This is a genomic window from Flavobacterium sp. JAS (genome assembly GCF_020991455.1).
Classification (GTDB): domain Bacteria; phylum Bacteroidota; class Bacteroidia; order Flavobacteriales; family Flavobacteriaceae; genus Flavobacterium.
In genome coordinates, this window is the sequence record NZ_JAJMOX010000009.1 from 230,216 (window position 1) to 287,886 (window position 57,671).

Below are 57,671 nucleotides of genomic sequence, written 5' to 3' on the forward strand. Positions count from 1 at the left end.
TAAAAGGTTCTACTTTTGTCACAATTGGGCTGTTGTAAACTTTTGCTTTGTTCAATTCGGCAATGATACTTTCTGCAGCCTTTTTTTGTTCTTCATTTTTATAAAAAATCACGGAACGATATTGCGTTCCAACATCTGCGCCTTGTCTGTTTAAAGTTGTTGGATCATGAACGGTAAAGAAAACCTGAAAGATTTCATTAATATCGGTTACGTTTTTATCATATGTAATTTGAACTACTTCGGCATGACCGGTTGTTCCAGTGCAAACTTCCTCATAAGATGGGTTGGCAACTTTTCCTCCTGAAAATCCCGAAACAACAGATTTTACTCCGTCTAGATTTTCATAAACAGCTTCTACACACCAGTAACATCCTCCGCCAAGGGTAATAGTTTCGAGGTTTGAAGCTTTTTTATTTTGCGCAAATCCATTTAAGGATAAAGCAAAAAGGCAAATTAAAATTGTATTTTTCATTTCTTTGTTATTTGTTGTCAGGAATAAAATCAAGTGCAATCGAATTCATGCAATAGCGTTTTCCGGTTGGTGGAGGTCCGTCATCAAATAAATGTCCTAGATGCCCGCCGCAACGACCGCAAAGGGCTTCGATTCTTTCCATTCCAAGAGAGTTATCATTTTTGTAAACCACGCTGGTTTTATTGTCTTGTTCAAAAAAACTAGGCCATCCGCAGCTACTTGCGAATTTAGCGCCGGATCTAAAAAGTTTATTTCCGCAGGAAGCGCAGTAATATGTTCCTTTTTCATCAGACTTCCAGTATTTTCCGGTAAAAGGTCTTTCGGTATCAGCTTCGCGCATTACGGCATAAACATCATCAGGAAGCACTTTTTTCCATTCGGCGTTACTCACATTTAGTTTTGTTGTGTCTGTATTGGAGTAATAAGGATTTCCGGGTTTAGAGATTTTGTTTTCCATGGCCACTGTTTTTGTGTTTTGTTTTTTTGCGCTTTGTCCACATGCTTGTAGAATGAAGAGCGGAATTAAAAAGCAAAGGCTGAGTATTTGAGTTTTTGTTTTCATTGTTTTTGTGTGCTTTAATTCTGTATTTCAAAGATACAACGAGATTTTACCTTGAAATGTCGGGTACTTTACAATTCAGATTTATTTAAGTATGTTTTAACTTTTTGTATTTACGAAAAATAGATGGATATAGTTTTTATACCTTATTTTTAAAGGTTTTTATGAATAATGTTGGTTGTAAACATTTGTAAATCAGTTTTGTATAAAATGCAATGCTCGTTAAACTTTTCACAATCTTTTCTAAGATTTTCAAGCCATTTCTTTTTTCGTATTTTTGTTTGTACAAAACGCCCTAATGATAGAAGAAAACGTAATATTAGTTAATCAAAATGATGAGCAAATTGGCTTAATGCCAAAATTAGAAGCACACGAAAAAGCACTTTTACATCGCGCTTTTTCAGTTTTTATCCTAAATAGTAAAAACGAGATTATGCTACAGCAGCGTGCCCATCAAAAATACCACTCACCTTTACTCTGGACAAATACTTGCTGCAGTCATCAGCGTGAAGGAGAAACAAATATTGAAGCAGGAAGTCGACGATTGTTTGAAGAAATGGGGTTTAAAACCGAATTGAAAGAACTCTTTCATTTTATCTATAAAGCTCCTTTTGATAATGGTCTTACAGAACATGAACTGGATCATGTTATGATTGGATATTATAATGATAATCCAAACATAAATTTTGATGAAGTTGAAGCCTGGAAATGGATGAAGATTGAAGACGTAAAAAATGATATTGAAAAGCAACCCGAAATTTATACCGTTTGGTTCAAAATAATTTTTGATGAATTTTATCATTATTTAGAAGACCATAAAATATAAAACCATACTAACCGAAAAACCAAAATGAGAGTAACCATATCAAGAAAAGCACATTTTAATGCTGCACATCGATTGCACAGGAAAGATTGGACATTTGAGAAAAACGATGCTGTTTTTGGAAAATGTAATAATCCTAATTTTCATGGTCATAATTATGGTTTAACAGTAAGTGTTACAGGAAAAATTGACCCGGAAACTGGTTTTGTTTTAGATGTGAAAGTATTGGCGGATATTATACGCGAAGAAGTAGAAATACCGTTTGATCACAAAAATCTGAATCTGGATGTACCGGAATTTCAAGATTTAAATCCAACTGCCGAAAATATTGTGGTTGTGATATGGAATAAAATTAGAAAAAAAATTCAGCCGGATTTTGATTTAGAAATCGTTTTGACTGAAACGGACCGCAATTTTGTAACTTATAAAGGAGAATAATAAATGTCATTAAAAATAGGAGATATAGTTCCGAATTTTACTGCAAAAGATAGTCATGGAGAAGTTTTTGAAAGCCAAAGTGTTTTGGGCCGAAAGCCACTCGTGATTTATTTTTATCCAAAAGACAATACGCCCGGTTGTACTACCGAAGCTTGTAGTTTTAGGGATCAATACGAAGATTTTAAAGACTTAGGCGCTGAGGTTATTGGTATAAGTAGTGATAGTATTAAATCACATCAAAAATTTGCCAAGAAACATCAATTGCCTTTTATATTGTTATCTGATCAGGATAAAAGAATCCGACACCTTTTTGGGGTTCGTGATACTTTGTTTGGTCTTGTACCAGGAAGAGTAACGTATGTTATTGATCGAAATGGCGTTGTTATTTTGATTTTTGACAGCATGAATGCTGCAAAACACATTCCGAAAGCACTTGAAACTATTAAAGAATTAGTATTATAAAACTAAAAAATAGTATTATATCAGTGTTAAATTAATAAAGATATTAGCCCAAAAAATATATTCATGAAGTCAAAATTATATCCCTTGCAATTTGAACCCATTTTGAAAGAAAGAATTTGGGGAGGAGAAAAACTAAAAACAGTTCTTAATAAACCAATTGTATCTAAAATTACAGGTGAAAGTTGGGAATTATCTACTGTCGAAGGCGATGTAAGTACGATTGCAAATGGAGTTTTGAAAGGAAAATCATTGATGGAACTTATCGACGAAACGCCAAATGAAATTCTGGGAACAGAAGTTTACAAACGTTTTGGAAAACAGTTTCCACTACTTTTTAAATATTTGGATGCTCGTGAAGACCTTTCGATACAAGTGCATCCAAATGATAAATTGGCAAAAGAACGTCATAACTCTTTTGGTAAAACCGAAATGTGGTACGTGTTGCAAGCCGATACTGATGCCCGAATTATTGTTGGTTTTAAAGAAGATTCCAGTAAAGAAGAATATTTAGAGCATTTGCACAATAATACACTAGTTTCTGTTTTAGATGATGTGAAAGCAAAGGTTGGTGATGTTTTCTTTTTAGAAACCGGAACTGTTCATGCTATTGGTGCCGGACTTGTAGTTGCCGAAATTCAGCAAACTTCTGATATTACCTATCGTTTGTATGATTTTGATCGTGTAGACGCACAAGGAAATAAAAGAGAACTTCATGTAGATTTAGCACTCGATGCTATAAACTATAATAAGGTAGACACTCAAAAGAAATATGAGACTAAAGACAATACTTCGAATGCAGTAGTTGATTGTCCTTATTTTACCACCAATTTTATTCCGTTAAAAGATAAAATAAACGTTACTAAATCCGGAGCAACTTTTACAGTATATATGTGTATTGAAGGAAGTTTTGAAATTGAGTATGACGGTTTTAAACAAGTTTATAAAAAAGGAGATACTGTTCTGGTTCCTGCTGAGATAAATGCATTTATTTTAGATGGAAATGCTTCAATTTTAGAAATTTACATTTCATAGGGCTAAATATAAAGATTATATGTACTTTTGCAGACGCAAATTAAAATAAAAATAAAAATGGCAAACGTTAAAAATTTAAAGAAAGACATCAACTTCGTATTAGGAGATATTATTGAGGCAATTTACTTATTTGAAATGTCTACAACAGGAAATCCAACTCCGGAAACGAATGCTTTGATCGATCAGGCTATTGCTGCATTTGATACTTTGATCACAAAAGTGAATGCTAAGAACGTTGAAAACAAAAAAGCACACTTCAAACAAATCAATGTTGAATTGGAAGAAACTGCTAATCAATTGATTGCTAAAATCAACGAATTGTAAGCAAAAAAAAGTATAAAAAAGTGCAAATTTATTTTGGTAAAACGAAAAACCGCTTTATATTTGCACCCGTAATGAGTCGCCAGCGTAGCTCAGTTGGCTAGAGCAGCTGATTTGTAATCAGCAGGTCGTGGGTTCGAGTCCCTCCGCCGGCTCAACAAAACCATCACTTATAGTGGTGGTTTTTTATTAAAATAAGCAGTAAATTTATTTTGGAAATTACAAAAATCCATTTTATATTTGCACCCGTAATGAGTCGCCAGCGTAGCTCAGTTGGCTAGAGCAGCTGATTTGTAATCAGCAGGTCGTGGGTTCGAGTCCCTCCGCCGGCTCAACGTAAAACCATCACTTTTTAGTGATGGTTTTTTTTTGGTTTATACTTAATAAATTCCAATTTTTTAAATTCTTAATTCCAATCTTAGTGCTTCTTTTTAGTGCTTGGAATTTGTTCGCTAATTATCGCGATTGAAATTTGGAAAAATGTAACAATAATTTTCTTATGTTTGTTGCTTAACCAGAAAACATATTACACATGGAAGAAGCATCAGTTTTTGAAAATTTTGAGTTGCAACTCGATCAATCTGCAAAAGATTTTTTAAAGGAAATCGCAAAATGGGCTTATTTTTTATCTATTTTAGGATTTGTAGCTATCGGTTTAATGATTGTGTTTGCATTCTTTGCGGGTACTGTTTTTACATCAATGGGTAATTCAGTGCCAGCAATGGGATCTTCTTTTGGGGCCATAATGGGATTTTTTTACTTTTTTATTGCAGCGCTTTATTTCTTCCCGGTTTATTATTTAAATAAATTTGCAACAAATGCTAAAAAAGCTTTTAGGGATAATGATTCTGAAGCGTTATCTGCTTCATTTGGTTATTTGAAATCACACTATAAATTTATTGGTATTATGACACTTTCAATTTTGGTATTGTATGGTCTTATTTTTGCTTTTGGCATTTTTGGAGCGTTGTTAGGAAGATAATATGGAGTGAATTTTCAGCAATGTAAAAGAAAAATACTGAATTCAATTCAATAAACTGATTCAATATTCTTTTTATTGATTTAAGTTTGGATCTTTTTAGATAATAAAGAAACCGTCAAATTGTTAAACTTGTGGCGGTTTTTTATTTGAGTAAGGGATATTAAAAAAAGATAATAATTATAATATTTTGACCTTTTGTTATCTTCCAAATTTTTGATGTGCAGCCGTAAACTGTCCACATGACATAGCGGCCAAGATTGAGATTTCACCAGCTAAGCAAACATTAATAGCAATTTCGGCAAGTTTAGTACTTTTGCCAGGGCCGTAACAATCAATCATTTGTAAGCATTCTTTTTGTGTTGGAAAAGAAGTTCCGCCGCCAACAGTACCTACAATTATATTGGGCATCGTAATGGAGCAATATAAATCGCCGTTTTCATCGATTTCCATTCTTGTTAGGGCAGTAGAAGCTTCTCCTGTGCAGGCTACATCCTGTCCGCAAGCCATGAATAACGCTGCAAGTGCATTAGCGGGGTGCATACCTGTACCGTTACTACCACATTTTATGGCACCCGAAGTGGAAATTTTCCATTGTTGCTGTAAGAGTTCAGGTGTTGTTTTTAGTACAGATTCAATAGCGGTTCTTTTTAGTGTAATTTCAGAAGTTATTTTCTTTCCGCGTACTCTTGTGGCTAATGATGTAGCTTTTTTATCTCCGGATGTATTGCCTTCGATAGTCCAGAAAACAGGTTTAATCGGGCAGTTTTCAAGGATATATTTACAGATTCTGTCTGTACATATTGTAACCATGTTTTGACCTGCTGCATCTCCGGAGGTATATTCGAATCGTAATATTAAAATATTGCCTTCTATATTTATTCCTACGTCATTTAGGATGGCATAATTACTGGATTCTCGTGTTAGTGCGCTGAATGTTTCTTTATTGTCTAATACCCATGTTACGAATTTTCCCAGATCAATTAAATTTTTAAATTTAAAAGTAGGTGTTCTTTGTACGCCTTCTTGTAATGTAATTGTGGTAATTGCGCCAGATTCTCTACATGCTTTTGCACCTCTGTTGTAGGACGCCAGTAGTGTTCCTTCGGTGGTTGCAAGTGGTACATAAAAACCTCCTTGTGCGTGAGTGCCATTAATTACTATTGGACCAATAATTCCTGTTGGAACTTGCGTCATGCCAATGTAATTTTCAATATTCCCTTTTAAACTTTCGTTGTCGTTGAATACTTTTTCTCCGGATAAGTAGTCAAGGTTTGAATTTGATTGTTTTCGAATAAAATCTAAACGCAATTTTTGACCGTTCAAAGAGTAGGGGTCAAGTTTAGGGATTGCTTCTAATTCTGGGCTAAGTTTTGAATTATAAGATTCAAGTTTTTCAATAACTGATGAATTAATAAAATCAAACTTTGCACGGCTAATGATACTAGGTGGATTTTTCATAATTTTTAGTTTTTAATTATAAAGCTAAGTTATTGTAAATCAGTAGCAATTGCATGAAATTTCCGAAATAATTTTTCATAATTATCTAATTGTCAGATATTTAAGAAATAAAAAAATATGCTAAAAAAAAGAGCAAAAAAAAATCCTGTTTTAGTAAAAAAACAGGATTAACGGTATTGTATATAAAAGCAGGTCGCTTGCTATTTTATCGCAGCTTCAAAAAATTATTTTTGTTCTTTTTTTATTTCAGCAATATATTTGGTTAGCTTTTTTCCATAAAGTGATTGAGCTACTTTTGGAGTCATTGATTTTTGAATGGTGTCAAGGAATTTGATATTGATATCATAAATCTCTGCCAGGGCAATATAAGGTGCTATTTCGTGATCTTTGTTGTTAATCGCAAAGTTTGTAGCATATAGATATTTTCTTCTGATGTTTGATGATTGTTTTGCATCAATACTATCAACTGCTTTTTGGTCTTTCCTTTTCAAGGCTTTAAATCTTGGTTCAACCAAAGAAAGGTTCTCATCAATAAAACGAGAATTTATTTTTTGATATTGCTCGTACAATTCCTGATTTTTAGATCCGGTGATTTTTGCACTATAAATAAAATTATCAAGATTGGTATCGATGTTGATATTTCCCGGTTCTGCAAAAAATAAAATGTTATTGTCTAATGAATTGGTTACTCCACGATCTAGAAATAAATATAACATCTCAGGAGATTCTAATTTGATATCGCTTTCAAATGTAGAGTTTCCGTCGATTTTAATACTGTCAATTGCAACAAGCGAAGTGTCAACAATTTTTTGAATATATAAAGTTCCGTTTTTTAATCCTTTTATATTTCCGGTAATATGTAAGTTGTCAGTAGTTGATTCTTTTTTGCTACAAGATGCTAATACTGCGAGAGTAACAAAGGCAATAATTGATTTTTTCATTGGTTTTTTAGATTTTGCTGCAAAATAAAGAAAATAGTTTGAATGTATAGAAGTAGTTGTTAAATTTTGCGAAAAAATAAATCCCAATCTATTTCTAAATTGGGATTCTTATTGTTTATAGCAGAAAATTCTGTTAAAGTCCTAAATTAAATACAGTCCCGTTTTCGTGAGTGTAAGTATATTTGTTGTCGCAATCATTGTTTCCAAAATCAATTACTCCATTTAAGGCGCCTCCCTGAACTTTTAGTTTCCCTTTAGAAACAAAAGTGCAAGAATATTTTTTTACCAATGTTTCCAGAACTGTTAAGGTTAAAGTTCCTCCTTTTTCAGAAGTTACTGTGTGACTTCCGTCGATCATTTCATATACATTATCATCTAATAAAAAGGGAGTGTCAACACCTGCAGTTTGTTTTACAGTATGTATTCCTGAATTTGTGAATACTTTTCCAAGTAAATCAGTTAATTTTCCATTGGTTACTTTTCTGGTCCATTGTGGTACAGTTGCAACTGTTGTAGTGTTGGTGTATTCAATAGTTCCTTCTAGTTTTAATCCATTAATAGAATAATCAATTCTTTCAATTGTCATTTTGCTTCCGGTTGTGATTACCGGGCCAGAAAGTGTAATTTTTAATTTTCCTTTTCTTGTAAGTTGGTTAGTTGTGCAACCTGTCGTTCCAAAATCTACAGTAAATACCTTAGGGTAAGTATCTGTATTTGGCGATACTGTAATAACAGCACAAGTTCCAGCTGATGGAGTCTCGGTAGTTTTTGCTGTTGAACCAGTTGGGGTTGTTACAAGTAATCCTGTATTAACGTCCATTTCGTTTGCGGCGTCAATTGCAACAGATGCTCCTACTGCGGTTACATCAGTTTGTTCTACAACACTGTCGTTGTTAGAACATGAAACATAAGTTAGTGCTGTTGTGCAAACAGTCAGAAATAAAAACATTGTTTTTTTCATAGTAGTATTTGTTTAAGTTAGATAAAAGGCATTCAAATGTAGCAAAAAAAATGAATTGCAATAAAAAAATCCTATAAGCTAGACTTGTAGGATTTTACAAACGTATTTTTATTGAAAGATATTTTTGTGAGGTGACCTGTTTCTTTAAACAGACTTGTAATATTGGCTTTTGGCTCTTCTGATTTCTTTATATTTCTCCCAGTCAAATTTATTTAAAAACTCTGAAGCTTTTTGGGCACCGCGAATAAAGAGATCAATTTTTGCATCATCAGTAAGATTGAAGTTTAGCCAGTTGTGACTTCCTGTATCAATATATCCAATCAGATTTTTAAAATCGGGATTCTTTCTCAAAAATTCTGAGTCATAACCGTATCTCGCTGTGTCAAACATGGAACTTACGACATTGGTTATTTTTTCATTTTTATTGATTTCGTTTTTATCATATCCCAGTTTAATACCGAAAGTAGGAGAGGCGGGAACGGTTAGGTTTTCGTGAAAAATATCAATTGGAAAATTCGAAATTATGCCTCCATCCATAAACATAACTTCTGAAGGGACTGAGGTTCGTAGTCCTGTGGCATCATTCCATTTTTTCCAGGCATCTACGCCTCCGGGAATATTTTTAATTTTAAAAGGGGTAAAGAAAAGAGGTATTGACATAGAAGCCCGAACAAAATCAGCCGGATTCTGGACATCGGGATTTGAATAAAATAAGTCAATCATTTTCGGGAAAACAATTTTACTTTCGGTTGTGATATCTGCCGCTATTATTGCCATTTCGCTCCAGTGGTCAGGTCTGTTGTATATTTCTTTATCTCCTTGTTTTACTTTGTTTATTCGGAATAATTGATTTTGATCTGAAACACCTTTTGATCTTAATGCTTTAAGGTCAGAATAATTTTTTATTCCTTTTTGCGAAAGAAGATTCGATATCCAATGGTGGAAGTTTTTACCGGGATTTAATCCAAGATCGTCTTTAAAATTATCAATAACCTGAGTTCCTTTTATGATTAATTTAAAATTGCTGGAATCACTTAGTAAGGCATCAATAAATTCGCGGGCATCATGATCGCCATCAACAAAATCGTATAAGTTTTTATTGCAAAGACAATCTAATATCCATTCTGATTTTTCAATGTCAATTGCACCAGCCGCCGCCATTAGCATCGTATTAATGCTTCCGGCTGAGGTTCCAGCCAGGCTCAAAAAACGAATCTTCATTTGTTCCAGAACATAGACATATCCAACTAAGGCAATCCCTAATACACCGCCGCCTTCTTGCACTAAATCAACATATTGGCAATTGTTAGCGTCTACAATATCTGAGAATTTTTTGTCTCCAATTGATTCTTGTAAATCTCGTAGAATAGTTAGTACTTCTCCATTTTCAGTGAATTTTCTTTTATCCATGATTTCTAGAATTAAATATTGATAATCAGTTAATTGTGTTTTAAGGGGATTAAAATTATAGAAATTACTCTTGTCAAAAAAGGGGCTAATTCCCCATTTTTACAGCTATACATTTGAACTAAATAGCTTAGATTAAGCATAAAAAAACCTGCAAGTATAACTTGCAGGTTTTTAGGAATAGATTTTATAAAAATCTTATTTAATCATTTCAAAACTTCTTTTTACAAAAGCAGTCAAAGCTTCACCTTTTAATAGGTTTTGCGATAATTTAGCCAAGTCTAAAGCTTGTTTTACTAAATGCTCCTGATGCGTTTTGTCTTCAGTATTCAAAATACTTGTAGCCAAATCAGAATTAGTATTTACTACCAAGTTGTACATTTCAGGCATATTTCCCATTCCGAACATTCCGCCACCGCCAGACTGACTCATTTCTTTCATTCTACGCATAAATTCTGGTTGCGTAATAATGAATGGAGCAACTTGACTATCCATAGCTTCTAGTTGTACAGAATATGCTTTTGGAATATAAGCTTCTAATGAAGTTTTAAGTGTTTCTTTTTCTTCATCAGATAATTTAGAAATCGTGTTTTCTTCTTTTTTGATCAAGTTATCAATATGATCAGAATCCACACGAACAAAAGTTACATCTTTATTATCGCCTTCAATTTTTTGAATTAAGTGCGAGATAATTGGAGAATCTAAAAGCAATACTTCGTATCCTTTCTCTTTTACAGTTTCAATATAAGAGTGCTGAGCATCTTTGTTTCCTGCATAAAGAACAACCAATTTCCCGTCTTTATCCGTTTGATTTTCTTTTAAATTCTCTTTTAATTCTTCAAGAGTAAAATACTTATCGTCAACCGTTGGATACAATACAAACGCACCTGCTTTTTCGTAGAATTTATCTTCAGAAAGCATTCCGTATTCTAAAACGATTTTAATATCGTTCCATTTTGCCTCAAAATCAGCACGGTTTTCGTTGAATAAAGCTTTTAGTTTATCCGCTACTTTACGAGTGATGTAGTTAGAAATTTTCTTAACAGCACCATCAGCCTGTAAACCAGAACGAGAAACATTCAAAGGAATATCCGGAGAATCAATAACTCCTTTTAACATCGTCAAAAATTCAGGTACAATTCCTTCTACGTTATCTGTAACGTAAACCTGGTTTTGGTACAATTGAATTTTATCTTTTTGAATTTGCATGTCTGAACCTAACTTAGGGAAATACAAAATTCCAGTTAAGTTAAACGGGTAATCCACATTTAAATGAATGTTGAATAACGGATCTTCAAATTGCATTGGATACAATTCTCTGTAGAAGTTTTTATAATCTTCCTCAGATAATTCAGTTGGTTGTTTCGTCCAGGCTGGATTTGGATTGTTGATGATGTTGTCAACTTCAACAGTTTCGTTGATGTAATCTTCAGGAGCATCTTCCGGTTTTGGAAGTGTTTCTGTTCTTGTTCCAAATTTAATTGCAATAGGCATAAACTTGTTATACTTATTCAATAATCCGCTGATTTTAGAATCTTCTAAAAATTCTAGAGAATCCTCAGCGATGTGCAAGATGATTTCTGTACCACGTGAAGTTTTGTCAGCCGGCTCTAAAGTAAATTCAGGGCTTCCATCGCAAGTCCAATGTGCAGCTGGTTCATCTTTGTATGATTTTGTAATGATTTCTACTTTCTCTGCAACCATAAATGCAGAATAGAAACCAAGACCAAAATGACCAATAATTCCAGAATCTTTAGCAGAATCTTTGTATTTGTCAAGGAATTCTTCGGCTCCTGAAAAAGCTACCTGATTGATGTATTTTTCAACTTCATCAGCCGTCATACCTAAACCTTGGTCAATGATGTGGATTTTTTTCCCTTCCCTATCAACTTTGATTTCAATTACCGGATTTCCGTATTCTACTTTAGCTTCGCCAATACTAATTAGGTGTTTTAATTTTAAAGTAGCGTCTGTTCCGTTCGAAACCAGCTCACGTAAAAAGATTTCGTGATCGCTGTACAAGAACTTTTTGATTAAGGGAAAGATGTTTTCTACCGAAACATTAATTTTACCTGTTGTCATATTTATTTTAATTTTTGAGTTTAATGTGATGATTCTCATTTCTTCAAATAGAATACCAATTGTTTTTTGGGTGACAAAATGGCGTAAGTGTTAATTTTGAAAGAAAATAATTAGATTTTGGAACCCAAGATATTCCGATGAATTGTATCTTTGTGATATAATCATTGTTAAACGTGTCAGTATTAACTTAAAAAAAATGTACAAAATGAAGAAAGTTATTTTCATTTGCATGATCGCCACGATGTTTTTCGCGTGTAAATCAGCTTCGTCTACAACAGCTTCAACTGAAGCACCTACGCTATCGACTAAACTTGACAGACCTTCTCAAGTAGCACTTAAAGGAAATTGGGTGTTAACCAATGTTTCTTATCCTGGTTCAGAGTATATTAAAGTAACTTCATTTGATCTTGCAGATTCTAAATGTTTTATTGGAAGTACATGGAACTTTATTTCAAATAATAATAAAGGAACTATGGCTCTAAATGCACCAAGCTGTACGGCTTTTACTTCTCCAATCGTTTGGAGTATCAACAGCCAGGGACTTTTTGTACTTAAAATTGTAGATCCGGGATTAAAATCAAAAAATGTTAAATCAGGATATTTGCTTAAAGTGGCCGGATTAACTGATAATTCGTTCCAGTTAATTGATAACATTAATGTTGGTGGACAAGTTAAGGATGTAACTTACCAATTTCAAAGAGCTAATTAATATAAAAAAATAAAAATATGAGAAAGATAACCGTTTTAAGCCTGAGTAGTTTATTTGTATTAGTAAGTCTTTTTACAAGTTGTGATTCAGTAAAAAATGCAAATAACACGCAAAAAGGTGCTGGAATTGGAGTAGTTGCCGGTGGAATTATTGGTGGTATTTTAGGAAATAATTTAGGTCACGGAGGTAACGCTGCTTTGGGGGCTGCAATTGGAGCTGCCGTAGGTGGTGGAACAGGAGCGCTTATTGGAAACAAAATGGATAAGCAAGCTCGTGAAATTGATCAGGCTTTACCAGGTGCTGATGTTGAAAGAGTAGGAGAAGGAATTCACTTAACTTTGAACGAAAACTCTGTTCGTTTTGATACTAACAAATCAACTTTGACTACACAGGCAAAAGCTAACTTAGACAAATTGATTCCTGTATTTACAGAGTATGGAGATACAGATATTCAAATTTTTGGTTATACTGATAATACAGGAAAACCAGAATATAACTTAACACTTTCTGGACAAAGAGCTGCATCTGTACAAGCTTATTTAGTTTCAAAAGGATTAAAATCAAGCCGTTTCAAAACTTCTGGTTTAGGAATCGCTGATCCAATTGCAACAAATGATACTCCGGAAGGAAGATCACAAAACCGTCGTGTAGAGTTTTCAATTACTGCAAATGACAAAATGGTAAATGATGCTAAAGCACAAGCTGGAAAATAATTTCAGATAAATAAAATATAAAAAAAGCTGTTTCTTAGTTGAAGCAGCTTTTTTTTGACTTTAAAAACCTATGTTTTTATGAGCGACTTTTCATAAAATGCATATAGTTGATTACCATTATCGATGACATTATCTAAATTATTGTCTTTTAAAAATTGCTCAACTTCAGTTGTATCTTTTTGATTTCCTTTAATAGATAGGTATTTCAAAAACCAATATTGATAGTCATTTAGTTGGTCCACTTTTTCTAATCTTATTTCTGAAATTTTCTTGTCTAATTTTTTAAAATCAAAAAGATAAGCTAATTCATAGAGTGTCAGAAGTTCTAATTTTTGCTTTTTTTGAAGGTAGTTTTCTTCATTTTTTTTCAACTCTTCTTTAGCATCTCCCAAATAATCAGAACCAACTCTTATTATTTTTCCTTTGATGTTTTTATCAACTATTAAAGAGTAGTTGTAATATTTTTGAACAATTCGTATTGCTGTATTGTATTTTTTGTTTTCGTAAAAACCAATTAATTCAGTTGACAAATATTCAGTTGACAGACTAAACGGGGCTAATTCATTTTTTAATTTGGAAGGATTTTGATAACCGAAAAAACGATGTACAACTTTGCCGTTGCCGTCAATTATAACCATGTCCGGAATTGCTCTAATTTGGTATTTGATTGCTATGTCTCTATTCAGATCAATATCTATTTTTAGTTTAATGTAGTTTTGTAATACATTTTCAACCTGAACATCATTCCATGACTGTAATTCCATTTCTTTACAGGGACCGCACCATTTTGCCGTAAAATCAATAATTATTAATTTGTTTGTAGTTAATGCCATCTTTTGAGCTTCTTCAAATGAGGTATACCATGTCGAGGCATGAATCATTTGAGAAATAAATACAAATGCAATAATTAGATAATTTTTCATGTTATATACTTTAGAAAAATGGATTACGAGTTGAAAATAATATTAAATGTATTTTCTTACAATATTACTGATTTTAGTAATCAGTTAATAATTTAATTTTAAATAATAATCTGATTTTATTTTTTTGACTTTAGAAATTAAACATTGTAAATTTGTGCTTTCAAATACAACCCATGCTCGACATTCAAAATATTTCTTTTTCGTATACCGAAAACCCTGTTATAAAAAACGTTTCTTTTACTATAAATAAAGGCGATAACATTGCCATTATAGGCGAAAGTGGCTGCGGAAAAAGTACACTTCTTAAATTAATGTACGGCTTATATGATTTAGATGAAGGCAAGATTTTTTATAATGAAAAGGCTATTCTAGGTCCAAAATATAATTTAATTCCCGGAATGCCTTATATGAAATATTTGGCTCAGGATTTTGATTTGTCTCCTTTTGAAACTGTTGCCGAAAATGTTGGGAAGTTTCTTTCGAATGGTTTTGCAAACATGAAAAAACTTCGTGTTCAGGAATTATTAGAAATGGTAGAAATGGAATCATTCTCTAATGTAAAAGCAAAGTTTTTAAGTGGAGGACAACAGCAAAGAGTAGCCTTGGTAAGAGTTTTGGCATTAGAACCGGAAGTGATTTTACTCGACGAACCTTTTAGTCAAATTGATGCTTTTAGAAAAAATGCTTTACGCCGAAATTTATTTCGATATTTAAAACAAAAAGGGATCACCTGCATCATCGCAACACACGATAGCACAGATGCTTTGTCATTTGCAGATGAAGCGATTGTAATGCGAAACGGAGAAATTATCGTTAAGGATAATCCAACAAAAATTTACGAAGATCCGGAAACTAAATATGTAGCGTCACTTTTTGGAGAAGTAAATGAAATTGCAACACATTTGCTAGTTCCTTATGAAGATCAAATGCATAAAACTTTGGTGTATCCACATCAGTTTAAAATGGTTACAGACTCTAGTTTGCCAGTAAAAATCAGAAGAACCTATTTTAGAGGAAATCATTTTTTAATTGAAACCGTTTATAAAAGACAACTCGTGTTTTTTGAAAGTGAAATCGATTTGCCTCTTGAGCAGGAAATTTTCTTAGGATTGAATTATCTGTAAATTAGACAATGTGTCAATTAGATAATTAGATAATTCTTTTTTAATGCTCTAAAACAACAAACCCGATAGTCTTTAAACTATCGGGTTTGTTGTATAAATATTCTCTTGTAAATTAGTTTTTTAAATACTTTTCTAGAAACTGATCTTGTTCCCAAAGTAAATGTAGAATGTTTTCTTTGGCCACATAGCTATGTGATTCTTTAGGTAAAATTACCATTCTTGCCGGAGCTCCTAGACCTTTTAGAGCTTGAAAATAACGCTCAGTCTGCAAAGTAAAGGTTCCTGGATTATTATCAGCTTCCCCATGAACTAATAAAATTGGAGTTTTCATTTTGTCCGCATTCATAAAAGGAGACATTGCATTGTAAACCTCCGGAACTTCCCAGTAATTACGTTGCTCACTCTGAAAACCAAACGGAGTCAGAGTTCTGTTGTAAGCACCACTTCTTGCAATTCCACACGCAAATAAATTAGAATGCGTTAATAAATTAGCCGTCATAAAAGCTCCATAAGAGTGTCCGCCAATTGCTACCTTTTTGCGATTAATATAACCTAAAGCATCAACGGCATCAATTGCAGCTTGGGCATTGTCTACTAATTGCGACATAAAATTATCGTTTGGTTCTGTAGTACCTTCTCCAATAATAGGGAAAGCGGCGTCATCAAGAACCACATATCCTTTAGTTACCCAATAGACAAAAGATCCATAATAAGGAAAAGTAAATTCATTTGAGTTTTGAGTCGATTGACCCGCACTGTTTCTGTCTTTATATTCAGCAGGATAAGCCCAGATTAATAAAGGCAATTTCTCTTTTTTTGCTTTATCATAACCAGCGGGAAGATATAAAGTTCCCGAAAGTTCCAATCCGTCCTTACGTTTGTATTTGATCACTTCTTTGCTAACATCTTTGATACTTTCAAACGGATTTTTGAAGGCAGTAATTGGTGTTACACTGTTTTGTTTTTTAATATTTCTGAAATAATAATTTGGATATTCACTCTTAGATTGAATTCTAACTAAAACTTTACCAGATTTAAAATCTTCAATTTCCAATAAATCTTCTTTTTTATCTTTAAACGAAGAGGTATAAATACGTTTTGATTGTAATGTTTTTAAATTGAATTCATCTATAAAAGGGAACTGCCCGTTTTTAGTATATCCTTCACCAATTCGGTAAGTATTGTCTTTTTCGATAGCGAGAACATACTTGTTGTATGCATTTTTTCTGGTTTCGAAAATTCCAGGATCTGAGTAAACATCTTGTTGATTTCTATCCGTAATTACTTTTGCCTGCTGACTTGGATTTGAAGGATTAATCAAATAGGTTTTGGTATTACGAGTGTCGTACCACTCATCAGTTACAAAGGCAATATTATCATTTCCCCAAACGATCTCAGAGTAACGCTGAGGTGTTTTTACCATTGAAGTTGCATCAGCTGTAAAAGGCGCGTCCCAAAGAAAAACTTCATCTCTAAAATCAACTTTGTTAGCCGGATCTCCTTCGTCAAGCGCTGTAACATAAGATAAGGTTGCTGGCTTGTCATCTCTCCAGGTCATTTCTCTTTTTCCTTTTCGAACCGCCATAAAACCTTTTGGTATAATTTCGTTTAACGGAACTTCATTAACCGTTTTAATTTCTTTTCCTCTGGCATCATAAACAATTGTTCTAAATGGGAATCTGTCTAATGGAACCACATAAGAAAATGGTTTCTGAATTGTAGTTAACATAATATAATTGCCGTCTGGCGAAATTCTTTCTCCAGCAAACATGGCAGCTTCTTTAAATAAAACGGCATTTCCGTTAATGTTTACTTTGTATAATTCAGATGTAATGATGTTTTCGAAATTAGCCTCATCATTTTTGTTTTTCAACATATCAGGATAGGTTCTGTTTTGAGATTTTTCTCCCGAAGTGTTTGAAATAATTGGTCCGGTTGGTAAATCTTTTTTAGAATCTAAAAGAGGTTTTCTATCCTTTGGAAGCATTTTTACCAAAATAGTTTCATTGTCTAAAAACCAGGTGAATGGATTCCCTAAGTTTGCATTTACAGTAGCTTCTGTTAGTTTTGTGGCTTGTGCCGATGCAACATCCAGAACCCAAAGTTCTACACCAGAAGTTGTAGTATGCGAAAACAAGATTTTCTTGTCATTTGGAGACCAAAGAATATTGCTTATTTTAGGATTATTTGGCAAACCGGTAACTTGTATTTCGTCTTTGTCACTTACCTTTCTTAATTTAAGATTGATGATATAAGTAACGGTACTCGAAATGTTCGTAACAGGATTGATTCTTAAACCTCCCAAACGAAGTTCCTCCTGATTTAAGTCTTCTAATGTTTTGTAGGTACTTCTGTATAACAAGAGCATATTTTCTTTTTTAGTATCCATTGATACTGTCGGAGCCCTTTGATAATCGGCCAAATCCAGAATAGATTTAGATGGTTTTTGGTAGGTTAAGTTTTCTTGGGCAAAAGCAAAGAAACCAATATTTAAAAATAAGAATAATGTAACCTTTAATTTCATAATTTGAATTTTAGGGGTTTGGAAAAGTGGTATTCATAAATGTTTGTCTAAGGTAGTTTACTCTTGTTACATTATTATATGTTATTTTTCATACTTTTCATTGTTTTGGGGCAAAAACTGGTTTTTTAGAATAGAACTTACTTTAATAAGATGTATAATTAAATTATATTAAATTGCTAATTACGAAAAAAAGAGTAATTTGTACCCTTATGTTTTAAACAATACTTAAATTTGTAATCCAAATTTTTAACAAATAATAAAAGAATATGTATCATTCAAAAATAGCGGGCTTAGGATATTATGTTCCTTCAAATGTTGTGACCAACGATGATTTGTCTAAGATTATTGATACCAATGACGAGTGGATTCAGGAGCGAACTGGAATTCAAGAGCGCAGACATATCATTCGTGGAGAAGATACCACGACAACAATGGGAGTAAAAGCAGCTAAAATTGCTATAGAACGTTCTGGCGTTGCCAAAGAAGATATTGATTTTGTAGTTTTTGCTACATTAAGTCCTGATTACTATTTTCCAGGACCTGGAGTTTTAGTGCAACGTGATTTAGGATTAAGAACTGTAGGAGCATTAGATGTTAGAAATCAATGTTCTGGTTTTGTTTATGCTATTTCTGTTGCAGATCAATATATCAAAACCGGAATGTATAAAAACATTTTGGTAATTGGTTCAGAAGTGCATTCAACAGGATTAGACATGACAACTCGCGGACGTGGAGTTTCGGTAATTTTTGGAGATGGAGCAGGAGCGGCAGTTTTAAGCCGTGAAGAAGATTTGACAAAAGGAATTTTATCTACGCATTTGCATTCAGAAGGACAACATGCAGAGGAATTAGCTTTGCAGGCGCCTGGAATGGGAGCACGTTGGGTAACGGATATTTTAGCAGATAATGATCCGAACGACGAAAGTTATTATCCTTATATGAACGGACAATTTGTATTTAAAAACGCAGTAGTTCGTTTTGCTGAGGTAATTAATGAAGGTTTAGAAGCAAACGGTTTACAAGTTTCAGATATTGATATGTTGATTCCGCATCAGGCAAATTTGAGAATCTCGCAATTCATTCAGAACAAATTCAAATTGAGAGACGACCAGGTTCATAACAATATTCAGAAATACGGAAATACAACCGCAGCATCTATTCCAATTGCTTTAACAGAAGCTTGGGAACAAGGAAAAATCAAATCAGGAGATACAGTTGTTCTGGCTGCTTTTGGTAGTGGTTTCACTTGGGCAAGTGCAATTATCAAATGGTAATTTAATTTGATCTTACATTATATTTAGAACCTGCTCTGTTTTGGAGCGGGTTTTTTTATATCCAATTGGCAAGCCTTCGACTTCGCTCAGGATGACACTTAGGGTAATTAGAAAAAACTTGGACCTTGTTGAGGTTGAGGGTTCAAATTTAATTAATATTTTTGTTCTGAAATACTATTGTTAGTGCGGTTGCTTCGTTCCTCGCAATGACAAATAATTTTATTAAAATGAAAAAAAATCAACTAGAAATAGCGTGTTTTAATTACGAATCAGCTATAATTGCTCAGGAAAATGGTGCTGATCGAATAGAACTTTGTGAGAATATAAAGCTCGGTGGAACAACTCCTAATTATATTCTAGCGCTAAAAGTAAGAGAGAATGTATCGATAAAAATGCATGTGATCATAAGACCTCGCGGCGGAGATTTTGTTTATACAGATGAAGAGTTTATAGAAATGAAACAAGACATTAAACAATTTAAGAAATTAGGTGTTGATGGTTTTGTTTTCGGAATCTTAAAACCAGATGGAAGCGTTAATAAAAAGCGAAACAAAGAATTAGTCAATTTAGCAAGTCCGCTTTCGTGTACATTTCATCGTGCTTTTGATGTGGTGAAAGATGCTAAGGAATCTCTCAAAGATGTAATTGAATGTGGTTTTAATACCATTTTAACTTCGGGACAAGAGATAAATGTTGAAGAAGGAATTTTTGCTTTAGAGAAGATTCAAAAATGGTCAAAAGATAAAATCGAAATTATGCCCGGCGGAGGTCTAAGATCTTCTAATATTAAATTATTACAAGATAAATTAGAACCTACTTTTTATCATTCATCGGCCATTACAGATAATACAGAAACAGCAAATCCTGAAGAGGTAAAAGAATTAAAGAATTTTTTATAAAAGCATAAAATAAGAAAAGCCTGGAGTTGGCATACTCCAGGCTTTTCTTTTCTACAAGAACTATTAAAATCTACTAATAAAAGAGGGATTAAAACATTCCACCACCACCTTTATTAGTGTTATCTTCTCTTTGTTTACGTTGCAGGTTTTTGATTTTTGCACCTCCAAAGTTGTATGTTAATCCTAAATAAACGGTTTGACTCTCCCAATTAAATTGTCCAACTTGTGGATAAGGATACATAGTATCAAACGCATATTTCATTGTATTGAATACATCATTAAAACGTACACTAATGTTCATCTTGTTGTCTAATAATGTATAACGTGAACCTATGTCCATTTTGTACATTTCATGACTATTATTTTGAAGACCATCAACTCCACCTCTGTAAAATCCGAATAATAAAAAGCTTAAACGTTTGTTTGCTTTAAAGTTTGAATTCATACGTCCGTTAAATGCTGCAACAGTAACCTTTCTTTCAAGCGGATTACTTGTGTCTGTTGCCGCATCATATAAAAACACAACTCCTTGCTGATTGATGCTTGAAAAATCGATAGATGGAGAAATATCCCACCACTTTGTAATTTTGTAATTAAAAGAAGCTTCAAACCCGTAAGCCGTATTATGATCATAGTTAGTAAAAGTCATAATTTGTTTGTTGCTATTAGGTTCTGTAACATCAGGATATAAAATTCTACTGATTTGGTCATTGATGCTTCTCACGAAAACACCAGCAGTAAAACTTCCTTTTTCTAAAGTTTTAGTATAATTTAATTCCACAGAGTTTGTAAACTGAGGTCTTAATTCAGGATTTCCTAATGAAGTTACTAACGGTGTAGAAAACTCACGAATAGGTTTTGTTTGTTCTAAACTCGGACGGTCAACGCGACGGCTGTAGCTTAATTGAAAAGTGTTTTTCTCATTAAGGTTATACGTTAAATAAGCTGATGGATATAGCGTAATATAATCGTCATCAAATTTTTCAAGACCATGATTTAAATTCGCAGCTACTTTATAACTCTCAAAACGAGCACCTAACTGATAGCTTAATTTTTTAAATTTCTGACCAAAAGTCACATAAGCTGAGTAAATATCAGTATCATAAGTATAATTAGAAACAGGAAGTGCTGCAAGAGGATTTCCGGTAATATAATCATTATCCGTTCTTGTAATTCTGGCTTCGGCACCAGCTTCAAGAGTAGTTTTGTCATTTAACGGATTTACATAATCAACATTGACAGTACTTAACTGACGAGTACCTTTTATGTAGTCGTCAAAAATAATGCTGTTTACAGTATTGTCAAGCTTTGTAGTTTTAGTATCAAAAGAAGCATTTTGTGTTTCTTTATTGTCGCTGTAATTTGCTTCAAAATCTAAGGTGTGACCTTCTTTTTTAAAGATATGCTTGTAAGCTAAATTATAAGTTCCAACCTGATCCGGACCTGTGTATCTGGATTTTTGAAAAATGTTAGAAATATCTGAATTTGTTACATTATTGTAGTCAATATCAGTGTCTACAAATCCTTTACCGGTCGATTTATTTTGGTTGGTATAAATAGATAATGTGTTATGATCGTTAATTAAATAATCCATTCCAACTTTATATAAGTAGGAATCATTATCATTTAAGACATTTATTTTTTGATAAATATCCTGATCTAATCTTTTGATAAAACCATGATTGTGATAAATCCCGAAGTTTTGTCCCACATTTCCAAAGAAATTGACTTTCCCGGTTTTATAGTTCAAATCTAATGATTGATTGTATTTTGCAGTTTCTCCAAAAGTGATTCCGCCACTGTAGCTTCCGTTGAAACCAGTGTTAGCATTTTTGTGTAGAATAATGTTGATGATTCCAGACATTCCTTCTGGATTGTATTTCGCACTTGGATTAGTAATCAACTCAATTTTTTTGATAGAAGTTGATGGAATTTGCTTTAATAATTGTGCAGGATCAATATTCGAAGGTCTTCCGTCAATTAATACACGTACATTATCGTTACCACGAAGAGAAAGTTTTCCGTCCTGATCAACATTTACAGATGGAATGTTGTTCATGATATCTGAGGCAGAAGCTCCGGCTGTAGTTAAATCTTTTCCAACAGTTACTACTTTTCTATCAATTTTTTGTTCAATTGTAGAACGCTCACTAACAATGTTAACACCTTTTAGCTGAGTAGCTTCTTCTTCAAGAGATACATTAACGGTAGCTGTTTTTTTGTTATCGCTTAAAATTACAGAACCAATATATTTTCTAAATCCAATGTACTGAATTTCGATTGTATAATTTTTTAGAGCCAAATTTTTAATGGTAAAACCACCATTGTCATCTGTGTTAACTCCAGATACTACTTTTCCGTTGTCTTTAATAGAAACTGTAGCATAAGAGATTGGCGCATTATTTGATTTTTCGGTAATTTTTCCGGAGACTTCACCGGTGTTTTGGGCTTGGGCTGTTGCAAATATACCTAGTAATGCAAACAGAAAGAATTTTAGTTTCATATTGTAATAATTGATTTTTTTGATTGATTGATGATGGTGATTGTTTTTTTGATTTTGTTTTTTGTTTTTTCTTCAAACGAATTTAAAGACCCTATTAAGACTCTTTTATGATCGATATGTTACAGAGAAATCAATAAAAAAAATGGTTTTGTTTATAGATGTTCTGTTTTATAAGGGATTAGCATTTTAATTTTTTGATAATTTTAACATTCAGAATAATTCGCTTTTTAAGAAATTCTTATCGTTTCCTTGTATTTTATATGTTTTTCATTTTCTCTAATTGATGAATAAGCAGTATCTTTGCTCACTTTAAAAATAAGTTTACATGTCATTATCACAAATTCTTACTCCTTCTATACAAAAAGCAATACAAGCATTATTTGATGTTACTGTTGATAAAATCGAATTTCAAACAACCCGAAAAGAGTTTGAAGGCGATATTACAATGGTGATTTTCCCTTTATTGAAAGTGATCAAAAGTAATCCTGGCGAATTAGGAAATAAAATCGGAAATTATCTGGTTGAAAATGTTCCTGAAGTAGCACGCTTTAACGTAGTATCAGGTTTCTTGAATATTGTAATTTCAGATAGTTATTATTTGAATTTCTTTAACGAAATAAAGGATAATAACAAGTTTGGATATGTAACACCAAACCCGGAGGATAAAGCTATAATGGTTGAATATTCTTCACCAAATACTAATAAGCCTTTGCATTTAGGTCACGTTCGTAACAATTTGTTAGGATATTCAGTAGCTGAAATTATCAAAGCTTCTGGTAAAAAAGTATATAAAACTCAGATTATTAACGATCGTGGAATTCATATTTGTAAATCAATGCTGGCTTGGCAGAAATTTGGAAATGGTGAAACTCCAGAAAGTTCAAATTTAAAAGGAGATAAACTGGTTGGTAAATATTATGTTGAATTTGATAAAGCTTACAAAGGCGAAATCAATCAATTAATCGAAACCGGAAAAACAGAAGAAGAAGCAAAAAAACAAGCTCCAATTATTATTGAGGCTCAGGAAATGCTTAAAAAATGGGAATCTGGAGATGATGCAGTAATCACACTTTGGAAAATGATGAACCAATGGGTTTATGATGGTTTTGCAACAACTTACACCAATCTTGGAGTTAATTTTGATAAATATTATTACGAAAGCAATACTTATTTATTAGGAAAAGATGTTGTTCAGATAGGTCTTGATAGTGGTGTTTTCGAAAAAGACCCTGATGGTTCAGTTTGGATAGATTTGACTGATGAAGGATTAGATCGTAAAATCGTTTTACGCTCTGACGGAACTGCGGTTTATATGACACAAGATATCGGTACAGCCATTCAGCGTGTAAAAGATATGCCAGATGTTGGCGGAATGGTTTACACCGTTGGTAACGAACAAGATTATCACTTTAAAGTTTTGTTCCTGATTCTGAAAAAATTAGGATTTGATTGGGCTTCAAGTTTATACCATTTATCATACGGAATGGTAGATTTACCTTCAGGAAAAATGAAAAGCCGTGAAGGAACTGTTGTAGATGCCGATGATTTGATGCAGGATATGACTGATACAGCCAAACAAATTTCAGAAGATTTAGGAAAGCTGGACAGCTATTCGGCAGAAGAAAAGGCTAAATTGTACAAGACAATTGGTTTAGGAGCGTTGAAATATTACATCTTAAAAGTAGATCCTAAAAAACGTATTTTGTTTAATCCAGAAGAATCTGTTGATTTTGCAGGAAATACGGGTCCGTTTATACAATATACATACGCGAGAATTCAATCTATTATTCGTAAATCTGATTTTGATTTTTCAGCTAAAACGAACACAGAAGAATTACATGAAAAAGAAAAAGAATTGGTAAAACAAATCGAACTTTTTCCGGAAGTAATTCAAAATGCAGCTCAAAATCACAGCCCTGCTTTGATTGCCAATTATACGTATGATTTAGTAAAAGAGTATAATTCATTTTATCAATCTGTTCATATTTTAGGAGAAGTTGATTTAACCAAAAAAATATTCAGAGTGCAGCTTTCACAAAAGGTAGCCGAAGTTATAAAATCGGCCTTTACTTTATTAGGAATAGAAGTTCCGGAAAGAATGTAAGAATTAAAATGATTAAGAATAAAAAAAGCCAGTAGTTGAGAAACTACTGGCTTTTTTTATTGTCTTTATGACTTATTGTGCCAGATAAAGATGAGATTGTATAATACTTTTGCCACAGGTTTGATAAGGTTAGTAATTAGTAAAATATCACCTTATATTTATTTTTAACTATTTTGAATTAGTAAGCTTTTAGAAGAAAGTAATAAAAGGATAGAAGTATCTGAATTGAGTTTCAGGTTTTTTTTTTTGAATAATATTCTTTTTAAGCAGTTTGCAATTCAAGCTAATTGCTGAAAACTTAAAAAATAACAGTTTTTATGTTTTTATTTAAGTTTTATTTTTTTTGATTTTATTCTTACAAAAATTCTTTCAAGTTGTAATCGATAAAACTCCTATTGTTGAGTATTTAGCACAATCGTCAGTTGCTTATGCAACGGCTGCAGGAACGTGGCAGCAAAAAATAGGTGAACAAGCTTGGTATGCTTTATTTAATAGAGGATTTGAAGGTTGGACATCAACAAGAAGACTTAATTTTCCAGCTCTTGTTCCGCCATCAAATGCTGATGCTTCGGCAGAAAGTCAAATTCCGTCAAGAATGACTTACCCAATTCGAGAGCAAACATTAAATGCTGTAAATTATAATGCAGCAGGTCTATCAATAGGTGGAGATAAATTAAAAACAAAATTATTCTGGGATAAAAATTAAATGCGTTTTTAAGCGTTTAAGTATAAAAGTAAATCCCTATTATCATTTTTAACTATATTGAATTAGTAAGCATTTAGTAGAAAACGTAAAAGGGTAAACCGTCTGAATTTAGTTTCAGGCGGTTTTTTATGTATAAAAAAAACCGATAGCATTAAAACTATCGGCTTTTTTACAACTAACACAAACATTTTTATTTTACGAACTTGTTGATGATTGCATCTGTTTCTGCTTTTGTAGCGTCTGGTTTTAAATCAAACAAAAGAGAATAAAGAGGTTTTCTATCAACTTTAGCTTCTAGGTTTAAGTCTTGGTGTCTGTCAAAAAGAGTTTGCCATTTGTCACGTACATTTTTCCAAAGTGCATTGTTGGCAACCCACCATTTTTGAGCAGCGATACATTTAACATCTGGAACTTTAGTATAAACATCCATTCCTTTTTCTTGTGCTAACAAAACATCTTTTCCACTGTCATCTCTGATCAATTTGTCGTTGTCTTGTTCATGATTCCATCCTGTAGCAGTGATTTCGTGGATGTTTCTTCTTTTTAAAACATTGTAATCGTTACGTTTTGTTTGCTCTCTTCTAGGTAGTGGTGCATCAGCAACATTTGCCCAGTAATCTTTTCCGTCAACATGTACCCAAGTTGAAGATCCTTCATATCTTGGACTATCGTCTACTTGATATACTTTTTGAGTCCATTGACCTTTAACAGTTTTCTTGTCTAATTTTTTGTATTTCCAGGAAGTTCCTTTATCAAATGAATACAAATCAGTGTTTTCATATAACCAATCTTGTCTCCAGTGTTTGATAATCATATCGTCACTTACAATCAATAAGTGTTGCATTACAATTTTATTAGGAGCATCTTCTACTAATTCAACCCATTCTAAACCAGATTCATGTTTAGTTTCAGATGGTTTATAAGTAGCAGAATCTTTAGGATACTGAAAAGTTTCTGTAAAATTAAATTTCACTTCATAACAACCGCACATCGATTTGATTGATTTAATGTCTTGTTGTTTTTTGTCCTGACTGAAACCAAGGCTGCATGTCAAAGCCATAACGGCCGAAAAATAGAGGCTTTTTGAAATCATAACTTAATTATTTTGTTTTTAAATTTCTCGCAAATATATATAATTTATTTAGAACAAATAAAAATAGTTTATATATTTGCGTCATTATTAAGACTGAATAAAAATAATGAAAATAAAATTTACCCTTTTTGCAGTTGTGCTTTTTTGTCAAATTTCTTTTGCACAGGAGAAAGATACCACAGCTGTAAATAAACTTTCGGAAGTAGTTGTTACTGGCCAGTTTGAGCCACAATCCATAAAAAAATCAGTTTTTAATGTTCGTGTTATTACAAGTGCCGATATTCAAAATTTAGCAGCAACTAATCTGGCAGATGTTTTAAATCAATATTTGAATATTACAGTTAGACCAAGTGGAACAAGTGGTCGTTCTACTGTTTCTTTATTTGGTTTGGATGCTCAGTATTTTAAAATTTTGGTAGATAATGTTCCGTTAATTAATGAAGCAGGTTTGGGTAATAATATTGATTTATCTCAGATTAACTTAAATGATGTTGAGCGTATTGAAATCGTTGAAGGTTCTATGGGGGTTAGTTACGGAGCTAATGCGGTAAGCGGTGTTTTAAATATAATTACAAAGAAGTCATCGCAATACAAATGGGGAATTACTGCATCAGTTCAGGAAGAAACAGTTAATAATGAGTATTCTCTTTTTGATGAAGGACGACACATTCAGTCTTTAAAAGTTTCTCACACATTCATTAAAAATTGGTTTGTATCATTTGGAGCTAATCGTAATGATTTTCAAGGGTATTTAAATGATAAAAATGGAATTGACTATAGTGAAAATGACGGTACAAGAGGTTATAGATGGTTGCCAAAAGATCAGTTAAACGGGACTGTCTTAATCGCATATCAAAAAGATGGTTTCCGCATTTTTTATAAGTTCGAATATTTAGATGAAAATGTTGATTACTATAATAGTACAGTACAATCAGGCTTTAATAGCACTTTGGGGGCATACCGTTATGCAAGTGATAAGAGGTATTTAACAAATAGATATTTTCATAATTTAAATGCAACTGGAAAATTGTTTTCGCAATTGAATTACAATGTTTCACTTTCACATCAAAAACAAGCACGTGATGTAGAAGATTTTAGATATTATTTGTCAACTAAAACAGAAGCTAATAATGTTACTGTGAAAGATCAGTCTATGGAAGTTCTTTATTCTACAGGAACTCTAAATAACTTTTTCTCAAATAAAACAATTGACCTTCAATTAGGATACGAGTTTGTAAATAATAAAGGATATTCATTAGTTCAGGAAGCTAATAATATTCTGACACCAGTTCGAAAAACACTTGAAAACTATGATTTCTTTGTGTCTTCTGAAATTATGGCAACAGAAAAGTTCTCTATTCGACCAGGTTTAAGATTTTCTGCTCAGTCAAAATTTGATAATCAGTATGCTTCATCTCTTGGATTAAGATATCTATTTAATAAAGGAATTGAACTTCGCGGTTCTTACGGGAACTCTTTCAGAACACCAACTTTTGAGGAATTATACTCAAAACAAATTTTTGATGGGCATTTTTTTACAGGAAACGAAAACTTAATTCCTGAAACAAGTACTTCTTATGAAGCAAGTCTTAAAAAATCGACCTTATTTTCATCTGGAGAGCAACTTTCAAACACATTTGCAGGAAGTTATTTGAGTGTTGACGACAGAATTAGTATGGCATTGGTGCGATTTAATCCAGACACCGGAAACCCGGAATATGAATATATCAATATTAGCAAATATAGAATGTGGAATTTCTCTACAATGAATCAGTTCAGAAAAGACAATCTAACATTCAATTTCGGTGCTGCATTTATTGGAATTTCTCAGGAAATAAAAAATCAAGTATTTGTCTCAGATGATAAATTTCTTTACTCATTTAATTTGAACGCCAGTGTTTCTTATACAATTCCAAAATGGAAGACTGTATTTTCAGGATATTATAAATACAATGGTAAAACTCAGCAATTTATTGAGGGTAGTTCATCTTATATTTTATCTAAAATAGATCCAAGCAATTGGCTTGATGCTACAATTAGACAAAATTTTTTCAAAGATCATTTTGAAGTAACAATTGGAGCCAGAAATATTTTTGATATAACAAATGTCACTCAAACGGGAACGGGTAGTGCTGCAGGCCATGCAGGAACTGGAGAAATTATGCTTGCCTATGGGCGTTCCTATTTCTTAAAATTAGCGTATAACCTTAATCTTTAATATAAATATATAATACAATGAAAAAACTTTTATTTTTATCAATCGCATTATTATCACTAGCATCTTGTTCAAGTGACGACGATACTCCTGTTGAAGTACCAACTGTTGGAGAAACATTAAAAGAAACTGTAGGTGGCCCAAATCAGCCAAATCAGGTTTATCTTGATTTAAGTGCTGCTGAATCTAAATCTGTAAATAGAGTCGCTTGGGACTTTGGATTTTCTTCAGGTTCAGAATTTAGAGTAATCCTTAATGGTTCTCTTAAAATGGCTGCTAAACAATTAGCAACTTCAGATATTACCTTACCACAAGTAGTTGATGCAAAAGTTTTGGCTATAGGAGGAGAAAATCTTTCGTCAAATGGATATGTTGATAATCCGACAGGAGTTTTGGTAGGAGCAGGGGCTGGAATTGGAACTGCAATTGCTGAAATTTCGGCTACAGATGCTGATAACAAAGTTTACTTAGTAAATTTAGGATTAGCAGTTTCTACCACAAAACCAGCGGTTGGTTCAGTAAGTGTGGACGGTGAAGCAAGAGGATGGAAAAAAGTTAGAATTTTAAGAAGTGGTAATGGTTATAAAATTCAATATGCTGATTTAGCTTCTGCAACTTTTACAGAAAAAACTATTTCTAAAGAAGCAGCATTTAATTTTTCATTTTTCAGTTTAACTTCAGGGAATACTGTTTTGGTTGAGCCAGAAAAAACTAAATGGGATTTGAATTTTACTACTTTCACAAATTATACTCAAGGTGAAAAAGGAGAAGTGACTTATGGATATTCTGACTTTATCACTTCTAATGTAAAAGGAGGGACACAAGTGTATCAAGTTTTAGTTGCTGCAGGTGGAGCTTATGCTGATTTTACAAAAGCTAAAGTTGACGAAGCTAGTTTTGCTGTTTCTGCAAAAGATCAAAGAGTAATTGGTTCTAGCTGGAGAAACGGCGGTGGGCCAACTTCTTTACCAAGCATTAGAACAGATCGTTTTTATGTAGTTAAAGATGTAGCCGGTAACTACTACAAAGTTAAATTTCTTGCTATGACAAATGATGCAGGTGAAAGAGGAAATATAGCTTTAGAGTATGCCATCTTGAAATAATTCATAATGAAAAATCTAAAGAACATACAGATTATTTCATTCTACTATATGATGCTTTACATCAAAAATTTAGTTAATCATTAGCTTTGTTTTTTTTATTTTTTTTTTTGATAAAGAGGTTAGATTTGTCTAGCCTCTTTTTTTGTCTTTACTTCAAATAAAATAAACTAAACATTCATTTTTAGTTCTATCTTTGCGCATATTTTTCCACAAGCAATTTACAGTAATTTAAAAAGGTTAAATTATTGTAATGTTATTCTTCAAATTTATAATTAGTAGGTGAATACAAAATCTTATTTTTTTCAGTCTTTTGCAATCGTAGCTTTAGCGTTTGTAGCGTTTATTGGATTTAAACAAATCTTACCGGATAAAATCTTTTCTGATAGTAAAATTGATTCCAAAAATGTACTAATCGATAGTATGCTTTTAGAATCAGTAGCAAAAGATTCATTATCGCTAAAAAGCGATAGTATCGAGGAAAGCGAACGAAAACTGGGAGAAGAAAAAATTATTTATGATGCCACAGAAGGAATTGAATTTCCATCTGAGACTTTTGATAATTACAAAGGCTATCAATATTTGATCTCTTTTTACGAGAAATTATATCAACTCGAAAAGAATCCGCAAGACAAAGTAAGAATTGCTTATTACGGAGATTCTATGACCGACGGAGATTTAATTGTACAGGATGTTCGTGCTAATTATCAGGAACGTTTTGGTGGAAACGGAGTTGGTTTTGTACCTATTACATCAGAATCTTCTGCTTCAAGAGGTTCTGTAAAATCATTGTATTCTAAGAACTGGAAAACACAATCGTATTTGAATGTTAAAAGACCAGTAAGTCCTTTTGGTGTAAACGGACATGTGTTTTTTGCAAATGATAAAACAAACGCAACCTGGGTTCAATACGAAGCAGGATTAAATAAAAATTCAACGTCATTAGATAATCCAACATTATTTTACGGAAGAGCTTCTAAGAGAGGAAACGTAAATTTTGTAATAGGAAAAGACACCTTACGAAAAAGCTTAGTTCCAAATAACTTGGTAAATACTTTAAAAGTGACTTCAGGAAGTATAAAAGCTTTCAAGGCAAATTTTATTCATGCAGATTCAATCCCGATTTACGGATTTAATTTTGATAACGGAAAAGGAGTTCACGTTGATAATTTCTCGCAAAGAGGAAATTCAGGATTGCCAATTTCGGCATTTAATGCTGGTGTAATGCAAGCCTTCAATACTAATTTGAAATACGATTTGATTATATTGCATTACGGAACCAACGTATTGAATTACGGAACCAAAAATTATTTCTGGTACGAAAGAGGAATGAAGAAAACGGTGAATAAAATCAAAGAATCTTTCCCGGGAGTTTCGATTCTGATTATTTCGACCGCAGATAAATCGACTAAGTATGATCTTGAAATGAAAACAGATTCTGCTGTTGTTCCTTTAATGAAAGCTCAAAAAAGATATGCTTTAGAAACCGAATCCGGATTTGTAAATTTATACACCTTAATGGGTGGAGACGGATCGATGGTAAAATGGGTTGATGAATCTCCGGCGAAAGCCAATAAAGATTACACGCATTTTAATCAACGTGGTGCTAAAGCAATTGGTAGATTATTGTATGATCAGTTAAATAAAGGATACGAACAATATAAAGCTCTGCGAGAGCATAGGGAAACTGTAACCGATAAACGGAAAACAGTCAGGAAAACAAATACAGACTCGGTTTCTGTAACAAAAGATAGCGTAAATGACTAGACTTCTAATTTTGTTTTGTTGTCTTTTTTTCTCAACAAACGAAAAACCAAAAACGACAGATTCAAATTCAATAGTAAAAAGTATGATTCACAAAGTCGATTCAGCAGCAATTGAACCTATTTCTGATGATGAAATTTACAATGCGAAAGCATTAGAAAGTTTTTTTAAGAAATTACAGGAAAATGAAAAGCATAACAATCAAAAGATAAACATAGTTCATATTGGAGACTCTCATATTCAGAGTGATCTAATGACTAATGAAATCAGAAAGAATCTACAACAGAAATTTGGAAATGCAGGTCGCGGTTTGGTTTTTCCATATCAATTAGCCAAAACGAACGGTTCATATAATGAGCGTTTTCGTTCAAACAGAGCATGGGAAAGTTACCGAAACATTCATCCTTTTAAAAATGTTCCTGTAGGTTTAAGCGGAATTGGACTTTGGAGAGATAGTGGCGGTTTTGCAGTCGAATTGAATGTTAAAGATCCGGCTTATAAGTTTAATACAATTCGTATTATTACACCTCAAAACCAGAATATGTTTGATTTGGCAACATCATCTCAAACTAATATTATTCAGTCTACAGAGCGAAAAGTAATTACGCATAAGATCAAAAAAGGAGAAGCTATATCGACTATTGCCGACAAATACAATGTTTCAGTTGCCGAAATTAAAAGAAACAATCATTTAAAGTCAGATAATATTCGTGCCGGAAGAGTTTTGAAAATTCAGACCAATGAAACAAAACCCAAAGCGATCAAGAATTCGTCGTTTGTTTCTTTAGATTTAGAATCGGATTCCTTTAGTCATTATTACAATTCAGATAAAGCATTAGATAAAATTTATTTGATTCCGAATAAAGACGCTTCAAAATACGAACTAAACGGAATTGTTCTGGAGAAAGATTCATCAGGATTAATTTACAGCAGTATCGGAGTAAATGGATCTAAATTTTCAGATTACAATAAATATCCTTTGTTTTTTGAGCAGTTAAAAGCATTGCATCCGGATATGTTGGTTCTTTCTTTAGGAACAAACGAAAGCTACGATCACATGGAGGCCGCGGCTTATATTGAGCAGGTACGTCAGTTTATAAAGAAAGTAAAAGAGCAAAATATAAACGTCCCAATAATTATTAGTACACCAGCGCCTTCTTTGCTTAAAGCAAAAAGAACCAATACTTACATATTCGATTATGCGAGAAGTATAATTCAAATTGCCGAAACGGACAATGTTGCAGTTTGGGATTTATACGATGAATTTGGTGGGATGCACGGTATTAATCAGTTAAGACTTCAAGGATTAATTGGTCCGGACTGGGTTCATTACTCTAAAAAAGGATACGAAAAACAAGGTAATTTGTTTACACAGGCATTTTTAAACGCATACAATAATTTTAAATTAAAGAATTAAGTTGATTACAATTGATAGCATAAATAATTGGTTTGTTCAAAATTTTGGTGCAATTACCTTAGAACAGGCTAAAAGTTGGTTTATATACAATCCCGAAGAAAAACTACTTTTTAATACAGGTTTATTCTTAGGGCTGTTTTTGGTTTTTTATTTTGTGTATGCTTTTTTACGCAAAACATTTTATTTGAGATTAACGTACGTTATTCTGTTCTCGCTTTTCTTCTATTATAAGTCAAGCGGAATTTACTTTCTATTATTGTTACTTTCGTCTGTTGTCGATTATAGCTTGAGTCAGATCATTTTTAAAGCAACAAAAGCTAGTACAAAGAAAATTTATCTGGTAATAAGTGTAATCCTGAATTTAGGATTACTAGGTTATTTCAAGTACATGAACTTTATGATTGTAACGTTCAATGATATGTTTCAGGGTAATTACCAGCTTCATGATGTTTTTCTTCCTGTGGGAATTTCGTTTTATACCTTTCAGTCGATGAGTTATATCATTGAGATTTATCGTGAAGAAATTAAACCGACAAAAAATTACATCGAATATTTATTTTTCGTTTCGTTTTTCCCGCAGTTAGTTGCAGGACCAATTGTTAGGGCAAAAGATTTCCTACCGCAGATTTATCAAAAATTAAACCTGACAAAGCAAGATGTAAACAATGCATTGTTCCTTATTATTGGTGGATTAATCAAGAAAACCGTAATCTCAAATTATATTTCTATAAACTTCGTCGACCGAGTTTTTGATACGCCAATGAACTATACGTCATTCGAAAACTTAATGGCATCTTATGGATATGCAATTCAAATTTATTGTGATTTCTCAGGATATTCAGATATGGCAATCGGAATCGCTTTGTTATTAGGATTCAAATTACCAACCAACTTTAGAACACCATACAAATCAACTTCGATAACAGATTTCTGGAGAAGATGGCACATTTCTCTTTCCACCTGGCTAAAGGATTTCTTGTATATTTCTATAGGAGGAAACAGAGAAGGAACATTCGCAGGATATTTATTCCCAAGTTTATTTTTCTTTGGATTATTGCTTTGGGGAATTTCAAATGTAAGCGTGAGTTATATTCCGTTAGGAATTGCAATTGGAGCACTAGTTGTTTTTTGTTTGACATTTTTACTTTCTAAGAAAAAAAATCAGACACTAGTAACCAATTTCAATTTGTTTACCACAATGCTTTTAGGAGGATTATGGCATGGAGCAGGAGCACAGTTTATTATCTGGGGAGCATTACACGGATTAGCATTGGCAGTACATAAAATTTTCATGGAATTTTTCCCACCTAAAAAAGAAGGATCTAATTTCTTTTGGAGATTTTTCTCTATCCTGATTACATTCCATTTTGTAGTTTTTTGTTGGATCTTTTTCCGCGCCAGAGATTTCGAAACAGCCTTACAGGTAATTAACAATATTGGTCAGTTAACTTTTGAACCAGAAAATTGGCAAGCAATTGTATTAGGATATAAAAATGTATTCTTATTAATGCTTTTCGGATATGTTTGGCACTTTTTACCAGAAGTTATCACAGACAAAATGAAATTTGTTTTCGATAGAACTCCTTTATTATTAAAAGCAGTAATTCTTGGTTTTGTGTACTGGATCGTATATGCAACAGCAGTCGCAGGTTCACAGCCATTTATTTATTTTCAGTTTTAGAAAAGGTTCAAAGGGACAAAGTTACAAAGGCGCAAAGGTTTTTCTTTTGCGTTTTTTAATTTATAGCCACAGATTAAAAGGTTAAAAAGATTTTTAAAATCTGCTTAAATCTTTTAAATCTGCGTGAAACAAAAACTTTGTGACTTTGTGGCTTCGCGGCAAAAAATTGCACTTAAATAAAAATTGCCTGAAATACCTAATTAGATTATCTTTGCACTTCAAATAAAGAAAAAAGTATGTTTGATAATTTAAGTGATAAGTTAGATAAAGCGTTCCATATATTAAAAGGACACGGTAAAATTACAGAAGTAAACGTTGCCGAAACCTTAAAAGAAGTTCGTCGTGCCTTACTTGATGCCGATGTTAACTTTAAAATTGCTAAAGATTTTACTGCCAAAGTAAAAGAAAAAGCAATTGGCCAGGACGTTTTAACAACACTTCAGCCAGGACAATTATTAGTGAAGTTAGTAAAAGACGAACTAACGGAATTGATGGGTGGAGATGTTGCGGGAATCAATCTTTCTGGAAATCCAAGCATTATCTTAATGTCAGGATTGCAAGGTTCTGGTAAAACAACTTTCTCAGGAAAACTTGCTAATTTTTTAAAGACTAAGAAAAACAAAAAACCACTTCTTGTAGCTTGTGATATCTACCGTCCTGCGGCGATTAATCAGTTGCATGTTGTTGGAGACCAAATAGGAGTTGAGGTTTACTCAGAGCCGGAAAATAAAAATCCTGTTGAAATTGCTCAAAATGCAATCAAACATGCAAAAGCAAATGGTTTCAATGTAGTTATTGTCGATACTGCTGGTCGTTTGGCAGTAGATCAGGAAATGATGGATGAAATTGCTCGTGTTCATAAAGCAATTCAGCCACAGGAAACTTTGTTTGTTGTTGATGCAATGACAGGACAAGATGCTGTAAACACAGCAAAAGCCTTCAACGATATCCTGAATTTTGATGGAGTTATTTTAACAAAATTAGATGGAGATACACGTGGTGGAGCTGCAATTTCGATTAAATCGGTTGTAAACAAACCAATCAAATTTGTAGGTACGGGAGAAAAGATGGAAGCAATTGATGTTTTCTATCCAGATCGTATGGCTGAGCGTATTCTTGGTATGGGAGACGTTGTGTCGCTTGTAGAAAGAGCTCAGGAACAATTTGACGAAGAAGAAGCTAGAAAACTTCAAAAGAAAATCGCTAAAAACGAATTTGGTTTTGATGATTTCTTGACTCAAATTCAGCAAGTAAAGAAAATGGGTAATATGAAAGACCTGGTTGGAATGATACCGGGAGCTTCAAAAGCCATGAAAGATGTAGAAATAGAAGATGATGCTTTTAAACATATAGAAGCAATCATTCACTCGATGACGCCAATCGAAAGAAGTAAACCTGCCATAATCGACGTAAAAAGAAAAGCCAGAATCGCAAAAGGTTCCGGAACGAAAGTCGAGCAAGTAAATCAGTTAATGAAGCAATTCGACCAAATGAGCAAAATGATGAAAATGATGCAAGGTCCGGGCGGAAAAAACCTGATGAAAATGATGGGAGGCATGAAAGGAATGCCAGGCGGAATGCCGAAATAATAAAATAAGAAAAAAGTTTCAAGTTTCAGGTTTCAAGTTGTGAGACTGAAATTTGAAACTTTTTTCAATAAAAATATTTTCGTTTTTCAAGTAACATGAAACTTGAAACCTGAAACAAAAAAATAATAAACCTGAAACAAAAAACAATGCAACTACTAGACGGTAAAAAAACAGCTGAAGACATTAAAAACGAAATCGCAGCCGAAGTTCAATCGATAAAAGCAGCCGGAGGAAAAGTACCTCATTTGGCAGCAGTAATCGTTGGGACAAACGGAGCAAGTTTAACTTACGTAGGAAGTAAAGTAAAATCTTGCCAACAAATTGGCTTTGATTCAACTTTAGTAGCTTTGCCTGAAGACATTACCGAAGCAGATTTATTAGCAAAGATCAAAGAATTAAACGAAGATGATGATCTTGATGGATATATTGTTCAGTTGCCTTTGCCAAAACATATCGACGAACAAAAAATCTTATTAGCAATCGATCCAGATAAAGATGTTGACGGATTTCACCCAACAAACTTTGGTAGAATGGCACTTGAAATGGAAAGTTTCATTCCTGCAACACCATTCGGAATCATGGAATTGTTAGAGCGTTACAAGGTAGAAACTGCTGGAAAACATACTGTAGTAATTGGAAGAAGCCATATCGTAGGCCGACCAATGAGTATTTTAATGAGTCGCAAAGGAAATCCTGGAGATTCTACAGTAACACTTACTCACAGTCGCACTAAAAACTTGGCAGAGTTCACTAAAAATGCCGATATTATTATCACGGCTTTAGGAGTTCCTGAATTCTTAAAAGGAGACATGGTAAAAGACGGGGTTGTAATTATAGATGTTGGAATCACTCGTGTAGACGATGCATCAAATTCAAAAGGTTACGTTATAAAAGGTGACGTTGATTTTGATGAAGTAAGTAAAAAAGCGTCATATATTACGCCGGTTCCTGGTGGAGTAGGACCAATGACAATTGCAATGTTGCTTAAAAACACACTTTTAGCAAGAAAAATGAGAAGCGCTAAAAAATAATTCTTTACAAATAAATACAAACAAAGCCTATTCAATCGAGTAGGCTTTGTTGTTTTTAGATACTTTGGGCGTGACCATATTTACAAAAGGCGCTATTTAACATGCCGCTTATGTGCGCCTTTCGCAAATATGGTCGGGCTATCCGCGCTACTTCGGTAGCTAGCTTCTATCCCTCACGCAGCTCTCTGAATAATTATTAAATCCATATAGTCCCTACAGGACAAAAAACATACGATCGATAATTATTTTTCTACCAATATTTAATCTCTACGAGATACTCCGCTAGGAGTTAGATGTTGGTAGAAAAAAACAAGACACAAGTCAAAAATGTCCCGTAGGGACATATGTGTCCACAGAAAATTTCACAATATCTTAGATTGAATTAAAAATCAAAAAAAAATCAACTTTTATATTTGCCAATTCAAAATAAAACATAACTTTGCATTACAAAGTACTTTTATTATGAATCAGAAGCACCAAGAAGATTTAGCACATATTCGTTCCATGATGGAGCGCTCTTCAAGATTTATATCGTTAAGCGGACTCTCGGGAGTATTTGCGGGTCTGTCGGCATTGATTGGAGGATTGTATGTTTGTCAATTATTTAAAGCCAATGGAATCGAATATTTTGGAGGAGAACAAATTGTTATTCCTGCTAGTTTGGTATCTCAATTGTTTTTTACTGGTTTAATCATTTTAGTTTTTGCTTTTATTTTTGGACTAACCTTTACCATCAGAAAAAGCAGAAAATACGATTTGCCTATTTGGACATCAGCGACAAAAAAGATGCTGTTTAATTTAGCGATTCCACTTTTGGCGGGAGGTATATTTTGTTTAGCGCTTTTGTATCATGGAATTTATGGTTTAGTGGCGCCGGCAACTTTAATCTTTTATGGTTTGGCACTTATAAATGCTGAAAAATATACTTTTTCGGATATTAAATATTTAGGATTCTGTGAGTTAGTTTTAGGAATTATTTCTCTTTTTTATATTGGATATGGTTTAGTTTTTTGGATCATAGGATTTGGTATTTTGCATATCTTGTACGGATTAATAATGTTCAAAAAATATAAATAATCCACGCAATGGGAATTATTGATAAACTAAATAAAGATTTTGAAAGCCGTGTCAGATTGGGAATTATGTCCATTCTGATGGTTAATGAATGGGTTGATTTTACGGAGATGAAAAACCTCCTGAATATCACCGATGGAAATTTAGCCAGCCATTCCTCGGCACTTGAAAAGTCTGAATATATCGAAGTCAAAAAAGAGTTTGTGGGCAAAAAGCCTAAAACATCATACCAGGTTACACCTAGAGGACGTGCGGCTTTTAAAGAACACTTATCTTACCTTGAAAAATTAATGAAATCGTAATAACTATATTTTTTTGTCTAAACGCTTTGAAATACAAAGTACTTTTAAAATTTGAAACAATGAAAATAAATTCAACAAATATGAAAAAACACCAGATTATTCTAGCTTGCAGTTTGATTTTTACACTGCTATTTTACAACGAGTCAGTAGGAGTGAATCTCGCTATTTTTGGACTATTTTTAACCTGCCTGATCTCGTATTCATTTCAGGATCGGTTTGTCGACAGGTCGCATTTAATCTTAGTTGTGACATCGGTTTTATCATGCTTAGCCTTTGCTTGGTACGGAGATTTCGCTTCTTTCCTGGCTTTGGCAATGTCTGTTCTATTTTTACAATTCAAGACGCAGGATTCACAGCTTAAAATAATACAGATTTTTCCGCTTGTGTTTTTAAATGCATTCACCACTTTAGGTCGTGTTTTTATGTTTAGCCAATGGCTTCCCGAAAGAAAAATTCATAATAACTTTGCTAAAAAACTAGTAGCTTATTTTATTATTCCAACAATCTTTCTAATTGTGTTTTTTGCAGCTTATTCATTCGGAAGTACCCATTTTTCTTCTTTGCTAACAGATTATACTTTAGATCTTGATATCGTACAAGTTATTTTAATTGGATTATTGGGGTTTTATATCGCTTTCAGTTTTTGGAATTATTGGGTTCCGGAGATTTGTTATGAAAAAAACGAAATGTTAGACAATGAATTCAACAATATTGCCGAAGTGAAAAACCAACAAACATTTTCATTTCTTGATCTGGATTTCGAAAGAAAAAGTGGTGAGATCACTTTACTGCTATTAAATTTTATGCTTTTAATTTTTATTGTAACCTATAATTATGAGCAGTTTTTTGAAGTAGTAGAAAAAACAAAACTTAGCTCAGATACACACGAAAGAGTAAATTCAGTTATTTTTTCAATCATTATGGCCGTTGGAGTGATCTTATTTTACTTTAAAGGCGGATTCAATTTTGATAAAAAAGCAACGAATCTTAAAGCGCTGGCTAAAATATGGATCGTATTAAATGGAGTTTTAATTGTAAGTACAATCATTAAAAACTCAGAATATGTTTCATTCTTCGGGTTAACCTACAAACGATTGGGAGTTTTTGCTTTTCTGATTTTGGCAATTATTGGTTTAGTGTTTACATTCTTAAAAATTAGAAGACAAAAAACTAATGCTTATTTAATCAATCAAATGGTTTGGTATTTCTACGGAACAATACTTTTATGCAGTTTTGTAAATTGGGGAAATCTAATTACAAACTACAATATTTCGGTAAACAAGGGAGTTGAACCAAGATTTTTAAGTAGTTTGGATTTTAATGATGAAGCTCGAAGGGAGTATTTTTTGCAAAATAACATTAAAGAATCTTATGGAGAGTTAGATAAAGAAAATGATATTTTTATATATCAGGAAAAAACATTTTTATCTAAAGCTTTGTATTATGAGTTTTTAAAGAAAGAATAAGAATAGAATTTGTAGTAAAACCGTCTTATGTAAATTACTAAGACGGTTTTTTAATGCCTAATTATTACTGTAAAGTTTTTGGTTCAAAAAATAAAGGATACTTTTGCAACACTTTAAAAAAAAACTTCTCCAATGGACGATTATTATTCGTTAGTATTTAATTAAAATAGCTTTTGATCTTTTTCAAATTGCTATGATAAAACCCGCAATTTTGAAATGAAAGCCTTTTACAATAACAACAACGGATTAATCGCAACACAAGAATGGACTCCAGATTGCTGGATCAATGTAGAATCTCCGTCAGAAACTGAAAAGAAATATTTACTAGAAGAACTTCAAATTCCCGAAGCCTTTTATAATGATATTGAAGATATTGACGAAAGGCCTCGTATCGAGATAGAAGATGGCTGGACGTTAATTATTATGCGTGTTCCCATAAAAAGCAATGATGTTAAATTACCTTTTCAAACCATTCCGCTTGGTGTGATTTTTAAAAAGGATATTTGTGTTACCATCAGTTTTTACGAAACAGAAATAATCTCTGATTTTGTTCAATATACCAAACGAAAAAATATACATATCAAGGACAATTTCGATCTTGTTTTAAGATTATTATTGTCATCAAGTGTTTGGTATTTAAAATATCTGAAACAAATCAATCAAAAGATAAAACTCGCGGAAGATAATTTAGAAAAATCGATCAAGAATGCAGAGTTGCAAGCACTTTTGCAAATCGAAAAATGTCTGGTATTTTTTATTACTTCCTTAAAAGGAAACGATGTTTTGTTTCATCGAATTAAAAATCTAAAAGCCCACAGAGAACATTTTGATCCGGATTTGTTGGAAGATGTCGATATCGAAATAAGTCAGGCGCAAGATACAGCCAATATTTATAGTAATATTTTGACAGGAATGATGGATGCGTATGCTTCTGTGATTTCAAATAATATGAATAATATCATGAAGCAAATGACTTCGATTTCTATTATTCTAATGATCCCAACTTTAATCGCGAGTTTGTACGGAATGAATGTCCCAAATGGATTAGAAGAAAGTAAATACGGATTTTGGATTCTTCTTTTTGTATCTGTTATTTTGTCTTCCTGCGGAGCATTTTTATTTAAAAGAAGAAGATGGTTTTGATAATACAGTTTTAATAATCCTTAGTATGTAATTCGGGAAATTTTATTTAACACATAGAAACATAGATTTTCGTTTCTGTGAAAAGGTAATAAAAAAGAAACTCATTTCTTAACACATAGCTAGCCATAGCTATATTAAATTTGTGAAAATTTGTGAAATTTGTGGCAAAAAAAATCAACACATAGAAATATAGAATTTAAAATGAATAAAAAACAAATCTAGATTTGCACATAGCTATGTGAATTTAAATAAGTGAAACGCCTTTTTTAAGAGTAGAAAATCTATGTTACTATGCGTTAAAATAAAAAGAAATCCCATTCGTCAGCAACAAATGGGATTTCTTTATTTTATATTGAATTTAATAATCTCCTTTTTTCTTAAATCGGGGATCGTATTTTGAGATAAATTCAGTTCTTCTGCTTGGAGGAGGAGTTTTAGGAGTTTCTACTTTTGGTAAACTCGCTTCCTCGGTTTTGCTTGATGGTTCAATTAAAAGATTCAATTCCTTAATCTCATCATCAGTCAAATCGCGATAACGACCCACCGGAATATCAAGCGATATATTGATAATTCGGATACGTTTAAGCGCCGTAACATCATAACCCAAGTATTCTGTCATTCTACGAATCTGACGGTTTAAACCCTGCGTTAAAATGATTTTAAACGTGTATTTACTTATTTGTTCTACTTTACATTTTCGGGTAACCGTATCTAAAATCGGAACACCATTTCCCATTCGTTCTATAAAGCGATCTGTAATAGGTTTGTTAACCGTTACAGTATATTCTTTTTCGTGATTGTTTCTGGCACGCAAAATCTTGTTTACGATATCACCATCATTTGTCATGAAAATTAATCCTTCACTGGCTTTATCCAATCTTCCAATCGGAAAAATACGTTTTGGATAATTAATATAATCCACAATATTATTTCGAACTTCTAGATTAGTAGTACATTCAATTCCAACAGGTTTGTTGAAAGCCAAATACACTAATTTTTCGTGTTTCTCAACAATTAATTTTCCGTCAATACGTACTTCATCATCTGGCGAAACTTTGGTTCCCATTTCTGGTACAACACCATTTATCGTTACACGTCCTTCTTCAATAAGTTTATCGGCTTCACGACGAGAACAATACCCTGTTTCTCCAATAAATTTATTAAGACGTTTTAAATTCTCTTCCATACTGCAAAAGTAGTCAAAATTTAGACTTCTTATAATTTTAGATTTCAGAGTTTAGATTTTAGATTGGTGGACTTCTTAGAATTTTAGATTTTTTGCATTTCTTTGATTAAAAAAGAGGTTTCTTTTTTAATCAAAGAAAAAAAACTTAGAATCTTAGTGCCTTAGCATCTTAGAACCTCAAAAGAAAAACCTTTGTCCCTTTGAAGCTCTGCACCTTTGAACCTTTTTTCAAGAATGAAACTCAGAACTATCTTTAGGAGTTTCTTTTCTGTCAAACATTCCGTAATCACGAACTACGGTTGCAATTCTTAAATGATAATCTTTAAAAACCTCATTTCTTCCTTTTGATTGTGCGTGGCGATGCATCTCGAGATTTCTCCATTGCTGAATACTTTCTTCATCTCTCCAAAAAGACAAAGACAAAACTTTTTCAGGATTACTAAAACTTTGAAATCTTTCGATAGATATAAAACCATCTATATTGTCTAATTCCGGTCGTAGACTTGCTGCTATATCAAGATATTCTCCTTTTTTTCCTTCATTGGGAATTACTTCAAAAATTACTGCTATCATTTTTCTGTTTTTAAATTATAATATCGAAATCCAAATACTCTTAGGTAATCTGGCATTGATCATAGATTCGTATGGAATGTTATTTTCTAAAATTGTTATCGTTTTATATTCATCAAATAAAAACCATAAAGTTTCAGTAGCTAATTGAATCGAGAAATATTTTGCGAGGCACATATGACCGCCAATCCCAAAAGTTAAATGCTCATTATTGTTATTTCTTCCAATATCAAAAGTCATGGCATTCTCGAACTTTTCAGAATCACGATTTGCCGAAGCCAGAACAATTAATATTAAATCATTCTTTTTAATAAGGCTTTCGCCGATAGAAAAATCTTCAGTTGCAATTCTTCTTGTATTGTGAATTGGGGGATCAAATCGTAGCGTTTCTATAACTGATTTTTCTATTGTTACTTTATTCGAAAAAGTTTTATTCTGAATAATTTGCAACAACGAATTGCTCAAAATTCCACGACCAGCGTCATAACTCTGAATAAATAATCCGATTAAATTACTCACAGCTATTTTTATAACCTGATCAGATGCCATTTTATGCTTTTGTGCAATACTAAATAATAATGATTCAAAGGTAAAAGTTGATAATTGCTTTTTAATTATGAAAAACAAATCCTCTGAAATTTTATTGATAGCATTTACTTCTTCAATGGTTTTCTTAGGAAGTATTATTCTGACGATCGTTTCGATTTTCTTAGAAATAAAATCAGAATCGTTAGCGTCAAAATCGAAACTTTTCAGAAGAATTAAAATGGGTAGTTTTTTGGATACAGAATTTACCCAATCTATTTTATTTTCGACTAAATCATTTTGAATTAATGTAGCAATAATTGGACGAATTTCAATTGATTTCATTTTAGAAAAAAGTATTGTCGCAATTTCTCGCGCAATTTCATGATCAATTCCATTTGATAATCGGGTCAAGTTTTTCAGAATATCTAAAGAAGTTGTATTCAGTTTTTGAACGTTATCAGGATTTATATCCGGAACATGTGCTTTAGTATTTTTTAGAACTTCAACAGAATATTTATAAGAGTATATTGCCCATATTTTGCTGGTTTCATCCCAATAAACGGGATTTTGGTTCAACATATTTTCATATATTAAATAAGGATCAGAAACATCAGATTGCAAGAATAAAGAAGAGATCATGTTTACTTTTTTTAGCAAAGTTATTTAACTTTACAAAAGGATACTTCATTCTGTACTTAACTATAAAAACCCAAATGGAAGATCAATTTATAAAAGCCGCAACTTTAATTGGAGATCCAACTCGTGCTGCAATTATGTGGACATTGCTCGACGGAAGGGCATTTACAGCCACAGAACTTTCAGTTGCGGTAAATACATCTCCGCAAAATATGAGCATGCATCTCGCTAAACTTCTAGACGCTGATTTGCTAAGTGTGGAAAAACAAGGACGTCATAAATATTACAGATTTTCGAATAAGGAAGTAGCGTATGTTGTTGAAGCAATGGCAAACCTCATCCCGAAACCTGAAATTCAATCCAAAAAAGAAACGGAGAAATATCCTCCAATTAAATATTGCCGAACTTGCTACGATCATTTAGCGGGAAAAATTGGTGTGGCTTTAGCCGATAGTTTATTAAAGCAAAAGATAATAATCGAAAATAAAAATGCTTTTGAAATTAGTTCAGAAGGAGAAAAATGGTTTTCTGATTTTGGGATTAATATAGAAGAAGCCCAAAAGCAAAAACGGATATTTTTAAAACCATGCCTCGATTGGAGTGAAAGAAGAAATCATATTGCAGGTTCTATTGGTTCACTTTTGTTCAATAAAATGATAAACGAAGATTGGTTGAGAAGAACCAAAGATTCAAGAGCTATAATTATTACCGGAAAAGGGGAAAAAGAGTTGTTGAAATATTTTAAGATAGTGGTTTCTTAGAATTTTAGATTTTAGATTTCACGCAATCTTGTCATTTCGACGAAGGAGAAATCTTCGTTGCAAAATCGACAAAGACTGATAATTGCTGCGGAGTTTCTTGCGAAGATTTCTCCTTCGTCGAAATGACAATATTGTGGTTGTTTTTTATAGTTAAAAGAAAAACATCAGAATATTAGCCTTTATAAATAAGGAACAAAACCTTTGTTCCTCTGAACCTCTGCGCCTTTGAACCTTTAAGAAGCAAACAAAAACTCAATAACTTTCTGATACAATTCGTCATCATGCATTCCGTGGCCTAAGCCTTTGGTTTCAATAAACTGACTGTTTTTCCAATTACTTGCAATTTTCTTTCCTTCTTCAAAAGCCACAACATTATCTGATGTATCATGTGCAATTAAACCTGGGATATTAAATTCTGCAGCGAATCTTTGTCCGGAGAAATCTTCCAGTTTAAAGTTGAAACGATTCATGAATTTGCCTTCTAAAAGTGAAAACATTCTGGTATTCAAACTTAACATTGAGACATAATTGTCAATTAAAGTTTTTAATTCTGATGGAGCTCCAAGAATTACCATTTTATTAATGCTGGTATTTGGGAATAAATATTGGTGATAAACACAGGCTATGCCGCCAATAGAATGCCCAATTATAATGTTAGGCTGATATTTCTCGACAGCTTTATTAATGAACTCAGCATAAAGCGGAACATTAAATTCTTTACCGCTGCTTTGTCCGTGAGCCGGTGCATCAATGGCGATAATAGTGCTTCCCGATTTTTGAAGATGTGGTAAAGTCTTTTTCCAACGCGAAGAATTGCTTTCCCATCCGTGAACAAGAAGAATTTTGGTTTCGTTCCCTTTCCAGACATACGTCTGAAAGTGATGTTCGTTATGATGAAACGTTTCTGTTTCAATATTTCTTAGAATTTTTGGTAAACTGTCTTTTTGTAATCTGCCAATTCTCGGCTGGCTAAAAAGGGCATACGAAAGTTCGACAGCTTTTTGCGGACGAACGTAACTCAAGAAGTTAATGTATGATCCAACTGATTTTAATGTAATGAAACGAATTCCTTTTTTAATTCCCAAAACAAGTAGTTTAATGATAAAATATAATTAATTCGAAACTTGATCTAAAAAAGATTCACCACGAATTACACAAATTTAGCACGAATTTTTATTCTTATTAGATAAACAAAATATAAATTAGTGGGAATTAGTGAAATTCGTGGCGAAGAATAATGTGAGCTAAATTAGCTGATAATTTTAAGCAAAAAAAAGTCCCGATTAGATCGGGACTCTTATTTAGAATTTAGAGAACAATTGTTCCATTTTTTCTTTTTCTTCTTCAGCTAATGCGCTGTCAACTAAAATTCTTCCAGAGTGCTCATCAGTAATGATTTTCTTTCTAGAAGCGATCTCTACCTGAGTTTGTGGCGGAATAGTGAAGAATGATCCTGCAGAAGCTCCTCTTTCGATAGATACAACCGCTAAACCATTACGAACACTAGTTCTGATTCTAGTATAAGCAGCTAATAATCTTTCTTCGATCTGAGCAGAAAACTCAGCTGATTTCTCAGACAAGAAGATCTCTTCTTTTTGAGTTTCAGCCATAATAGCATCTAATTCAGATTTTTTATGTTTTAAATGAGTGCTTTTAGCGTCAAGTTTTTCTTTTAAATTAGAAGTAACTTCTTTTTTATGTTCGATAGAAGCTTTCATTTCTTTGATTTGCTTTTCAGCCAATTGAATTTCTAATTCTTGAAATTCAACCTCTTTAGTCAAAGAATTAAATTCTCTGTTATTACGAACTGATTCTTGTTGTTTTGTGTATTTTTTGATAACCTCTTTGTGCTCATCAATAGCATTTTTCTTTGCTTTGATAAGATCTTCAATCACTTCAAGTTCACTTTTCAGTTTCTCTGAACGAGTGCTTAAACCTGCAACTTCATCTTCTAAATCTTCCACTTCTAAAGGAAGTTCTCCTCTTACGTTTCTGATTTCGTCAATTCTAGAGTCAATAAGCTGTAAATCGTATATTGCTCTTAACTTGTCCTCAACACTTAATTCTTTCGTATTCGCCATATTCTATAAGTACTTAACTGGATTTGTATTTTCTTCTGATAAAATGATTGCAAAATTAAGGATTTTTTTTCGAAGATAATCAACAATATAGTTTTTTGTATAGCGTTCGCTCTCAAAATGACCAATATCGGCTAAAAGAAGTCGGTTTTCAGCTTCATAAAACTGATGGTATTTTAAATCGGCAGTCAAAAACGCATCGGCTCCAGCCATAATTGCATTTTTTATGGCAAAACTTCCAGAACCGCCCAAAACGGCTACTTTCTTTATTTTTTTTCCTCGAAAAGCAGAATGACGAATTCCGTCAGCAATCATTTTGTCTTTTACAAAAAGCAGAAACTCTTTTTCGTCTATTTCAGTTTCAAATTCTCCAATCATTCCCAATCCAATATTTTGATGCGAGTTTTGAAGGTCGTAAATTTCATAAGCCACTTCTTCATAAATATGATTGGCAAAAAGTGCTTTTAAGATTTTAGATTGTAAGTGTTTTTCAAAAACAACTTCAATTTTTATTTCAGTTCCCGTATGTAATTTTCCTTTTTCTCCAATTACAGGATTGCTGTCTTCATTTCCTTTAAAGGTAAAAAAGCCTTCGGTATTAAAACTGCAATTGTCATAATTTCCAATGGTTCCGGCCCCAGCTTCAAACATGGCATTGCGAACTTTATCTGAATTATCGGGAGTTGTATAAGTAACTAATTTTTGAATAAAGTTTTGTTTCGGGATCAAAACCTTTGTGTTGGTTAAGCCCAATGCATCACAAAATATTTTATTTACACCTTGTGAATGATTATCAAGTGCGGTGTGAACGGCATAAATGGCAATATCATTTTTAATAGCTTTCAGGATCGCACGCTCAACATAGTTTTTGCCTGTAATTTTTTTAATTCCTGAGAATAAAATCGGGTGGAAGCAAACGACTAAATTGCAGTTTTTAGCAATAGCTTCGTCAATTACATTTTCTAAAGCATCATGACAAACTAAAACTCCGATACTTTCAGTATCAGAATTTCCAACCAAAAGTCCAACATTGTCAAAATCTTCGGCGTAAGCCAAAGGTGCCATTTCTTCGAGAACTTCTATTATATTTTTGATTTTCATTTTTTACTTTTAGTTTCAGGTTTTATTTGTTTCAGGTTTCATGTTGTGGGTAAAACTTGAAACGTGAAACCCGAAACAAATTAACGAAAAAAATTATACTTTCGTAAAATGAATATACTTCGAAAAATACTTTTTCCGTTTGCCATTTTATACGGATTCATTACTTCAATCAGAAATTTTCTTTTTGATAAGGGAATTCTAAAATCTACCTCATTTGATATTCCGGTTATTGCCGTTGGAAATCTTAGTGTTGGCGGAACGGGTAAAACGCCTCAAATAGAATATCTGATTCGTCTATTATCTGATCAATATAAAATAGCAACTTTAAGTCGAGGTTATAAACGTAAGTCTGAAGGTTTTGTGCTGGCAGATTCAAATTCAAATGCTGAGATTTTGGGTGATGAACCTTTTCAGTTTTATCAAAAATTCCCAAATATTCAGGTGGCAGTTGATGCCAATCGAACAAACGGAATTACACAATTACTCTCTCAAAAAGAAAAACCTCAAGTAATTTTGTTAGATGATGCTTATCAACATCGAAAAGTAAAAGCTGGTTTTTATATTTTATTGACTGCTTATGATGATTTATATGCCGATGATTTTATGTTGCCAACCGGAAACTTGCGTGAAAGCAGAAGCGGAGCAAATCGTGCTAATATCGTTGTGGTGACAAAATGCCCAAAAGATTTGTCGGCTCAAAAACAAGAAGAAATTAGATTGAAGTTGAAGTTAAGTTCTGCGCAACAATCTTTTTTTAGCTACATAGATTATGATGATGCAATTTATAGTAGAGATGAACAAATTGCTGTGAATGAAATTAAAAATGAATCGAAATTACTTTTGGCAGGAATTGCAAAACCAACACCATTTTTTGATTATTTAAAAAATGAAAAAGATGAATGTTTAACTTTTCCGGATCATCATCATTTTTTAGATTCAGATTTAGATATGATTCAGAATAAAGCGCAAAACAAAAAGATTGTTACAACAGAGAAAGATTATGTTCGTTTAAAAGATTCTAAACTGGTTTCGCAACTCTATTATTTACCAATAAAAAGCACCTTCATCAATAATAAACAAAACTTTAACAAAACGGTTCTGCAATATGTCAAAAAATCTTAGAGACTTAGGACCTTAGCGATTCAGAAGCTTAAAAAAAAACTAATCAAAAAACTTAGCAATAATGCTGTAAAATTCATCCGGAACAAATGGTTTTGTAATAACATCATTCATTCCGAAAGATAAAAGCATGTCTCTGTTTTCGTCAAGCGAAATTGCTGTTAAAGCAATAATTGGAGTCGTTTTGTCAAATTCTCTGATTTGTTGCGTGGCCGTTGTTCCGTTAATTCCTGGTAAGTGAACATCCATTAAAATCATATCAAAGCGTTTGACTTTTAAAAGCTCGACAGCATCTTCGCCATTATCGAGAATTTCACAACTAATGGCTTTGTTTTCAAGCATTTTCCGGGTAATCATTTGATTGATTTTGTTGTCTTCAATCAATAAAATAGATTTGTGTTTCAATTGCTTATCATTATAAGGTTTTGCTTCTTCGACGATTTCTAGTGGTTCGTTGTTGATCTTGAAATTTAGTTTAAAGGTAAAAGTAGATCCTTTGCCAACTTCACTTTTTAGTTTTATCTCACCGCCCAAAAGTTCAATAAGTTTTTTTACAATGGTAAGACCTAATCCGGTTCCGCCATATTTTCTGTTAACTTCTATTGATCCTTGCGAGAAGCTTTCAAAAACAGTTTGTAGTTTATCTTCAGGAATTCCGATTCCGGTGTCTACTATTTCAAAATATACGGTGGCGGTTTCTTCCTCTTGAGCATACAATTTTGCAATTACGTTTACGTTTCCGTTTTGCGTAAATTTTAAAGCATTGTTTATTAAGTTCAATATGATTTGAGATAACTTGGTTGGATCGCCTATTAAATTATCCGGGATTGCCTCATCTATTTCGAGATTGAAATAATTTTTATTGGCTGTAGCTAATTCTTTCAGAGAACTCTGAATGTTGAATAATAACTCTTTTAGATTGAAACTAATGTTTTCTATTTCGACTTTAGTCGAATCAATTTTATTGATTTCAAGAATTTCATTGATAAAGGTGGTCAGGTAATTTCCTGAAAATTTTAAAGACTCTAGATACTTAAGTTGTCTTTTTTTAGGATTGTCTTCAAGCAGTAAATGTGTGATTCCGTTAATTGCATTCAAAGGTGTCCGGAGTTCGTGACTTACAGTTGAAAGGAATTCAGATCTGGCTTTTGATGCTTTTTCGGCTTTGTTTTTTGCCAGAATTAGTTCTTTGTTTTTTTCTCGTAAGAGTAAATTATTCTGATTCCGAATAATGTTGTTTTTGTATAAAGCTAAACTTAAAAGAGATAAAATCGAAATAAGAGCAATCGCCAAAATACTCACCAGTTTTGAATATCGATACGTTTTTAGTTGGATTTTTTCTTCGCTTTCGCGTTTAATATTATTGTTTACAGATTCATTTTTTTTGAATTTTTCAAATTCATTAAAATCAACCTTTGCATTTTTGAGTTTTAAAAGATAATTCTCTATCTGATAGTGTTCATCGAGATAAGAATAAGCCAGGTCATAATTTTTGTGTTGTTTGTAATAGTGGCTGATACCTAAGATGATTCTGGATTTTTGAGACAGATTATTGGTTTTTGCATTATAATCTAAAGCGTTGTTAAAATAAATTAACGCCGAATCGTTTCGTTTTAAGTGTGTTTCAATTATTCCAAGTTGATAATAGGCATCTGTTTTTGTTTTTAAAAGAGATGGATTATCTGGTTTTTTAATTATTTTTTGAAAAGACTGAGCTGCTAAAGGTAAATTTTTACTTGTTTTTAGCGCCATTGCTTTCTGATAATTCAAAACCTCAGAGTGATCTGCAAGATTGAGTTGTTTTAAAAGATCTTCAGATTTTTTGTAATAGACGGCGGCAGCATCATAATTGCCTTTTGCGGTATTGGTTATGCCAATGTAATGTAGTGCTAATACTTTGGTACAGGTTGGTCTTACATTGTCAAAGAAAGAAACACTTTTGTGGAAATTTTTTAATGCTTCGTCGTAATTTTTTTGCTGGTAATAGATTTTGCCAAGTTTGAAAGTCTGGTTGGCTAAGTTTTCTGTCTTATGATTGCTTTCGCAAAAATCAATAGACTTTTGAGTATAGAAAATAGCTTGGGTATAATCTTTTTTTGTAAGATTCTTGTTTGCTAGTTTGTTATAATAGGAGACACTATCTGTATTCTGTTTGGTTTGAGAATACAAAAACGAAGTAAAACAAACAAGAATAAAAAGATGGTATTTCATATGTATGGCAATGCTTTTACAATGAATTTTATGTTTTCCCTAATAGTAAAATCAAATCTATTAATCTTGATGAATATCCAATTTCGTTATCGTACCAGCCTACAACTTTTACCATTTTGTCAATAACAGATGTTAGTTGGGCGTCAAACAAACACGAATGTGTGTTGCCAATTACATCAACCGAAACGATTGGATCTTCTGTATAATCTAGTATTCCTTTTAAATTTGTTTTTGATGCTTTTTCAAATGCGTTATTAATTTCTTCAATAGTAACAGCGCGTTTTACATTAAATGTTATGTCCGTTAATGAACCATCCGGAACAGGAACGCGAATTCCGCAACCGCCAATTTTATGATGCAATTTAGGAAAAATTTTTGTTAAAGCCTTAGCTGCACCTGTAGTTGTTGGAACAATTGACTGGCTTGCACCTCTTGCACGTCGTAAGTCCTTATGTGGTTGGTCATGAAGACTTTGGTCAGTTGTGTAAGAATGTATTGTTGTGATGTAAGCTTGCTCAATTCCGCATAATTCATCGATGATTTTAATCATCGGAGCGGCATTATTTGTTGTACAGCTTGCATTCGAAACAATATTTTCGGTTCCGTCCAGTATATTTTCATTTACACCAAGAACTACTGTTTTTATAGTATCAACTTCTGAAGGAGCTGAAAGAATTACTTTTTTTGCTCCAGCTTCAAGATGCGCATTTAGTTCTTCATGTGTTTTGTATTTTCCGGTAGACTCAATTACAAAATCAATATCATGACTTTTCCAGTCTAAATTTGAAATACTCTTTTCATGAAAAAATATAAAATGCTTTCCATCGACAATAATACTTTCTTCGTCATGACTGACTTTGAAAGGCAAAACACCGTGAATACTGTCGTATTTTATCAAATGCGACATAGTCTTGTTATCAGCAATATCGTTGATTGCAACGACTTCGATTTGAGGATGGTTTAAAAGAAGACGAAATAAATTTCTGCCAATTCTTCCAAAACCGTTTATAGCAATTCTAGTTTTCAATATTTAATGTTTATCTGTTTAATCGCTTAACTGTTTATTAGTTTTATATCTTGACGATTAAACGAATAAACACTTAAACAAATAACCTTTTTTTATAAAATATGTTTTTGTGCTTTGTATGAAGAACGTACCAACGGCCCGCTTTCAACATGGCGGAAACCTAATTCAAGACCAAATTTTTCGTATTTTGCAAATTGGTCAGGTGTGATAAATTCTTTTACCGGTAAATGTTTTTTACTTGGTTGTAGGTATTGACCAATTGTAACAACATCTACATTTGCATTTCTTAAATCTGTCATAGTCTGAAAAACTTCTTCTTCAGTTTCACCAAGGCCTAACATGATTCCTGATTTGGTTCTGTTGATGCCTTTTTCTTTTAAGTAACGCAAAACTTCTAAGCTACGATCATATTTTGCCTGAATACGCACTTCACGAGTTAAACGACGTACAGTTTCAACATTATGAGAAACTACTTCAGGATTTGCTTCTACAATTCTATCAAGATTTCTTTCCATTCCTTGAAAATCAGGAATTAAAGTTTCAAGAGTAGTATTTGGGTTCATTCTGCGAATCGCTTTAACTGTTTCGATCCAGATAATAGACCCTCCGTCTTTCAAATCATCTCTGTCAACACTTGTAATTACAGCGTGTTTGATGTTCATGATTTTTATAGAACGTGCTACTTTTTCAGGTTCGTCCCAATCTACCGTTTCAGGTCTGCCGGTTTTTACACCGCAGAAACCGCAAGAACGTGTACAAACATTTCCTAAAATCATAAAAGTTGCCGTTCCTTCGCCCCAGCATTCCCCCATATTAGGGCAGCTTCCGGAGGTGCAAATGGTATTTAAGCTGTATTTATCAACTAAACCACGAAGTTCAGTATATTTTTGTCCAATTGGAAGTTTTACTTTTAACCATTTAGGTTTTCCAGTTGGTATATTTTCAATGACTGTTTCCATATATCAAAATTCAAAGTACAAAGATAAGCATTGTAGTTTATTTGGAGATTCGTTTAAGATTTAATTTGGTATTGATCTGATTAAGATTTATAAAAGTCTATTTTGATGATAATTACATGATGATGTTAAATTATTGTTTTTAAATTGTGATGTGGGGTAAAAAAGCTTATTTTTTGTCTGCTAATTGAAATAAGATGAATAATTATGATAAAGGACTGATTTTTACTCGTTTAAAATTTATATCTTTATTTGTTAAAAAAATAACCTTAAATGAAATAAAACGGCATTGATGTTGTACTACATTTGCTGTTAAATTGTAATAATAAAAAATATGAAAAAGAAATTTATTGTATTGGGAGTTTTATTTGCCACTTTTGGTTTCACTAGAATGAATGCGCAAATTAATTTTGGAGAAAAAGCTATAGGAGCCGTTCAAAAAGGAGTTACAGGTTTTACATTTAGCAATGCTGATGCAGCTGCGTTATCTAAAGCAGCAGTTGAGAAAATGGATAAAGAAAATGAGGTTGCCGCAGCAACTGATCCTTATACTTTAAGATTGAACAGGGTCTTTGGGAAATATACTGCTGGTGATGGTTATACTTTAAACTACAAAGTCTACAAATTAAAAGAAGTAAATGCCTTTGCAACAGCAGACGGAAGCGTTCGTGTATATTCTGGTTTAATGGATATCATGGATGATAATGAGTTACTTGCTGTAATTGGTCACGAAATTGGTCACGTTGCAAATCACGATTCACAAGATGCTATCAAAGCAGCTTACAAAAAAGAAGCTTTAATGGATGCAGCAGCTTCACAATCAGCAACGGTTGCAAGTGTTACAGATAGTCAATTAGGGAAAATAGGAAGTGCAATTGTTGACAGTAAATTTAGCCGCAAGCAAGAAGCTGAAGCTGATTTATTCTCTTATAACTTCATGAAAAAGAATGGTTATAATGTAAATGCCGAAGAATCTGCTTTTAGAATTTTAGCTAAAATGAGTGAAGGAACCGAAGCTTCATTTATTGACCAGATGATGAGTTCTCACCCTGATTCAAAACAACGAGCTGAAGATGCTAAAAAACGTGCAGAGAAAGATGGTTTGTATAAACCTTATGTGCAACAGAAAATTGTAAATACGGCACCGGCTAAAAAAGCTACTACCACTAAAAAGACAACAACTAAAAAGAAATAATAATTTCTGTTAGAAAAATAAAAACCGACAAGTTTCAAAACTTTGTCGGTTTTTTTATTTTTAAGATTAACCTAAAACGTGAAAGGCTAATACTTTTTGCACATCATAAACATTTACAGATTTGTTGAATTGTTTTACGATACTTGGTTGCAATTCGCTGGCAACCCAGATTTTTAATTCAGCATCAAGATCAAAAGTTCCTGCAGTTTCTACGCTAAATCTGGTAATGCTTTTGTAAGCAATCGATTTGTATTCGGTTTTGCTACCTGTTATTCCTTGTACATCAACTAGAATTAATCTTTTGTTAGTGAAGATAAAAGTATCACGGATTAGTTTAAAACCCATTTCGATTTCTTCATTGTCAGTTAAAAGTTGTCCGTATTTTTTAAGTAAATCATCTTGACTTACTGAACCAGCATTGCCAAGAATAGCCGAAAATATTCCCATTTTTTAGTTTTTAATTTGATTACAATTTTTTTGTCTTCTTAGGAAGTGTAAAAGTAATTCATTTTGTTAAATCTTCTGACTGACCCTAAATTTAATTAACAAAGGAGTTAAAATTAAAGAAATTAAAAAAGCTGAAATTAACGTAACAAATATGTTGCCGAAGGCTTTTATATTAAAATGAATAAAAAATCTAAGAATTGAGATAATTATTGTGCAGATAATAATTGTAATCCAGTATTTTTTATAATTAAAAGGTTTTTGGATTTTGCTTTTTGGTAGCTTTAATAATGCGATTACAATTACTATTCCGCCTATTAAAGTGCTTAAATGTTGTGCTATTTTCCAAATCGGAATTTCATTTCCAAAAACGATGAAGTTGTTTTTTAATAAAGGAATTTGATCTACAAAATAACCATGATTGTGTGTAAAACCGTCCCAAAGTAGGTGAGAAGCGATGCCTATGATTATCGAAATTAGAATAATAATCCAATTTTGTTTAAAATGAGTGTTCCAATCAAATGAAGTATAATCAATTACTCGTTGTTTTATAAAATCAGGTAAATTATAAAATAATGCATCACAAATAAAATTATGAAAAATAAAAGATAGTAAGATGGCTAATGGCAAATCAAACCAGAATATTCCGTAAAATGTATGGCTATAATTGCTTTGAACTTTCATTCGAATGAAATATTCAAAATCTGGAGTTATACTTCCAATTACTAAACCTGTTAGCGAAAGCCATTTTGAAGGTAAATATCTGAGAGGTAAAACTATTGCTGGATGAGAAAAAGTAAAAGGCATTAAGTTTAAATAAGATTGAGGTTCTGCGTGAGGTTAAAATTAGTATTATTAAATTGACTAGAAAACTTAATTTTTCTTAATCTCTTAATGGTAAAAACAAAAGCAAAAAAAAGCAGAACCTAAGTTCTGCTTTTCTCTATTTATTATTCTAGTTCTGTTTTTATTGTTATTGGGAGATTGTAGGCAGTTCTCACCGCTTTTCCGTTTAGCATTCCCGGACTCCATTTTGTTTTTAATGATTTTAATACTCTGATCGCTTCTTTACCCATTCCGTAACCTGGATCTCTTTTTACTTCGATGTCAGTCATTGAACCATCTCTTTCGATCACAAAAGAAACATATACTTTTAATGTTTTTTCTGCATCTAATTCCGGTCTGTTGAAATTATTTCCCACGAAAGTGTAAAACTTATTGATTCCCCCAGGAAATTCTGGTAATTTGTCTAATGCAGCTGCTATTACAGGAATCTCTGGATTCACTGATGGTGTTACTATCGTTTCTGGACCGTTACCACCAGGTAATGCATTATTACTAGGAGTTCCGTTTCCTGGCGTAGCATTGTCAATAGCAGGGCTATTTTGTTTATTAGTTGCAATTTCCGGTGCAGCCTCAGGAGTTGCAGCAACCACAGGATGTGTTAACTGAACTACTTCAGGAGCTGGTGCAGTTTGTTGTGGAGGCGCAATTGGTTTTGGCGGTTCTACTACGTTCGGGTGAATGTCAACTTTTGTTGGATGTATTGGAATATCAGGAGCGGTTGGTGTCTCTATGACAGTGCCGCCTCTAAACTTATTAATCAACATCGACGCAGTTCCCAGACTTGCTAATAATAACAGTCCTGCAAATAGTGCTGTAATTGTAGTTTTAGAATTTTCCTGACGTAATTGATACGCGCCGTACTCTTTGTTTTTGTTTTCGAAAACAAGGTCGGTCCAAGTGGTTTCGTAGATGTTTGATTTAGACATGATTTTTGGATTTTAAGGTTAAGTAACTTTAAATCATAAGCGATAAGGTTTTTGGTTTTAGCTAACAACGTAGGTGTTGTTATTTTAGTATGTGAATAATTTATTTTTTTAAGAATAAATACATAGATATGTTATTCTTTTCTTAAAGATAATAAATTATCTATTACGTTCAATGATTTCTGCTAATAATTTTTTTGCACGAAGTAATTTCACTTTTACGTTGCTCAGAGGCTCGTCAATCTTTACGGCAATTTCCTGATAAGTCATTTCCTGAAAGTAACGTAACTGAATTACTTCCTGATAGTGGGGTTTTAATTCTTTGATGCAAAGAAGCAATCGGGAGAGGTTTTGCTCTTTAATTAAAGCATCTTCAGCAGATGGAGTAGTGTCAGCAATATTATAAGCCTGCTGATCTTCGGCGTCAGTGATTTCTATAAAAAGATTAGTTTTCTTTTTTCGAAGTAAATCAATGTAAACGTTTTTTGCAATGGCAATTAACCAGGTATTGAATTGAAATTCAGAATTGTATGTGGCTATTTTGTCAAAAGCTTTTGAGAAAGTCTCAATGGTAATATCTTCGGCAGTAGTTTCGTTTTCGGTACGTTTTAGCATAAAGCCGTACACCTCATTCCAGTAATAATCTAATAAAAAAGTAAAGGCAATTTGGTCACCTTTTTTTGCTTTTTCTATTTTAGAATTTATTTCCAATGTACAGGTTTTGAAAAGAGATTAGTTATAAAGATATTAATTTGCGTGAATATAAGCATGATTTCTACAACTGGAAACCAAACTTTA

General features: G+C 32.7%; 53 protein-coding genes and 2 tRNA genes (2 of these 55 running past the window's edge). 29 read left to right on the forward strand and 26 right to left on the reverse strand.

Translation table 11 applies throughout. The annotated features are described in order from the left end of the window. Together msrA and msrB are read right to left on the reverse strand one after the other, a co-directional pair. Positions 1 to 472 carry the 5' portion of a peptide-methionine (S)-S-oxide reductase MsrA gene (msrA, locus tag LPB88_RS15365; protein WP_230716543.1) on the reverse strand. Its footprint begins 137 nt before the window's first position, so only the first 472 of its 609 coding nucleotides appear in the window; the start codon lies at positions 470 to 472; the stop codon falls past the left edge of the window. A gap of 7 nt (positions 473 to 479) precedes the next feature. After that, a complete protein-coding gene (msrB, locus tag LPB88_RS15370) occupies positions 480 to 1,034 on the reverse strand; it encodes a peptide-methionine (R)-S-oxide reductase MsrB (RefSeq protein ID WP_230716544.1) in 555 nt (184 codons plus the stop codon). Positions 1,035 to 1,329: 295 nt separating this feature from the next. Here msrB and idi point away from each other — a divergent pair, with 295 nt between their 5' ends. From idi to LPB88_RS15410, 8 genes are all read left to right on the forward strand, one after another. Then, a complete protein-coding gene (gene idi, locus LPB88_RS15375; RefSeq protein WP_230716545.1) occupies positions 1,330 to 1,857 on the forward strand; it encodes an isopentenyl-diphosphate Delta-isomerase in 528 nt (175 codons plus the stop codon). A 24-nt stretch (positions 1,858 to 1,881) separates the two neighbouring features. After that, complete coding sequence (locus LPB88_RS15380) at positions 1,882 to 2,292, forward strand: 6-carboxytetrahydropterin synthase (RefSeq protein ID WP_230716546.1); 411 nt, start codon at positions 1,882 to 1,884, stop codon at positions 2,290 to 2,292. 3 nt (positions 2,293 to 2,295) lie between these two features. After that, positions 2,296 to 2,754 carry a peroxiredoxin gene (locus LPB88_RS15385; protein WP_230716547.1) on the forward strand — a complete coding sequence of 153 codons (459 nt, stop codon included), beginning with the start codon at positions 2,296 to 2,298 and terminating at the stop codon, positions 2,752 to 2,754. A 63-nt stretch (positions 2,755 to 2,817) separates the two neighbouring features. After that, entirely contained in the window at positions 2,818 to 3,786 is a 969-nt protein-coding gene (locus tag LPB88_RS15390) for a type I phosphomannose isomerase catalytic subunit (RefSeq protein WP_230716548.1), read from the forward strand. 57 nt (positions 3,787 to 3,843) lie between these two features. After that, complete coding sequence (locus LPB88_RS15395; RefSeq protein WP_026982865.1) at positions 3,844 to 4,110, forward strand: hypothetical protein; 267 nt, start codon at positions 3,844 to 3,846, stop codon at positions 4,108 to 4,110. 78 nt (positions 4,111 to 4,188) lie between these two features. Beyond that, positions 4,189 to 4,262 (forward strand) — tRNA-Thr (locus tag LPB88_RS15400). 103 nt (positions 4,263 to 4,365) lie between these two features. Beyond that, positions 4,366 to 4,439: transfer RNA gene (locus tag LPB88_RS15405), tRNA-Thr, on the forward strand. Positions 4,440 to 4,639: 200 nt separating this feature from the next. After that, positions 4,640 to 5,089, forward strand: a complete 450-nt coding sequence (locus LPB88_RS15410; RefSeq protein ID WP_230716549.1) for a hypothetical protein — start codon at positions 4,640 to 4,642, stop codon at positions 5,087 to 5,089. 198 nt (positions 5,090 to 5,287) lie between these two features. On the opposite strand, the gene LPB88_RS15415 is transcribed toward LPB88_RS15410, so the two are convergent. The 5 genes from LPB88_RS15415 to htpG form a co-directional block, all read right to left on the reverse strand. Further along, a complete protein-coding gene (locus tag LPB88_RS15415) occupies positions 5,288 to 6,547 on the reverse strand; it encodes a hydroxymethylglutaryl-CoA reductase (protein WP_230716550.1) in 1,260 nt (419 codons plus the stop codon). Positions 6,548 to 6,771: 224 nt separating this feature from the next. Continuing rightward, entirely contained in the window at positions 6,772 to 7,488 is a 717-nt protein-coding gene (locus LPB88_RS15420; RefSeq protein WP_230716551.1) for a DUF4369 domain-containing protein, read from the reverse strand. 133 nt (positions 7,489 to 7,621) lie between these two features. Further along, positions 7,622 to 8,449, reverse strand: coding sequence for a hypothetical protein (locus LPB88_RS15425; RefSeq protein ID WP_230716552.1), 828 nt, complete (start codon positions 8,447 to 8,449; stop codon positions 7,622 to 7,624). Positions 8,450 to 8,593: 144 nt separating this feature from the next. Beyond that, on the reverse strand, positions 8,594 to 9,859 hold the full coding sequence (locus LPB88_RS15430; RefSeq protein ID WP_230716553.1) for a patatin-like phospholipase family protein: 1,266 nt from the start codon (positions 9,857 to 9,859) through the stop codon (positions 8,594 to 8,596). A gap of 195 nt (positions 9,860 to 10,054) precedes the next feature. Continuing rightward, a complete protein-coding gene (gene htpG, locus LPB88_RS15435; RefSeq protein ID WP_230716554.1) occupies positions 10,055 to 11,938 on the reverse strand; it encodes a molecular chaperone HtpG in 1,884 nt (627 codons plus the stop codon). 205 nt (positions 11,939 to 12,143) lie between these two features. On the opposite strand from htpG, the gene LPB88_RS15440 reads away from it, so the two are divergent. Both LPB88_RS15440 and LPB88_RS15445 read left to right on the forward strand, forming a co-directional pair. Beyond that, positions 12,144 to 12,647: a lipocalin family protein gene (locus LPB88_RS15440; RefSeq protein ID WP_230716555.1), complete on the forward strand. Its 504-nt coding sequence runs from the start codon at positions 12,144 to 12,146 to the stop codon at positions 12,645 to 12,647. Between the two features lie 17 nt (positions 12,648 to 12,664). Further along, positions 12,665 to 13,360 carry an OmpA family protein gene (locus tag LPB88_RS15445; protein WP_230716556.1) on the forward strand — a complete coding sequence of 232 codons (696 nt, stop codon included), beginning with the start codon at positions 12,665 to 12,667 and terminating at the stop codon, positions 13,358 to 13,360. Between the two features lie 68 nt (positions 13,361 to 13,428). Here LPB88_RS15445 and LPB88_RS15450 read toward each other — a convergent pair whose 3' ends face one another. Continuing rightward, positions 13,429 to 14,283: a co-chaperone YbbN gene (locus LPB88_RS15450; RefSeq protein ID WP_230716557.1), complete on the reverse strand. Its 855-nt coding sequence runs from the start codon at positions 14,281 to 14,283 to the stop codon at positions 13,429 to 13,431. A 173-nt stretch (positions 14,284 to 14,456) separates the two neighbouring features. On the opposite strand from LPB88_RS15450, the gene LPB88_RS15455 reads away from it, so the two are divergent. Next, the gene (locus tag LPB88_RS15455; RefSeq protein WP_230716558.1) at positions 14,457 to 15,407 is read left to right on the forward strand and encodes an ABC transporter ATP-binding protein; all 951 of its coding nucleotides are present in this window, start codon (positions 14,457 to 14,459) and stop codon (positions 15,405 to 15,407) included. A gap of 112 nt (positions 15,408 to 15,519) precedes the next feature. On the opposite strand, the gene LPB88_RS15460 is transcribed toward LPB88_RS15455, so the two are convergent. Continuing rightward, on the reverse strand, positions 15,520 to 17,931 hold the full coding sequence (locus tag LPB88_RS15460; RefSeq protein WP_230716559.1) for a prolyl oligopeptidase family serine peptidase: 2,412 nt from the start codon (positions 17,929 to 17,931) through the stop codon (positions 15,520 to 15,522). Positions 17,932 to 18,197: 266 nt separating this feature from the next. Here LPB88_RS15460 and LPB88_RS15465 point away from each other — a divergent pair, with 266 nt between their 5' ends. Further along, complete coding sequence (locus tag LPB88_RS15465) at positions 18,198 to 19,205, forward strand: 3-oxoacyl-ACP synthase III family protein (protein WP_230716560.1); 1,008 nt, start codon at positions 18,198 to 18,200, stop codon at positions 19,203 to 19,205. A 227-nt stretch (positions 19,206 to 19,432) separates the two neighbouring features. Further along, the gene (locus LPB88_RS15470; protein WP_230716561.1) at positions 19,433 to 20,104 is read left to right on the forward strand and encodes a copper homeostasis protein CutC; all 672 of its coding nucleotides are present in this window, start codon (positions 19,433 to 19,435) and stop codon (positions 20,102 to 20,104) included. Between the two features lie 88 nt (positions 20,105 to 20,192). Here the strand turns inward: LPB88_RS15470 and LPB88_RS15475 are convergent, their stop codons facing one another. Beyond that, positions 20,193 to 22,607, reverse strand: a complete 2,415-nt coding sequence (locus tag LPB88_RS15475; RefSeq protein ID WP_230716562.1) for a TonB-dependent receptor domain-containing protein — start codon at positions 22,605 to 22,607, stop codon at positions 20,193 to 20,195. A gap of 325 nt (positions 22,608 to 22,932) precedes the next feature. On the opposite strand from LPB88_RS15475, the gene argS reads away from it, so the two are divergent. Further along, positions 22,933 to 24,711 carry an arginine--tRNA ligase gene (argS, locus tag LPB88_RS15480; RefSeq protein ID WP_230716563.1) on the forward strand — a complete coding sequence of 593 codons (1,779 nt, stop codon included), beginning with the start codon at positions 22,933 to 22,935 and terminating at the stop codon, positions 24,709 to 24,711. A gap of 343 nt (positions 24,712 to 25,054) precedes the next feature. Further along, complete coding sequence (locus tag LPB88_RS15485) at positions 25,055 to 25,417, forward strand: SusD/RagB family nutrient-binding outer membrane lipoprotein (RefSeq protein ID WP_230716564.1); 363 nt, start codon at positions 25,055 to 25,057, stop codon at positions 25,415 to 25,417. 190 nt (positions 25,418 to 25,607) lie between these two features. Here the strand turns inward: LPB88_RS15485 and LPB88_RS15490 are convergent, their stop codons facing one another. After that, a complete protein-coding gene (locus tag LPB88_RS15490) occupies positions 25,608 to 26,510 on the reverse strand; it encodes a DUF6607 family protein (RefSeq protein ID WP_230716565.1) in 903 nt (300 codons plus the stop codon). Positions 26,511 to 26,616: 106 nt separating this feature from the next. Here LPB88_RS15490 and LPB88_RS15495 point away from each other — a divergent pair, with 106 nt between their 5' ends. From LPB88_RS15495 to LPB88_RS15525, 7 genes are all read left to right on the forward strand, one after another. Continuing rightward, positions 26,617 to 28,728 (forward strand): TonB-dependent siderophore receptor, encoded by a 2,112-nt coding sequence (locus LPB88_RS15495; RefSeq protein ID WP_230716566.1) that lies wholly within the window; start codon positions 26,617 to 26,619, stop codon positions 28,726 to 28,728. 17 nt (positions 28,729 to 28,745) lie between these two features. Further along, the gene (locus LPB88_RS15500; protein ID WP_230716567.1) at positions 28,746 to 29,828 is read left to right on the forward strand and encodes an HmuY family protein; all 1,083 of its coding nucleotides are present in this window, start codon (positions 28,746 to 28,748) and stop codon (positions 29,826 to 29,828) included. A 279-nt stretch (positions 29,829 to 30,107) separates the two neighbouring features. Then, positions 30,108 to 31,592, forward strand: coding sequence for an SGNH/GDSL hydrolase family protein (locus LPB88_RS15505; protein WP_230716568.1), 1,485 nt, complete (start codon positions 30,108 to 30,110; stop codon positions 31,590 to 31,592). Further along, entirely contained in the window at positions 31,585 to 33,006 is a 1,422-nt protein-coding gene (locus LPB88_RS15510) for a GDSL-type esterase/lipase family protein (RefSeq protein WP_230716569.1), read from the forward strand. The genes LPB88_RS15505 and LPB88_RS15510 overlap by 8 nt, the downstream gene beginning before the upstream one ends. A 1-nt stretch (position 33,007) precedes the next feature. Next, on the forward strand, positions 33,008 to 34,687 hold the full coding sequence (locus LPB88_RS15515; protein WP_230716570.1) for an MBOAT family protein: 1,680 nt from the start codon (positions 33,008 to 33,010) through the stop codon (positions 34,685 to 34,687). 236 nt (positions 34,688 to 34,923) lie between these two features. After that, complete coding sequence (gene ffh, locus LPB88_RS15520; protein WP_089353674.1) at positions 34,924 to 36,276, forward strand: signal recognition particle protein; 1,353 nt, start codon at positions 34,924 to 34,926, stop codon at positions 36,274 to 36,276. 146 nt (positions 36,277 to 36,422) lie between these two features. Next, on the forward strand, positions 36,423 to 37,307 hold the full coding sequence (locus tag LPB88_RS15525; protein ID WP_230716571.1) for a bifunctional 5,10-methylenetetrahydrofolate dehydrogenase/5,10-methenyltetrahydrofolate cyclohydrolase: 885 nt from the start codon (positions 36,423 to 36,425) through the stop codon (positions 37,305 to 37,307). Between the two features lie 289 nt (positions 37,308 to 37,596). Here the strand turns inward: LPB88_RS15525 and LPB88_RS23880 are convergent, their stop codons facing one another. Next, positions 37,597 to 37,668 carry a 4Fe-4S binding protein gene (locus LPB88_RS23880; RefSeq protein ID WP_370635847.1) on the reverse strand — a complete coding sequence of 24 codons (72 nt, stop codon included), beginning with the start codon at positions 37,666 to 37,668 and terminating at the stop codon, positions 37,597 to 37,599. 101 nt (positions 37,669 to 37,769) lie between these two features. Here LPB88_RS23880 and LPB88_RS15530 point away from each other — a divergent pair, with 101 nt between their 5' ends. The 4 genes from LPB88_RS15530 to LPB88_RS15545 all read left to right on the forward strand — a co-directional run bounded on the left by LPB88_RS15530 (position 37,770) and on the right by LPB88_RS15545 (position 41,292). Then, positions 37,770 to 38,384 (forward strand): hypothetical protein, encoded by a 615-nt coding sequence (locus tag LPB88_RS15530; RefSeq protein WP_230716572.1) that lies wholly within the window; start codon positions 37,770 to 37,772, stop codon positions 38,382 to 38,384. A gap of 8 nt (positions 38,385 to 38,392) precedes the next feature. After that, positions 38,393 to 38,683, forward strand: a complete 291-nt coding sequence (locus tag LPB88_RS15535; protein ID WP_065450961.1) for a transcriptional regulator — start codon at positions 38,393 to 38,395, stop codon at positions 38,681 to 38,683. 59 nt (positions 38,684 to 38,742) lie between these two features. Then, positions 38,743 to 40,149 carry a DUF4173 domain-containing protein gene (locus LPB88_RS15540; protein WP_230716573.1) on the forward strand — a complete coding sequence of 469 codons (1,407 nt, stop codon included), beginning with the start codon at positions 38,743 to 38,745 and terminating at the stop codon, positions 40,147 to 40,149. A gap of 216 nt (positions 40,150 to 40,365) precedes the next feature. After that, positions 40,366 to 41,292 (forward strand): magnesium transporter CorA family protein, encoded by a 927-nt coding sequence (locus LPB88_RS15545; protein ID WP_230716574.1) that lies wholly within the window; start codon positions 40,366 to 40,368, stop codon positions 41,290 to 41,292. Between the two features lie 358 nt (positions 41,293 to 41,650). On the opposite strand, the gene rluF is transcribed toward LPB88_RS15545, so the two are convergent. The 3 genes from rluF to LPB88_RS15560 all read right to left on the reverse strand — a co-directional run bounded on the left by rluF (position 41,651) and on the right by LPB88_RS15560 (position 44,215). Further along, on the reverse strand, positions 41,651 to 42,478 hold the full coding sequence (gene rluF, locus LPB88_RS15550) for a 23S rRNA pseudouridine(2604) synthase RluF (protein WP_230716575.1): 828 nt from the start codon (positions 42,476 to 42,478) through the stop codon (positions 41,651 to 41,653). A 228-nt stretch (positions 42,479 to 42,706) separates the two neighbouring features. Continuing rightward, entirely contained in the window at positions 42,707 to 43,051 is a 345-nt protein-coding gene (locus LPB88_RS15555; protein ID WP_230716576.1) for an antibiotic biosynthesis monooxygenase, read from the reverse strand. A gap of 15 nt (positions 43,052 to 43,066) precedes the next feature. Next, entirely contained in the window at positions 43,067 to 44,215 is a 1,149-nt protein-coding gene (locus LPB88_RS15560; protein ID WP_230716577.1) for a cytochrome P450, read from the reverse strand. 74 nt (positions 44,216 to 44,289) lie between these two features. Between LPB88_RS15560 and LPB88_RS15565 the strand changes: the two genes are divergently transcribed. Continuing rightward, positions 44,290 to 44,973: a helix-turn-helix transcriptional regulator gene (locus LPB88_RS15565; RefSeq protein ID WP_230716578.1), complete on the forward strand. Its 684-nt coding sequence runs from the start codon at positions 44,290 to 44,292 to the stop codon at positions 44,971 to 44,973. A 233-nt stretch (positions 44,974 to 45,206) separates the two neighbouring features. Here the strand turns inward: LPB88_RS15565 and LPB88_RS15570 are convergent, their stop codons facing one another. The 3 genes from LPB88_RS15570 to LPB88_RS15580 all read right to left on the reverse strand — a co-directional run bounded on the left by LPB88_RS15570 (position 45,207) and on the right by LPB88_RS15580 (position 48,152). Continuing rightward, the gene (locus tag LPB88_RS15570; protein WP_230716579.1) at positions 45,207 to 46,058 is read right to left on the reverse strand and encodes an alpha/beta fold hydrolase; all 852 of its coding nucleotides are present in this window, start codon (positions 46,056 to 46,058) and stop codon (positions 45,207 to 45,209) included. Between the two features lie 216 nt (positions 46,059 to 46,274). After that, a complete protein-coding gene (locus LPB88_RS15575) occupies positions 46,275 to 47,054 on the reverse strand; it encodes a zinc ribbon domain-containing protein (RefSeq protein ID WP_089353665.1) in 780 nt (259 codons plus the stop codon). A gap of 3 nt (positions 47,055 to 47,057) precedes the next feature. Continuing rightward, on the reverse strand, positions 47,058 to 48,152 hold the full coding sequence (locus LPB88_RS15580) for a Nif3-like dinuclear metal center hexameric protein (RefSeq protein ID WP_230716580.1): 1,095 nt from the start codon (positions 48,150 to 48,152) through the stop codon (positions 47,058 to 47,060). 108 nt (positions 48,153 to 48,260) lie between these two features. On the opposite strand from LPB88_RS15580, the gene lpxK reads away from it, so the two are divergent. Next, entirely contained in the window at positions 48,261 to 49,274 is a 1,014-nt protein-coding gene (gene lpxK / locus LPB88_RS15585) for a tetraacyldisaccharide 4'-kinase (protein ID WP_230716581.1), read from the forward strand. A gap of 39 nt (positions 49,275 to 49,313) precedes the next feature. Here lpxK and LPB88_RS15590 read toward each other — a convergent pair whose 3' ends face one another. The 3 genes from LPB88_RS15590 to lipA all read right to left on the reverse strand — a co-directional run bounded on the left by LPB88_RS15590 (position 49,314) and on the right by lipA (position 53,468). Next, positions 49,314 to 51,482, reverse strand: a complete 2,169-nt coding sequence (locus tag LPB88_RS15590) for an ATP-binding protein (protein WP_230716582.1) — start codon at positions 51,480 to 51,482, stop codon at positions 49,314 to 49,316. A gap of 28 nt (positions 51,483 to 51,510) precedes the next feature. Beyond that, a complete protein-coding gene (gene gap, locus LPB88_RS15595) occupies positions 51,511 to 52,509 on the reverse strand; it encodes a type I glyceraldehyde-3-phosphate dehydrogenase (RefSeq protein ID WP_230716583.1) in 999 nt (332 codons plus the stop codon). Between the two features lie 92 nt (positions 52,510 to 52,601). After that, the gene (gene lipA, locus LPB88_RS15600; RefSeq protein WP_026982829.1) at positions 52,602 to 53,468 is read right to left on the reverse strand and encodes a lipoyl synthase; all 867 of its coding nucleotides are present in this window, start codon (positions 53,466 to 53,468) and stop codon (positions 52,602 to 52,604) included. Between the two features lie 331 nt (positions 53,469 to 53,799). Between lipA and LPB88_RS15605 the strand changes: the two genes are divergently transcribed. Then, positions 53,800 to 54,660, forward strand: a complete 861-nt coding sequence (locus LPB88_RS15605) for a M48 family metalloprotease (RefSeq protein WP_230716584.1) — start codon at positions 53,800 to 53,802, stop codon at positions 54,658 to 54,660. Positions 54,661 to 54,726: 66 nt separating this feature from the next. On the opposite strand, the gene LPB88_RS15610 is transcribed toward LPB88_RS15605, so the two are convergent. The 5 genes from LPB88_RS15610 to LPB88_RS15630 form a co-directional block, all read right to left on the reverse strand. Next, entirely contained in the window at positions 54,727 to 55,107 is a 381-nt protein-coding gene (locus tag LPB88_RS15610; protein WP_230716585.1) for a PH domain-containing protein, read from the reverse strand. A 66-nt stretch (positions 55,108 to 55,173) separates the two neighbouring features. Further along, entirely contained in the window at positions 55,174 to 55,911 is a 738-nt protein-coding gene (locus LPB88_RS15615; RefSeq protein WP_230716586.1) for a DUF4184 family protein, read from the reverse strand. A gap of 143 nt (positions 55,912 to 56,054) precedes the next feature. Next, the gene (locus LPB88_RS15620; protein WP_230716587.1) at positions 56,055 to 56,876 is read right to left on the reverse strand and encodes an energy transducer TonB; all 822 of its coding nucleotides are present in this window, start codon (positions 56,874 to 56,876) and stop codon (positions 56,055 to 56,057) included. Positions 56,877 to 57,032: 156 nt separating this feature from the next. Then, entirely contained in the window at positions 57,033 to 57,584 is a 552-nt protein-coding gene (locus LPB88_RS15625) for an RNA polymerase sigma factor (protein WP_230716588.1), read from the reverse strand. After that, positions 57,575 to 57,671: the final stretch of a glycosyltransferase gene (locus LPB88_RS15630; RefSeq protein WP_230716589.1), read on the reverse strand. 1,010 nt of this gene lie beyond the right edge of the window; 97 of the gene's 1,107 nt are visible here — the last part of the coding sequence; its start codon lies off the right edge, out of view — the gene reads right to left on this strand; the stop codon is at positions 57,575 to 57,577. Before LPB88_RS15630 ends, LPB88_RS15625 begins: the two co-directional genes overlap by 10 nt.

Coding starts and splice junctions, on each gene's coding strand:
- msrB (WP_230716544.1), bottom strand. CDS start 1,034: ATGAAAACAAAAACTCAAATACTCAGCCTTTGCTTTTTAATTCCGCTC.
- idi (WP_230716545.1), top strand. CDS start 1,330: ATGATAGAAGAAAACGTAATATTAGTTAATCAAAATGATGAGCAAATT.
- LPB88_RS15380 (WP_230716546.1), top strand. CDS start 1,882: ATGAGAGTAACCATATCAAGAAAAGCACATTTTAATGCTGCACATCGA.
- LPB88_RS15385 (WP_230716547.1), top strand. CDS start 2,296: ATGTCATTAAAAATAGGAGATATAGTTCCGAATTTTACTGCAAAAGAT.
- LPB88_RS15390 (WP_230716548.1), top strand. CDS start 2,818: ATGAAGTCAAAATTATATCCCTTGCAATTTGAACCCATTTTGAAAGAA.
- LPB88_RS15395 (WP_026982865.1), top strand. CDS start 3,844: ATGGCAAACGTTAAAAATTTAAAGAAAGACATCAACTTCGTATTAGGA.
- LPB88_RS15410 (WP_230716549.1), top strand. CDS start 4,640: ATGGAAGAAGCATCAGTTTTTGAAAATTTTGAGTTGCAACTCGATCAA.
- LPB88_RS15415 (WP_230716550.1), bottom strand. CDS start 6,547: ATGAAAAATCCACCTAGTATCATTAGCCGTGCAAAGTTTGATTTTATT.
- LPB88_RS15420 (WP_230716551.1), bottom strand. CDS start 7,488: ATGAAAAAATCAATTATTGCCTTTGTTACTCTCGCAGTATTAGCATCT.
- LPB88_RS15425 (WP_230716552.1), bottom strand. CDS start 8,449: ATGAAAAAAACAATGTTTTTATTTCTGACTGTTTGCACAACAGCACTA.
- LPB88_RS15430 (WP_230716553.1), bottom strand. CDS start 9,859: ATGGATAAAAGAAAATTCACTGAAAATGGAGAAGTACTAACTATTCTA.
- htpG (WP_230716554.1), bottom strand. CDS start 11,938: ATGACAACAGGTAAAATTAATGTTTCGGTAGAAAACATCTTTCCCTTA.
- LPB88_RS15440 (WP_230716555.1), top strand. CDS start 12,144: ATGAAGAAAGTTATTTTCATTTGCATGATCGCCACGATGTTTTTCGCG.
- LPB88_RS15445 (WP_230716556.1), top strand. CDS start 12,665: ATGAGAAAGATAACCGTTTTAAGCCTGAGTAGTTTATTTGTATTAGTA.
- LPB88_RS15450 (WP_230716557.1), bottom strand. CDS start 14,283: ATGAAAAATTATCTAATTATTGCATTTGTATTTATTTCTCAAATGATT.
- LPB88_RS15455 (WP_230716558.1), top strand. CDS start 14,457: ATGCTCGACATTCAAAATATTTCTTTTTCGTATACCGAAAACCCTGTT.
- LPB88_RS15460 (WP_230716559.1), bottom strand. CDS start 17,931: ATGAAATTAAAGGTTACATTATTCTTATTTTTAAATATTGGTTTCTTT.
- LPB88_RS15465 (WP_230716560.1), top strand. CDS start 18,198: ATGTATCATTCAAAAATAGCGGGCTTAGGATATTATGTTCCTTCAAAT.
- LPB88_RS15470 (WP_230716561.1), top strand. CDS start 19,433: ATGAAAAAAAATCAACTAGAAATAGCGTGTTTTAATTACGAATCAGCT.
- LPB88_RS15475 (WP_230716562.1), bottom strand. CDS start 22,607: ATGAAACTAAAATTCTTTCTGTTTGCATTACTAGGTATATTTGCAACA.
- argS (WP_230716563.1), top strand. CDS start 22,933: ATGTCATTATCACAAATTCTTACTCCTTCTATACAAAAAGCAATACAA.
- LPB88_RS15490 (WP_230716565.1), bottom strand. CDS start 26,510: ATGATTTCAAAAAGCCTCTATTTTTCGGCCGTTATGGCTTTGACATGC.
- LPB88_RS15495 (WP_230716566.1), top strand. CDS start 26,617: ATGAAAATAAAATTTACCCTTTTTGCAGTTGTGCTTTTTTGTCAAATT.
- LPB88_RS15500 (WP_230716567.1), top strand. CDS start 28,746: ATGAAAAAACTTTTATTTTTATCAATCGCATTATTATCACTAGCATCT.
- LPB88_RS15510 (WP_230716569.1), top strand. CDS start 31,585: ATGACTAGACTTCTAATTTTGTTTTGTTGTCTTTTTTTCTCAACAAAC.
- ffh (WP_089353674.1), top strand. CDS start 34,924: ATGTTTGATAATTTAAGTGATAAGTTAGATAAAGCGTTCCATATATTA.
- LPB88_RS15525 (WP_230716571.1), top strand. CDS start 36,423: ATGCAACTACTAGACGGTAAAAAAACAGCTGAAGACATTAAAAACGAA.
- LPB88_RS15530 (WP_230716572.1), top strand. CDS start 37,770: ATGAATCAGAAGCACCAAGAAGATTTAGCACATATTCGTTCCATGATG.
- LPB88_RS15535 (WP_065450961.1), top strand. CDS start 38,393: ATGGGAATTATTGATAAACTAAATAAAGATTTTGAAAGCCGTGTCAGA.
- LPB88_RS15540 (WP_230716573.1), top strand. CDS start 38,743: ATGAAAATAAATTCAACAAATATGAAAAAACACCAGATTATTCTAGCT.
- LPB88_RS15545 (WP_230716574.1), top strand. CDS start 40,366: ATGAAAGCCTTTTACAATAACAACAACGGATTAATCGCAACACAAGAA.
- rluF (WP_230716575.1), bottom strand. CDS start 42,478: ATGGAAGAGAATTTAAAACGTCTTAATAAATTTATTGGAGAAACAGGG.
- LPB88_RS15555 (WP_230716576.1), bottom strand. CDS start 43,051: ATGATAGCAGTAATTTTTGAAGTAATTCCCAATGAAGGAAAAAAAGGA.
- LPB88_RS15560 (WP_230716577.1), bottom strand. CDS start 44,215: ATGATCTCTTCTTTATTCTTGCAATCTGATGTTTCTGATCCTTATTTA.
- LPB88_RS15565 (WP_230716578.1), top strand. CDS start 44,290: ATGGAAGATCAATTTATAAAAGCCGCAACTTTAATTGGAGATCCAACT.
- LPB88_RS15575 (WP_089353665.1), bottom strand. CDS start 47,054: ATGGCGAATACGAAAGAATTAAGTGTTGAGGACAAGTTAAGAGCAATA.
- LPB88_RS15580 (WP_230716580.1), bottom strand. CDS start 48,152: ATGAAAATCAAAAATATAATAGAAGTTCTCGAAGAAATGGCACCTTTG.
- lpxK (WP_230716581.1), top strand. CDS start 48,261: ATGAATATACTTCGAAAAATACTTTTTCCGTTTGCCATTTTATACGGA.
- LPB88_RS15590 (WP_230716582.1), bottom strand. CDS start 51,482: ATGAAATACCATCTTTTTATTCTTGTTTGTTTTACTTCGTTTTTGTAT.
- lipA (WP_026982829.1), bottom strand. CDS start 53,468: ATGGAAACAGTCATTGAAAATATACCAACTGGAAAACCTAAATGGTTA.
- LPB88_RS15605 (WP_230716584.1), top strand. CDS start 53,800: ATGAAAAAGAAATTTATTGTATTGGGAGTTTTATTTGCCACTTTTGGT.
- LPB88_RS15610 (WP_230716585.1), bottom strand. CDS start 55,107: ATGGGAATATTTTCGGCTATTCTTGGCAATGCTGGTTCAGTAAGTCAA.
- LPB88_RS15615 (WP_230716586.1), bottom strand. CDS start 55,911: ATGCCTTTTACTTTTTCTCATCCAGCAATAGTTTTACCTCTCAGATAT.
- LPB88_RS15620 (WP_230716587.1), bottom strand. CDS start 56,876: ATGTCTAAATCAAACATCTACGAAACCACTTGGACCGACCTTGTTTTC.